The organism is Paenibacillus sp. 79R4 (assembly GCF_013393165.1).
Lineage (GTDB): Bacteria > Bacillota > Bacilli > Paenibacillales > Paenibacillaceae > Fontibacillus.
Map to the genome: position 1 here is coordinate 115,343 of NZ_QJOT01000007.1, position 57,671 is coordinate 173,013.

Annotated in this window: 52 protein-coding genes, 2 tRNA genes, 1 pseudogene, 1 riboswitch and 1 other annotated feature (2 of these 57 running past the window's edge); of the genes and pseudogenes, 32 read left to right on the plus strand and 23 right to left on the minus strand. The window is 47.7% G+C overall.

Annotation, left to right across the window (positions count from 1 at the left end):
• The 3 genes from DMN77_RS11670 to mscL form a co-directional block, all read right to left on the minus strand.
• On the minus strand, window positions 1–1,822 hold the 5' portion of the coding sequence (locus DMN77_RS11670) for a glycoside hydrolase family 9 protein (protein ID WP_179015089.1). The gene continues 908 nt to the left of window position 1, outside the view; 1,822 of the gene's 2,730 nt are visible here — the first part of the coding sequence; the start codon lies at window positions 1,820–1,822; its stop codon lies beyond the left edge, outside the window.
• Between the two features lie 346 nt (window positions 1,823–2,168).
• Window positions 2,169–3,917: a globin-coupled sensor protein gene (locus tag DMN77_RS11675; protein WP_179015091.1), complete on the minus strand. Its 1,749-nt coding sequence runs from the start codon at window positions 3,915–3,917 to the stop codon at window positions 2,169–2,171.
• Between the two features lie 137 nt (window positions 3,918–4,054).
• A complete protein-coding gene (gene mscL, locus DMN77_RS11680; protein WP_218652943.1) occupies window positions 4,055–4,459 on the minus strand; it encodes a large conductance mechanosensitive channel protein MscL in 405 nt (134 codons plus the stop codon).
• Window positions 4,460–4,634: 175 nt separating this feature from the next.
• Between mscL and DMN77_RS11685 the strand changes: the two genes are divergently transcribed.
• Window positions 4,635–5,408 (plus strand): GNAT family N-acetyltransferase, encoded by a 774-nt coding sequence (locus DMN77_RS11685; protein WP_179015092.1) that lies wholly within the window; start codon window positions 4,635–4,637, stop codon window positions 5,406–5,408.
• Here DMN77_RS11685 and DMN77_RS11690 read toward each other — a convergent pair.
• On the minus strand, window positions 5,393–5,683 hold the full coding sequence (locus DMN77_RS11690) for a hypothetical protein (protein ID WP_179015094.1): 291 nt from the start codon (window positions 5,681–5,683) through the stop codon (window positions 5,393–5,395). The two genes, DMN77_RS11685 and DMN77_RS11690, sit on opposite strands and share 16 nt — an antisense overlap.
• A 189-nt stretch (window positions 5,684–5,872) precedes the next feature.
• Window positions 5,873–6,457 carry a 50S ribosomal protein L25 gene (locus DMN77_RS11695; protein WP_068780103.1) on the minus strand — a complete coding sequence of 195 codons (585 nt, stop codon included), beginning with the start codon at window positions 6,455–6,457 and terminating at the stop codon, window positions 5,873–5,875.
• Window positions 6,458–6,762: 305 nt separating this feature from the next.
• Window positions 6,763–6,850, plus strand: a riboswitch (ZMP/ZTP riboswitch).
• Between the two features lie 108 nt (window positions 6,851–6,958).
• Between DMN77_RS11695 and DMN77_RS11700 the strand changes: the two genes are divergently transcribed.
• Both DMN77_RS11700 and DMN77_RS11705 read left to right on the plus strand, forming a co-directional pair.
• Window positions 6,959–7,822, plus strand: coding sequence for a bifunctional 5,10-methylenetetrahydrofolate dehydrogenase/5,10-methenyltetrahydrofolate cyclohydrolase (locus DMN77_RS11700; RefSeq protein ID WP_179015095.1), 864 nt, complete (start codon window positions 6,959–6,961; stop codon window positions 7,820–7,822).
• Window positions 7,815–8,450: a cyclodeaminase/cyclohydrolase family protein gene (locus DMN77_RS11705; RefSeq protein WP_179015096.1), complete on the plus strand. Its 636-nt coding sequence runs from the start codon at window positions 7,815–7,817 to the stop codon at window positions 8,448–8,450. The genes DMN77_RS11700 and DMN77_RS11705 overlap by 8 nt, the downstream gene beginning before the upstream one ends.
• Window positions 8,451–8,987: 537 nt before the next feature.
• Here DMN77_RS11705 and DMN77_RS11710 read toward each other — a convergent pair.
• The 3 genes from DMN77_RS11710 to DMN77_RS11720 form a co-directional block, all read right to left on the minus strand.
• Window positions 8,988–9,902, minus strand: a complete 915-nt coding sequence (locus DMN77_RS11710; protein ID WP_179015098.1) for an AraC family transcriptional regulator — start codon at window positions 9,900–9,902, stop codon at window positions 8,988–8,990.
• Window positions 9,903–10,133: 231 nt separating this feature from the next.
• Window positions 10,134–10,940, minus strand: a complete 807-nt coding sequence (locus DMN77_RS11715) for a pentapeptide repeat-containing protein (RefSeq protein ID WP_179015100.1) — start codon at window positions 10,938–10,940, stop codon at window positions 10,134–10,136.
• A 195-nt stretch (window positions 10,941–11,135) separates the two neighbouring features.
• Complete coding sequence (locus tag DMN77_RS11720) at window positions 11,136–12,014, minus strand: ABC transporter permease family protein (protein ID WP_179015101.1); 879 nt, start codon at window positions 12,012–12,014, stop codon at window positions 11,136–11,138.
• 477 nt (window positions 12,015–12,491) lie between these two features.
• On the opposite strand from DMN77_RS11720, the gene DMN77_RS11725 reads away from it, so the two are divergent.
• Complete coding sequence (locus DMN77_RS11725; RefSeq protein ID WP_068780107.1) at window positions 12,492–13,568, plus strand: ankyrin repeat domain-containing protein; 1,077 nt, start codon at window positions 12,492–12,494, stop codon at window positions 13,566–13,568.
• Between the two features lie 153 nt (window positions 13,569–13,721).
• Here the strand turns inward: DMN77_RS11725 and DMN77_RS11730 are convergent, their stop codons facing one another.
• Together DMN77_RS11730 and DMN77_RS11735 are read right to left on the minus strand one after the other, a co-directional pair.
• Window positions 13,722–14,438, minus strand: a complete 717-nt coding sequence (locus DMN77_RS11730) for an MBL fold metallo-hydrolase (RefSeq protein WP_068780108.1) — start codon at window positions 14,436–14,438, stop codon at window positions 13,722–13,724.
• Between the two features lie 27 nt (window positions 14,439–14,465).
• Window positions 14,466–15,032 carry a DUF4256 domain-containing protein gene (locus DMN77_RS11735; RefSeq protein ID WP_068780109.1) on the minus strand — a complete coding sequence of 189 codons (567 nt, stop codon included), beginning with the start codon at window positions 15,030–15,032 and terminating at the stop codon, window positions 14,466–14,468.
• A 207-nt stretch (window positions 15,033–15,239) separates the two neighbouring features.
• On the opposite strand from DMN77_RS11735, the gene DMN77_RS11740 reads away from it, so the two are divergent.
• The gene (locus tag DMN77_RS11740; RefSeq protein ID WP_068780110.1) at window positions 15,240–16,154 is read left to right on the plus strand and encodes a poly(ethylene terephthalate) hydrolase family protein; all 915 of its coding nucleotides are present in this window, start codon (window positions 15,240–15,242) and stop codon (window positions 16,152–16,154) included.
• A gap of 71 nt (window positions 16,155–16,225) precedes the next feature.
• Here DMN77_RS11740 and DMN77_RS11745 read toward each other — a convergent pair.
• Window positions 16,226–16,476: pseudogene (locus DMN77_RS11745) on the minus strand (CatA-like O-acetyltransferase); the annotation flags it as partial.
• Window positions 16,477–16,562: 86 nt separating this feature from the next.
• Entirely contained in the window at window positions 16,563–18,035 is a 1,473-nt protein-coding gene (rlmD, locus tag DMN77_RS11750; protein WP_179015103.1) for a 23S rRNA (uracil(1939)-C(5))-methyltransferase RlmD, read from the minus strand.
• A gap of 209 nt (window positions 18,036–18,244) precedes the next feature.
• Here rlmD and recQ point away from each other — a divergent pair, with 209 nt between their 5' ends.
• The 6 genes from recQ (at window position 18,245) to DMN77_RS11780 (ending at window position 25,490) form a co-directional block, all read left to right on the plus strand.
• Window positions 18,245–20,089, plus strand: coding sequence for a DNA helicase RecQ (gene recQ, locus DMN77_RS11755; protein ID WP_068780112.1), 1,845 nt, complete (start codon window positions 18,245–18,247; stop codon window positions 20,087–20,089).
• 15 nt (window positions 20,090–20,104) lie between these two features.
• Complete coding sequence (locus DMN77_RS11760) at window positions 20,105–21,886, plus strand: B12-binding domain-containing radical SAM protein (protein WP_179015104.1); 1,782 nt, start codon at window positions 20,105–20,107, stop codon at window positions 21,884–21,886.
• 111 nt (window positions 21,887–21,997) lie between these two features.
• Entirely contained in the window at window positions 21,998–22,390 is a 393-nt protein-coding gene (locus DMN77_RS11765; protein WP_179015106.1) for a VOC family protein, read from the plus strand.
• 60 nt (window positions 22,391–22,450) lie between these two features.
• Window positions 22,451–22,687, plus strand: a complete 237-nt coding sequence (locus DMN77_RS11770) for a hypothetical protein (protein WP_068780115.1) — start codon at window positions 22,451–22,453, stop codon at window positions 22,685–22,687.
• Window positions 22,688–23,162: 475 nt separating this feature from the next.
• Window positions 23,163–24,284: a nitric oxide synthase oxygenase gene (locus DMN77_RS11775; protein ID WP_218652944.1), complete on the plus strand. Its 1,122-nt coding sequence runs from the start codon at window positions 23,163–23,165 to the stop codon at window positions 24,282–24,284.
• 18 nt (window positions 24,285–24,302) lie between these two features.
• A complete protein-coding gene (locus DMN77_RS11780; RefSeq protein ID WP_179015107.1) occupies window positions 24,303–25,490 on the plus strand; it encodes a glucosaminidase domain-containing protein in 1,188 nt (395 codons plus the stop codon).
• A gap of 239 nt (window positions 25,491–25,729) precedes the next feature.
• On the opposite strand, the gene DMN77_RS11785 is transcribed toward DMN77_RS11780, so the two are convergent.
• The 3 genes from DMN77_RS11785 to mnmL are packed head-to-tail and all read right to left on the minus strand — an operon-like array spanning window position 25,730 to window position 28,247.
• A complete protein-coding gene (locus DMN77_RS11785) occupies window positions 25,730–26,659 on the minus strand; it encodes an alpha/beta hydrolase (RefSeq protein ID WP_068780117.1) in 930 nt (309 codons plus the stop codon).
• A gap of 54 nt (window positions 26,660–26,713) precedes the next feature.
• A complete protein-coding gene (mnmM, locus tag DMN77_RS11790; protein ID WP_179015109.1) occupies window positions 26,714–27,295 on the minus strand; it encodes a tRNA 5-(aminomethyl)-2-thiouridylate-methyltransferase MnmM in 582 nt (193 codons plus the stop codon).
• A gap of 1 nt (window position 27,296) precedes the next feature.
• Window positions 27,297–28,247, minus strand: a complete 951-nt coding sequence (gene mnmL, locus DMN77_RS11795) for a tRNA modification radical SAM protein MnmL/YtqA (RefSeq protein WP_068780119.1) — start codon at window positions 28,245–28,247, stop codon at window positions 27,297–27,299.
• A 452-nt stretch (window positions 28,248–28,699) separates the two neighbouring features.
• On the opposite strand from mnmL, the gene trmB reads away from it, so the two are divergent.
• Window positions 28,700–29,458, plus strand: a complete 759-nt coding sequence (gene trmB / locus DMN77_RS11800) for a tRNA (guanosine(46)-N7)-methyltransferase TrmB (RefSeq protein ID WP_179015110.1) — start codon at window positions 28,700–28,702, stop codon at window positions 29,456–29,458.
• 153 nt (window positions 29,459–29,611) lie between these two features.
• Here trmB and DMN77_RS11805 read toward each other — a convergent pair whose 3' ends face one another.
• Window positions 29,612–30,766 carry an MGDG synthase family glycosyltransferase gene (locus tag DMN77_RS11805; protein WP_068780121.1) on the minus strand — a complete coding sequence of 385 codons (1,155 nt, stop codon included), beginning with the start codon at window positions 30,764–30,766 and terminating at the stop codon, window positions 29,612–29,614.
• Between the two features lie 50 nt (window positions 30,767–30,816).
• Window positions 30,817–31,344, minus strand: a complete 528-nt coding sequence (locus tag DMN77_RS11810; protein ID WP_068780122.1) for a phosphatase PAP2 family protein — start codon at window positions 31,342–31,344, stop codon at window positions 30,817–30,819.
• A gap of 577 nt (window positions 31,345–31,921) precedes the next feature.
• On the opposite strand from DMN77_RS11810, the gene DMN77_RS11815 reads away from it, so the two are divergent.
• From DMN77_RS11815 to DMN77_RS11835, 5 genes are all read left to right on the plus strand, one after another.
• The gene (locus DMN77_RS11815) at window positions 31,922–33,160 is read left to right on the plus strand and encodes a glycosyltransferase family 2 protein (RefSeq protein WP_068780123.1); all 1,239 of its coding nucleotides are present in this window, start codon (window positions 31,922–31,924) and stop codon (window positions 33,158–33,160) included.
• A 268-nt stretch (window positions 33,161–33,428) separates the two neighbouring features.
• Entirely contained in the window at window positions 33,429–33,926 is a 498-nt protein-coding gene (gene infC / locus DMN77_RS11820) for a translation initiation factor IF-3 (RefSeq protein ID WP_179015112.1), read from the plus strand.
• Window positions 33,927–34,006: 80 nt separating this feature from the next.
• On the plus strand, window positions 34,007–34,207 hold the full coding sequence (gene rpmI / locus DMN77_RS11825) for a 50S ribosomal protein L35 (protein WP_068780125.1): 201 nt from the start codon (window positions 34,007–34,009) through the stop codon (window positions 34,205–34,207).
• A 32-nt stretch (window positions 34,208–34,239) separates the two neighbouring features.
• Window positions 34,240–34,599: a 50S ribosomal protein L20 gene (gene rplT / locus DMN77_RS11830; protein ID WP_068780126.1), complete on the plus strand. Its 360-nt coding sequence runs from the start codon at window positions 34,240–34,242 to the stop codon at window positions 34,597–34,599.
• Window positions 34,600–34,781: 182 nt separating this feature from the next.
• On the plus strand, window positions 34,782–35,108 hold the full coding sequence (locus DMN77_RS11835) for a hypothetical protein (RefSeq protein WP_068780199.1): 327 nt from the start codon (window positions 34,782–34,784) through the stop codon (window positions 35,106–35,108).
• Window positions 35,109–35,117: 9 nt separating this feature from the next.
• Here the strand turns inward: DMN77_RS11835 and DMN77_RS11840 are convergent, their stop codons facing one another.
• Window positions 35,118–35,573 (minus strand): GNAT family N-acetyltransferase, encoded by a 456-nt coding sequence (locus tag DMN77_RS11840; RefSeq protein WP_068780127.1) that lies wholly within the window; start codon window positions 35,571–35,573, stop codon window positions 35,118–35,120.
• A 624-nt stretch (window positions 35,574–36,197) separates the two neighbouring features.
• Here DMN77_RS11840 and ilvB point away from each other — a divergent pair.
• The 12 genes from ilvB (at window position 36,198) to DMN77_RS11900 (ending at window position 50,104) form a co-directional block, all read left to right on the plus strand.
• Complete coding sequence (gene ilvB / locus DMN77_RS11845; RefSeq protein ID WP_068780128.1) at window positions 36,198–37,943, plus strand: biosynthetic-type acetolactate synthase large subunit; 1,746 nt, start codon at window positions 36,198–36,200, stop codon at window positions 37,941–37,943.
• Window positions 37,943–38,422, plus strand: coding sequence for an acetolactate synthase small subunit (ilvN, locus tag DMN77_RS11850; protein ID WP_068780129.1), 480 nt, complete (start codon window positions 37,943–37,945; stop codon window positions 38,420–38,422). Before ilvB ends, ilvN begins: the two co-directional genes overlap by 1 nt.
• 184 nt (window positions 38,423–38,606) lie before the next feature.
• Window positions 38,607–39,599: a ketol-acid reductoisomerase gene (gene ilvC / locus DMN77_RS11855; protein ID WP_068780130.1), complete on the plus strand. Its 993-nt coding sequence runs from the start codon at window positions 38,607–38,609 to the stop codon at window positions 39,597–39,599.
• A gap of 206 nt (window positions 39,600–39,805) precedes the next feature.
• Window positions 39,806–41,329 carry a 2-isopropylmalate synthase gene (locus tag DMN77_RS11860; protein ID WP_068780131.1) on the plus strand — a complete coding sequence of 508 codons (1,524 nt, stop codon included), beginning with the start codon at window positions 39,806–39,808 and terminating at the stop codon, window positions 41,327–41,329.
• Window positions 41,330–41,469: 140 nt separating this feature from the next.
• Window positions 41,470–42,579 (plus strand): glycerol dehydrogenase, encoded by a 1,110-nt coding sequence (locus tag DMN77_RS11865; RefSeq protein ID WP_179015113.1) that lies wholly within the window; start codon window positions 41,470–41,472, stop codon window positions 42,577–42,579.
• Between the two features lie 165 nt (window positions 42,580–42,744).
• Window positions 42,745–43,347, plus strand: a complete 603-nt coding sequence (locus DMN77_RS11870; protein ID WP_068780133.1) for a class I SAM-dependent methyltransferase — start codon at window positions 42,745–42,747, stop codon at window positions 43,345–43,347.
• A gap of 143 nt (window positions 43,348–43,490) precedes the next feature.
• A complete protein-coding gene (gene leuB, locus DMN77_RS11875; RefSeq protein WP_179015115.1) occupies window positions 43,491–44,567 on the plus strand; it encodes a 3-isopropylmalate dehydrogenase in 1,077 nt (358 codons plus the stop codon).
• A 92-nt stretch (window positions 44,568–44,659) separates the two neighbouring features.
• Window positions 44,660–45,208, plus strand: a complete 549-nt coding sequence (locus tag DMN77_RS11880; RefSeq protein ID WP_068780135.1) for a peroxiredoxin — start codon at window positions 44,660–44,662, stop codon at window positions 45,206–45,208.
• A gap of 200 nt (window positions 45,209–45,408) precedes the next feature.
• Entirely contained in the window at window positions 45,409–45,813 is a 405-nt protein-coding gene (locus tag DMN77_RS11885) for a hypothetical protein (protein ID WP_068780136.1), read from the plus strand.
• A 284-nt stretch (window positions 45,814–46,097) separates the two neighbouring features.
• Window positions 46,098–47,366 (plus strand): cytosine permease, encoded by a 1,269-nt coding sequence (gene codB, locus DMN77_RS11890; protein ID WP_179015116.1) that lies wholly within the window; start codon window positions 46,098–46,100, stop codon window positions 47,364–47,366.
• Window positions 47,363–48,637, plus strand: coding sequence for a cytosine deaminase (locus DMN77_RS11895; protein WP_179015118.1), 1,275 nt, complete (start codon window positions 47,363–47,365; stop codon window positions 48,635–48,637). The genes codB and DMN77_RS11895 overlap by 4 nt, the downstream gene beginning before the upstream one ends.
• A gap of 360 nt (window positions 48,638–48,997) precedes the next feature.
• Window positions 48,998–50,104, plus strand: coding sequence for an ATP-binding protein (locus tag DMN77_RS11900; RefSeq protein WP_068780139.1), 1,107 nt, complete (start codon window positions 48,998–49,000; stop codon window positions 50,102–50,104).
• A gap of 77 nt (window positions 50,105–50,181) precedes the next feature.
• On the opposite strand, the gene DMN77_RS11905 is transcribed toward DMN77_RS11900, so the two are convergent.
• The 3 genes from DMN77_RS11905 to DMN77_RS11915 are packed head-to-tail and all read right to left on the minus strand — an operon-like array spanning window position 50,182 to window position 52,652.
• Window positions 50,182–50,358: a FeoB-associated Cys-rich membrane protein gene (locus DMN77_RS11905; RefSeq protein ID WP_082790043.1), complete on the minus strand. Its 177-nt coding sequence runs from the start codon at window positions 50,356–50,358 to the stop codon at window positions 50,182–50,184.
• A 36-nt stretch (window positions 50,359–50,394) separates the two neighbouring features.
• On the minus strand, window positions 50,395–52,413 hold the full coding sequence (gene feoB / locus DMN77_RS11910) for a ferrous iron transport protein B (protein WP_179015119.1): 2,019 nt from the start codon (window positions 52,411–52,413) through the stop codon (window positions 50,395–50,397).
• Window positions 52,410–52,652: a FeoA family protein gene (locus DMN77_RS11915; RefSeq protein WP_068780143.1), complete on the minus strand. Its 243-nt coding sequence runs from the start codon at window positions 52,650–52,652 to the stop codon at window positions 52,410–52,412. The genes feoB and DMN77_RS11915 overlap by 4 nt, the downstream gene beginning before the upstream one ends.
• Window positions 52,653–52,952: 300 nt before the next feature.
• Here DMN77_RS11915 and DMN77_RS11920 point away from each other — a divergent pair, with 300 nt between their 5' ends.
• Entirely contained in the window at window positions 52,953–53,912 is a 960-nt protein-coding gene (locus tag DMN77_RS11920) for an aldolase catalytic domain-containing protein (RefSeq protein WP_068780144.1), read from the plus strand.
• 173 nt (window positions 53,913–54,085) lie between these two features.
• Window positions 54,086–56,194 carry a putative bifunctional diguanylate cyclase/phosphodiesterase gene (locus DMN77_RS11925; RefSeq protein ID WP_179015121.1) on the plus strand — a complete coding sequence of 703 codons (2,109 nt, stop codon included), beginning with the start codon at window positions 54,086–54,088 and terminating at the stop codon, window positions 56,192–56,194.
• A gap of 122 nt (window positions 56,195–56,316) precedes the next feature.
• Here the strand turns inward: DMN77_RS11925 and DMN77_RS11930 are convergent.
• Together DMN77_RS11930 and DMN77_RS11935 are read right to left on the minus strand one after the other, a co-directional pair.
• Window positions 56,317–56,387: transfer RNA gene (locus tag DMN77_RS11930), tRNA-Gly, on the minus strand.
• A 14-nt stretch (window positions 56,388–56,401) separates the two neighbouring features.
• Window positions 56,402–56,478, minus strand: a tRNA-Pro gene (locus DMN77_RS11935).
• Between the two features lie 236 nt (window positions 56,479–56,714).
• Window positions 56,715–56,998, plus strand: a binding site (T-box leader).
• Between the two features lie 63 nt (window positions 56,999–57,061).
• Here DMN77_RS11935 and pheS point away from each other — a divergent pair.
• Window positions 57,062–57,671 carry the 5' portion of a phenylalanine--tRNA ligase subunit alpha gene (pheS, locus tag DMN77_RS11940; protein WP_179015123.1) on the plus strand. 425 nt of this gene lie beyond the right edge of the window, so 610 of the gene's 1,035 nt are visible here — the first part of the coding sequence; its start codon is at window positions 57,062–57,064; the stop codon falls past the right edge of the window.

The following is a 57,671-nucleotide window of genomic DNA, read 5'->3' on the forward strand; positions in this document are numbered from 1 at the left end:
CGGCGATTCGGAATTGAACCTCCTTCTTGTATGCGGATTGCCCTCCAGGATAGATGGGGGTCCCTGAGAAATCTATCTTTGTATAGTAAATATGGTTGTCCGCATCATAGGGAAGCAGCGGGGAGACTGTGGCTCCCTGATTGTAGCCTCCAGCGGATACGGTAATGTCCTCCGGACCATAACCGGCTTCAACGGCTTCGCTAATGTCGATGTAATAATGGAATGACATCGCTTCGCTGGCGCGGGCCGGCCAGCCGGCACGGCTATTAAGCAGCGCGCGAATCTCTACGAAATTGCTGCCGCTGACATTCACGGAAGCTTCCACGAACATCTCGTCATCGCGGGGCTCGGGAGCCGGGAAGTTAGCAAGCGGCTGCTGTCCGTCGCCATGCAGAAGCATCATCTTCGCCAGCGCTCCGGTGAATCCGGCGTTGTAGTCGGTGGCCACTTCATTCGAGACATAATCGCTGATCGAGTCTGTATAAGCATCGTTGCTTCCAGGGCCGCCGACCAGAGCTCCATACAGGATATGGCGATGATTGGCCGGCAGGTTCTGACTATCTGCCCAGGAACCGTGAGAGGTTCGATGGTGCGGGTGCTGTGGAGCGTTGTTGCCATATCCAATCACATAACTGCTGTTGCGCGGATTATCTCCGAGCATGTAGAGAATTTGCCTTTCCGCAAATGAACGCGCGTTTATTCGCTTCGCAGAATCAGACACCCAATCGGAATACACAAATGAGATAAAAGCCTGGTTAGCTGCATAGCGCAGCGCCCCCCATTGGTCCAAATGGGCCAGTCCGCCAGGGGTATAGGTGACTCGTTCTCCGTTAATGCCGGTCGTCCAGAACTGAATGTTGCGTTCCACCGATGCTGTGAATTTCGGATCGCCGGTAATCCGGGCAAGCAGCAACTGGGCGCCATAGTGCTTGTCGTCCCAGGCATGTGTCCATTTGTAATCCCAGAGACCTTGCTGATTGGTTCCCCATGTATCGCTAGCCGTAATCGCTTTGTCCAAATAAGTCTGCTCACCCGTGGCAAGATACAGCCAGACAGCCCCCCAGCTCAACTCATCCTCATATCCGCTCCAGGAATTGTAGAACTGCTTGGCGTCGGTGATGCTGTCGGAATATTTACCGCGGTATTGATCGGCGAAATTGTACAATTGCCGGGCATGCTGCAGCAGCTTGTCCGAATATGCCGGGTCGCTATTCTTGAAGATGATGGAAGCAGAGGCCAGCGCAGCGGCTGTTTCACCAGCCAAATCGGAGCCAGGATGCGTTGCATCGATCTTATAGGATGGACGCTGCATTTGCATAACCTCGGCAGGACCCCACCAATTATGATCTGCCGTTCCGTTGCCGACCTGTCCGTAAAATTCATTGGGTGCAGTATGAGCCTTGATAAAATAGTCTGTTGCCCAGCGAATATTGTCTAATATCTCATCCAGTTGTCCAGCCTTCTCATACCCTTCGCGATATTCATATACCGACCAGGCCAGCATTGTAGCGGTTGCCGCCATAGGGAGGCCGAATTTGACATGGTCTCCGGCATCATACCAGCCACCGGTCAGGTCATGTCCAACATCCGCTCCGTCTTGCAGTCCGGAATCCCCGCGCCATTCAACGCGATTATCGGCTGGCAGCTTCCCGGACCTTTGCGCCTCATAGAAATAGATCGATTTCTGCAGGGCTTCAGCGTAATTGTAGTCGGCAGAGGAAGCGCTGGCGACAGGGGAAGATGGGGAGAAGCCCGAATATGCTGTAAGCGCTAACAAAAAACTGAATGATAGCAAGCAGCTTTTCTTGATCCATGTTCTCATATTGTCTTGTCCCTCCTTCATTGTAATTAACTAATTATGTGCGGGATGCTTGTTCCAGGCTGCGGGTTGCAGGTTCCAAGTAAGAGATTATGAGATAAGTTCATCTTGTGGCTTGGCAGAGGAGTAACTTAATTTATGACAATACAAAAAAGCCCGTTCACCTCACTTTCCGTAAAAGTAGGGGACGCGCTGTCTTAAAATATCGACATTTTTCTCTGGTCCTATCCAGAATATACCATATAGACATATATATTACTATATTTTACAGTAAAAAAATTCTATTATTTCCGAAAAACAGCCAGGATCCTGTTTTAATAGGATCGCTGGCTGCTCGAAAAAAAGCAAATTATGCTTGTTTGCTGCGCGCTTGCTGAATGATCTCCTGCTGAAGCTGGTCGAGCGTCTCAATCATAGTTTGTGAAGCGAGCTCCAATTCCATGATCCGCTTGTCAGCCTGCACATGCTGGTTGGATTGTATATAATCCATAGCTTCATTTGCTAGATGATGAACACTTTCGTGCCGTTCCCCTAAAGAGCGGAAGGCGGACAGGGAGGCCAGCCTAGGGTTGTCCTTGTTCTCCTTATGCCATTGAGTCAAGCGGCAAGGCTCTTGAATCTGGTTTCCTTGGTGATCGGCATGATTAAAGCCAAGTGCAGCATTGTATACCCACCAACGCAATAATAGATGATCTGTTTTCACGGTACGCAGTATTTGCGAATGGCTGAGCTGAGCGTTTATTTTAAGCGTTTTCAATCGTAAGGAGTCAACTTTGCGGCTTACCTCGTAAATATCCTTCCCCGTCGCGCTGGCGAATTGCTGAATTTCCTCCTGGTGACGCAGCAAAATGGAGGTGCGTTCCGTAATATCGCTGGTTGCTGCGGCTTGTTGTTCAACAATGGAGGCCACGTTGGCCGTGTAATCACGGAAGCCCTCAATGCGTTCCATAATCTGATCAAGACTGCCAAGCGCTTCGCTTGTTGTCTCTACGCGCTCAGCGATATGAGAACCCATCGACTTGGTCTCTTCTCCAATTTGTTTGGCCGTATCCGTGAATGCTGTGATCACCCCGGTAATTTGTCCAACAGCCTCCTTAGTCTGTTCTGACAGCTTGCGTACCTCGCTCGCTACGACAGCGAAGCCAAGACCCTGCTCTCCGGCTCTGGCGGCTTCAATGGATGCATTCAAGGCCAGCAGATTGGTCTGATTGGCGACATTATTGATTACGTCGATAATATCCGTAATATGATGAATCGATTGCAGAAATTGCTCGAAGTGCTGGCTGGAACGGGAGACATCCTGGGCCGTATCGGAGAAGTCCTGAAGCGCCTCTCGAACGGAATGCTCCACTTGCTTGGCCTGTCTCATCATGTCCTCGGATTGATCGCTTAGCTGAACGGAATGATCCGCTACCTCTTGGATCGAAGCAGTCAGTTCCTGAGCCGCTGAGCTGATATTTGTCGTCTCCTGCAAGGATAGGTTCACGGAATCAATCAACGGTTTTACTTTATCCATTTGAATCAATTCTTCGATGATCTGGCTGTTGGTCTCTATGTACTGGAAGTCGTGGGCTTCATTGTAGGCTTCAAGCACAAGCTGAGAATCCAGCATCAGTACGCGCTGCAAGGAGATGATAATCTCGGCGACTTCGCTGGCCCTTGAGAACTTGCGGACGATAGCCGGAATGAGAATCTCGTAAATTCTTGTATAAGCCCCGATAAACCATTCAGGCGACAGCTTGATTCGGTTATGGACAAAGCCGATTTTTTTACGGGAAATGACATATTCTTCGTTAAACTCTACTCTCGGGATTGATTTCAGATATTCAACAAATGTCTTTGACAGGCGTTCTCTTGTGCTGTGATCTTTAATGATTTGCAGCATTTCGGGGATTTGGAACAGTATATCGTAATTGCTATCGGTAATGGGCTTGGCCAGATTATCAATTAATTCGGTAAGCTTGCGCAGATTGTTCAGATCTGACTGACTGATTTGCAGGAAGTATAACTTCTGTTGAAGCGCTTGCACAGAGGTGAGTTCGGATTCGGAAAGAGCCACTGGCGCCCCGGAATCTGTTTTATGGTGCATACGGAACATGGTAATAACCTCTTTTCATATGTATTTTAGTAGGATTCCTGTTTTTTCTTCTGCTGGGATAAATTTCTGGATATCGCATAGAAAAGAAGATACTCACCTCATTATGGCAAGCATCCTCTCTTAGCAATCGTTGATTGTTATTCGGCCGCTTTGTTATTTTGCTGTCTAAGCAAATCGCGTATTTCTGTGAGCAAGACTTCTTCATTCGAGGGTTTAGGAGCTTCCTCCGCAGCGGGTTTGGCCTCTTCTTTGCGTTTGAATTTATTAATAGCCTTGATGAAGAGGAAGATAGCTGCTGAGATAATCAGAAAATCAATGACTGTCTGTAGGAATACGCCATAAGCCAGTTCTGCATCCCCAACCGTAAGCACCAATCTGGATAAGTTGACGCCTCCAAGAAGCATACCCACCAGCGGCATAATAACATCACTGACGAGAGAAGCGACAATTTTGCCAAAAGCGCCACCGATGACAACCCCGACAGCCAAATCAAGTACATTGCCTTTAAGCGCAAATTCTTTAAATTCTTTGAGTATACTCATTTATTCACCTGCTTGTGTAAAAATAATGATTCCTTTTTAAGAATCCATCTTTGGTAATATATCAATAAATGTTGGATTATGCAAGAATACTGGAATAGTAGGAGATTAATAATATTGAATATTTATTCATATAATAGTATTATAATTCAAAAATATAAAAGGGAGTGAAATCAAAATGGATAGCAGATCGATTGAGGAATTATCCTTGAATCATTGGCCGTCGTTATCGACGTTAGTGTATGATGGCTGGTTGCTGCGGTTCGCGAATGGTTATACGAAGCGGGCTAATTCGATAAGCCCGATCTATGGTTCAACCTATGATCTTCAGCGGAAAATGGATGATTGCGAGAAAATGTATAGGGATCAACGGCTTCCTGTAATTTATAAAATAACTCCATTTGTGCATCCGGTGAATTTGGACGAAGTGCTAGGGGAGCGGGGATATTCGCAGCTGGATATAACCAGTGTTCAGGTGCTCGATCTGGAGCATGTCAGGCAGCCGCAACTGCAAGGGGTGAAGGTAAGCGAAGAGGCTGACCCGGCGTGGATTCATGCTTTTTGTGCGATAAATCGGGTTAAGGAAGAACACAAAGCGACGATGGTCACCATGCTGGGCAATATCAAGGCTCGTAAGGCCTTGATCAGCTTATATGCTGATGGCAGAGCCATAGCTTGCGGCTGCGGAGTGCTCGAGCGGGGATATATGGGCTTGTTCGATATTGTTACGGACCCCGATTACCGCAATCAGGGTTATGCGGAACAGATGATTCTTCATTTATTGCAATGGGGCAAGCAGCATGGAGCCAGACACAGCTATTTAGCGGTGGTCGCAAATAATGCGCCTGCCCGGCGGCTTTATGAGAAGCTCGGGTACACGGAGATTTATCGGTATTGGTATAGGGTGAAGGGGATGGGAGAACGGGCAACTCATCGTTATATCCAAAAATAAAAACCTTTTATAGCATTGTCAATTGAGGCTTGGGAGTTTGTTGCAAGTAGTATCCCACTTACGGCTTCTTCCAAAGTATTGCAGGTTTCCCGTTGATGCTCCGGAGCGCATGTTCCTTTGAATGTTTTATATTGATAGCCTTCTAATTCTATTTTGTTTTCTTCAATGAAGTATGTATTTAACCATGCGTTTTTTTTAAGATCGGGAAAAGTTTGCGTCACAATATATTCGACATCCGTGCTTTCTTCCAAAAAGGCTGCTTCAAGCTCTTTCATTTTTTGCTTATTGATGATCTCAATTTCATCTGCAGCAATGATTAAATCTGCGTAGATCTTCCCATGCTCTTATATTTGTATATATTTCAACTGAGTCTTTCATTCATTCCCATCCGATGTATCCTCCTATTAATCAGGCCCTCCGGAAATCCGAAGGGCCTAAGAGATGAATCAAATTCCTAATATATATTAAGCTTCGACGGTCGCCTCGATATCCTCTGCTTGAACCTTCGGGGTTACTACCGAGACAAGCAGCTCATTTGTGGCCGAGATCAGGACGAGCCCATCCGGAAGCTCAATGTCGCCAACGTGAATGGAATCCCCAATTTCAAGATGGCTGATATCTACGATAATCGAACCCGGAATCTTGTCCGGGAAGGATTCGATTTCAATAAAGGTACTTTGGGTTTGGACGATTCCGCCCAGCTTTGTACCTCTCGGAGTACCAGCGAACTCGATGTTGACCTTGGTCCGTACGAGTTCATCCTTCTTGACACGCAGGAAATCCACATGAATATATTCCTGTGTTACCGGATCGCGCTGAATCGCCTCCAGAAGAACAGGAATCGAGTCATGATTTTCAAGATTCAGTTCAATAATACCGCCACTGCCTCGTCTTATCCATTTTCCGAATTCCTTCGTGGACAAATGGATGTTCTGATTTTCTGTGCCAGATCCGAATACAACAGCAGGAAGCCGCCCTGAATTCCTCAGTCGCTTCAATCCCGTTCGATTCATTGGTATACGTTCTTCAACTTGAAAACATGTTCTCATTATACTACACTCCTCTGAAATAGTTGGTATTCAATGCCCTCAAAATCTATCGTCTATATGACTACGGATTTCGCCCCCCGTAGCTGGGGAAGCATGAGCACCATCACATCACCCTCCTTAATACATTTAATGTAAAAAGTCGTATAAATACGCGCTAAGGCACTTCGTTCTCAGCGGAACGAAATGCCTTATTAATAGGTACGATAACATAGAAAAATGGTTCTGTCGACCACATACTGGTTTAATATGGAATTTTTCGGCTGCCGGTTTTCATTCGTTCAAATTTTTGCTAATATGAAAGCATTAGTGCTGTATGTGACTGGCGAAGCAAGTGGAATTAACCACGAGGGAGCATGCGGCTGATAAACGATTCCGTTCGCCTGGGGAAAAGTATCTTCGATTGTCTCGTCCATTTGACGGGACGCTCGTGGATGCTTTTTTTGCTTTTTTGTCAGTAAGTAGATGGATTTGTCCAATAAAATGATGGAGAGGATGTTTGGAATGACATTGCTTATGAAAGCAAAAGTGGCGGCGGATCAAGTACATGAGACGATTCGGGCCAAGGTGGAGGAACTGAAAACCAAGGGGATTCAGCCACGTATGGCAACGATTTTGGTTGAAGGAGACCCGGCCTCTGCCTATTATGCCAAAGTCAAGCAGAAGATCGCCGAGAAACTGGGCGTTCAGTTTACACTTTATAATTTGCATGCCGAGGTCACGGAAGCAGAGGTGCTGCAGCTGGTTGCGGAGTTGAATCAGGATACGAAGGTACATGGGATTATGTTGGAGCTTCCTTTGCCCAAGCCAATTTCTGCCGCAAAAATCGAGCAGGCGATTTCACCACAAAAGGACGTGGACGGCGTGACACCGGCGAATAAATGGGCCGCGATGACTGGTGAAGCCGGACTTTATCCTGCTACACCCCAGGCTTGCATCAAGCTGCTTAAGCATTATGGGTATAGCCTGGCAGGCAAGAACGTTACTCTGGTTGGCCGGGGGCAAACGGTTGGAATGCCGCTATTTCATTTATTGCAGCGGGAGAATGCCACTGTGACCGTATGTCATTCGCGTACCCCGCACATCGCCTCGCATTTAAGTCATGCCGAGATTGCTTTTGTGGCCGTTGGACGGCCTGAAGTAGTGAACCAGCAAATGGTGCATGCAGACCTGGTTGTTATTGATGCAGGGATTAACGAAGCGGAGGATGGAAAAATGGTCGGGGATGTCGCGGCTGATGTAGCTGACCACGTTCAAGCGATATCGCCTGTACCGGGCGGTGTAGGTACATTAACGACCGCTATTTTGTATGAGAATCTGCTGAAGGCGATAGAGATTCAACGGGAGGAGGCTGGCAAGCATGAGTGAAATTACATGGCAGGATTCCATTGAGAGCTTCGTAAGCAAAGCCAGCAGTTCCAGCCCCACCCCGGGTGGGGGCAGCGTAGCAGCGCTGGTCGCAGTACTTGGCACCGCAATGACCTCGATGGTGGGCAATTTGTCGCAAGGGGAGAAGTTCGCCGTTATCGAACCGCAAATTTCCGCCGTGATGTATACGATGAATCGCTTAAATGAGGAGTGCAGGGAGTTATTTGATGGCGATATCGCATCTTTTAACAACTATATGTCCGCTTTGAAGCTGCCGAAGGAGACGGAGGCCGAGAAGCTGGCCCGTAAGCAAGCGATCTATGAAGCTGCGATCAACGCGATCGAAGTTCCGGTTCAGCTTATGGAAGTGTGCAGGACCGGTATAGAATGTGCTTATAGCATCGCAGAGAGCTCGAACAAAAATGTCATCTCCGATCTCGGCATCAGCGCCATTTTGTTCGAAGCAGCCGCTCAATCGGCTTTACTGACCGTTGAGATCAATTTAGCCTCGCTGAAGGATCTGGAATTGAAGCAGCAGTATGCCGATAAGGTGTCCACATTAATGCAGCAAATCAGCGATTTGAAGAATAAAGCGTCGCGAATTATTCAGGATCGAATCGAGGGTTGACCCTTTAGAGCGGCCCAGTCAGGCTCGCGAATTTGCGGCTGCCTTCCCCTGGCGTGGCGTAAGGGGAGCAGTCCTTTTTAGTCTTTTTTTGGGGTTGCCTTTTTGGTTGCTTTTAGGTTGCCTTTAGGTTGTCTTTTGGGCTGCCTGGGTGGGGCGCCCAGTCTGGGTTCCCTGCCTTCAGTACACTAACGGAAGCCACAGCCCTTATTTCGAAGATTTCAGCCATTATACAGATTTAACGGAAATCTGTGCCGCTATTACCTGCCGATTAGCTACAATTCACAATAAATCCCCTTAATAAGGTCGCTCATTTCCGTTAGATTTTCCAAAGCTGCTTTTTCGACCCAATAGCGTCCCTCATTTCCGTTAGAACTTAAACCAACTAGAGCCACTCATCAGCTGCAACATTTTGGCGTCTGTATATCGATAGTAGCAAGCATGTGATCCTAAGGTGAATGTCCCATACCATATTCTGTGTGTCGTAATCAGAAAAATGCTTTGTGTACCTTGATGAAATCATAAAAAAGAGGGCGAATCTTAATCCGCTCTCTTTTTAATCGGTACATACAAATCCACCTTGCATTTACCTTCAGGATCGGTGGCCGGGTCGTTCATGCAGAACTCCAGACACGGCCTCTCATCAGGCTCGTATTCGCTGTTCGGAAGCCATTGCGCAAATATACTCTGGTAGGTGATTCCGAGCTTATCAGGTGTATCATAGAACTGGAACAAAGCGTTCAGTCCGCCAGGCAGCTGCTTGAAGCTAATGCCAACCCGCTCTTGCTTCTTGAAATGAGCGGGCAAGGTGACGCAAGCATCATAACGGCAAGCGAATTCGTCTACGGTACCCGGATCATCCAGAGAAATTCCGATAAAATATTGATCGGCAGGAGAGAGGCTATGTTCACTTGCCCAGCTCCCAATTTGAGCCCATGCATAATGGGTGTCCAGATAGCTGCCGACATGTCTTGCATAAGCTACCTCATACTCGGGTAATTCTTTGACAGATATATTCATATTCCAGATCCTCCTTAAAAAGCTGCTTTCGTTACTTCTATAGTAACTAAGAGGAGCTGTGATCTCTGCCGGAATATTGCTGGAATCTTGCGAGAAATTGCGATGTTTATAGTCGGCTCTTATCTCGCTAGGGGTCTTGTTATAGTATCTCTTAAAGGCCGAATTAAAGGTAGTAATCGAGTCGAATCCGCAAAGCTGGGCGATATCCGTAACGCTTGTAGTAGTGCTAGTCAAGTACTGGATCGCTTTAAGCAGACGTATCTCGTTGACATAGGCAATAGGCGTCTTGCCCACCATCGAAGTGAAAATTCTGCTGAAATGATACTTCGAGAAGTTGGCGTATTCCGCGAGTTCATCCAGCGTCAGCTTGCGATCGCTATGATCCTTAATGTATTGAACAACCTGGTTCATTCTTTCTAAATAATCATGATTCATCGTCGTTATTCCTTTAGATATAATTGCAGGGCAGGGCAAACTTATAAATCAGTTTCATAAAATAGATTCGCGCTGATTTTCAGCTCTTTACTAAAAATGATGTAAATAAGGAGCTGCCTGGCCCGGCGGGCGTAGCGCCAGCATTATTCCCTATGCAGAATGTACCGTCCTTGTGAAATTCAAGAACAGCCAGAATCAACTCAGATGACATTTTCATCAAGATGGACTGCGTCAACTCAACCAATGATCAGGAACCCTTAAGCCATGAGGTAATCGGGTGTCTTGATTGCCTTTTGCGGAATTCACCTGAGCTTGACTCAGGAAAATACATCCGATCAGATTAGCCCCCGATAAATCAGCATCTCGCAAGTCGGCGCCGATGAAATCTGCTTTTCTTAGGTCAGCATTGTTCAGATTAGCCGCTATCAATAATGCGCCCCTCAAATTCATACCTTGCAGATTAGCCCCCTTCAGATTAGCCCCAATAAGATCGCGGTGTGACATGTTGTCCTGGCTGCGCTGAACATGTTCTGTGCGAACAAGTTCACTGGTATGTATGAGCAGAGGATTCACCATTGCGCGATGGCTGGATATATCGAGGTTCAGAATCTCCGCCGGGCTAAGTCTGGTTAAAGATAAAGTCAGCTCATAGATATTCAACAGCTCGTTCTTAATGGTGCGTGTTTCCGCCAAGTCCAAGGCTTGATTTAAATAGTAGAGCATCTCGTGCAATTGTTGAACAATGGGGAATACCGCATACATTTCTGTGGATAGCACCGTGCTATCTCTCCAGTCCCTGCCTTTGTAGATCTCCTGCGAGACATGCTGTCCTGCACCAAAGCATTCATAGGCAACACATCCGCGAAATCCTTTGTCTCGCAAATGCTCGTGAATGCCGCAGCGATGATCAGCCCCCAGGTTGCGGCAAGGAACCCCATCTGCTTTGCTATATGCAAAATCCGCAGATTTTGCGTACGGTAAGGCCACACAACATAATCCAAAGCATTGTTCACAATTAGAATATAGATTGCGGTTCATGAAGAACACTTCCTAGTTAAAATTTACACTACTATTGTAATGGAATATTTTATTCCCACCAATGCTTTTTCTCGATATTCCTGCATCCTACAATTTGGCGTTTCCAGGGACGGTGATTTTAATATCATTAATCGAACCTATAAACCAATGATTCCTACCAACACAGGATAGCCCATGTAATGAAGCAGAATGTTTCTATATTTTAACGCTCAGCGCCTTCCCAATCCCCACTTGATTTCTTTGCGAATCTATCATCCTCGACATCATCAGGAATAGGATTAATGCTTCAATGATAAACAGGACGAAGGGAATCACTCTACTCATCAACTTATTGTTATGTATAGCGTGAGTTATTTGCGCATCGTTGAAAGTTCGCTCTTTGCTTACTTGATCCCAATAGGGATGAAGCTTGGACTGAGCCTTAAAAACCTCGGCTATTTGTTCATTATCGTAGTCTTTCTCAGCCTCTATCATGAAAAAGCTGTCTATGATTCCAGGAATCGCCTCCTGGGTTATGTAAGCTACTCCATAGCTTTTATAATCCTGGATTCCGTTCTCTTTGGTGTATTCAACATTCTTAATTAAGCCGCTAATGATAAATTCCAAGTTCTTTTCATTCGTGTTAATGGTGATTTTATCACCCACTTGAATATGATGTTCCTTGGCATAATGGGAATCCAATAAGAGGTCATCTTTTTTTGACGGCATATTGCCCTTAAAGATTGCAGGTGTATTGATTTCATTGGTGGCGGGAAGCGAATAAATTTTTAGTGTGGCCTTGTCATTCTTGAAGACCTGCGTGGCATCCAAGGTGTAATGTCCCTCCATTTTATGAATACCTTTAATTTTGTTCAAATCAGCTATACCATCCTTGGATATACGGGTGTAATGGACATTCAAGTCGCTTAGATGGTGTTCAGCAAAGTAATCCTCTGTGCAGCCGCCAAGATTGCCGCTCAAAGTGATTAGTCCGGTACAAAAAAATGCTCCTACTGTGATAACCAGGACAAAGGCTGTAAGCTGCCCGACAGAATGATTGATATCTCTCAATAATTTGATGAATAATCTTATCATTACCACTCAATCCCTTCGACACTTTGTTTCCCCTTATTCGCCGTAATGCTCTCTATCCGTCCGCTCCCCTTGAATATGGAGAAATTCATTCCATTCAGAGCTTTCATAGATATTTCTCCCACTTTGTATTCTTTTGTTGCATCCTTTAATTTGACGAATGGATTCACTCGCTACGGCTCCTCGTCGGGTATTTATTCTAGTATTCATAATATACCGATCGGAAAATGCTGCATCATGCAGCCGATGTATCTTGCTCTCCGTCTCGGGAAGGAGATTAAAAGGCTGCTGCTCTTGCAAAAGGAAAAGAAAACCGGCTCCAAATAGGAACCGGCTTCTGTGTAAATTTACTTCTTGCACGTATTAATCTTCAGGAAACAATCGTATATCATGGGACTAAATACTCATAAATGCACTACCGATAAATCCCTGGCTATAGTAATATACTATTAAGACTAGCCAGATTTGGAGTGAACATGGTTGAAGAAGTTCTTTTATTTTTTAGGTTATTGTATATTATTGTTTGTTCTCGTCGCGAGAGGACTGCATTATACGGGGAAAATCATTTCGCACAATAAACTGAAACCGATTACGAATCAAATTGTAGCCGACCTTAGTTATTTGGCTGAAAATGATAGTTTTAATCCTACAAAAGAATGGATAAATCAATACATAGATCAGTTATATAATTCAAATATCATTAACAATAGGGAAGACATTGAAATCAGAATTTCAGAAATCGAAGACATGTATTTCATTGATGCTTACTACAGGAAATATACAGACCTATTAACTTTGCATGCACATAGCAGTAACAAGGGTTTTTTGGCCAGCCCTGTATCTGGAAATATAACTGTATCCAATGAGAAAGAAGAAACGTTCTATGAAGATGATTCTGAGCAAATCGTAAATGCACCGCTCGAACCTATAGAAAACCATGGGGATATTCCCGTAGATCATCAGATTTCATTAGATGCCTCAGCGTCCAATGCTGCTGATGATGAAGATGAACCGGGATCGGATTATTTTACGCTGCGAGACAGCTTGCCATTGCTTGAGGCAGTTTATAATAGCGATACAGAGCAAGTACTGACACTGCTCAAAAAAACAAATATAAACCTACAAGATGAAAGAGGATTTACTCCTCTAATGATCGCTGTCCGAGTTTGGGATACCGAGATGGTAAAGCTGCTGCTAAACAAAGGGGCGGACCCTGATTTAAAGGATGAAGAGGGATGGACGGCTCTTATGCTTGCCGCAGGAGAAAATAATAGTTCTTCGGTAGATGGTCCTGTTGATGGAGATAGTGATCTGTATGAGATGATGGAATACCTCTTAGATAGCGGCGCAGACCCCAATGTTACTAATCTTGATGGGTACACCGCATTAATGTGGGCAGCCCAAAGTAATGATGTCCGCATTGTTAAATTATTGTTGGATCATTCTGCTATTCCGGGTATAGTTGCATATGACGGGAACACGGCGATGAAGAATGCACAGATGGTGGAAAACAGGTCTATTCAGTCACTACTCATTCAAGCTGAAATAAATGAATGATTATGGTAAGCCATTTGGCGGAATTCGTGCTGAAAGTTCCAGTGGTATGATCCCCTTCCAAGTAGACACTCGGATGAACTTCCCTGTTAATGGAGTTTGAAGTGCCCCTGGAAGGGGATTTTTTTATGGGGATAAAAAAAGGACGTTGTTCTCTTAACGTTCCATCAGAGAGTTCATGATACTAACAATGCTTTGTTTACTTATGGGCTCAGCATGCCCTACAACACAAATATCAAAATCAAATCCTTCTATCGCAGCCATTAAAGAACGCAATTTCTCTTTATTCAAGTAGCAATCATTATAATAATCCACGCCAACCGCATCGCCTATAAATAACACTCTTTCTTGGGGGATCAAGATGCAGACGGAATCCTCGCTATGCGGTGAGGGAAGATGATGCAATTCTGCAGTAATGCCGCCCAGATCGATTTCCAAATATCCGTTGAAGGAGATATCGGAGGTTACCACTCGTATTTCCGATAATGCAGGGTATTCATTCCGGATACAGGTATCGGCAAATTCAATCTCTTCGCCTGCTTCCAATCTCATTTTCATTGCAGAATCTGTCCATTCCCATTTCGCGATCTCCGCTAATTTATCATTCGTTTTTTGATGGGCAAGGGTAGTCCCCTTCACGGCATGCATTCCAAATGTGTGATCCCAGTGCCAATGCGTAATGGCAATGATCTCCGGGTTTCTTAAACCTTCATTGCTCACGGCTTCATTAAATTCTTCCACATGATTTTTGGAATTGCCTGAGTCTACCATTAAGGAACGTTTTTGCCCATTGATATAACCAAGAACCGGCCTGTCCGATTCTTTGCTGAACATCGTATAGAATACATGATCCGTTATGCGTCTTAGTTCCATAAAACAGTTCCTCCAATATCGTATAAATTACACCCTTAGCGAGCCGCGGAATCCTCTGCTGGCATAGTAAGAATCCGCACCGTTATGATACACAAAGACCTTTCCGTAACGGAAATCGCCAAAAATGGCGCCGCCATGTGATCTGATGTCCGCAGGGGTCTTTAGCCAGCTTGATGTTTTTGTATCAAAATTTCCAAGTTTCTGCAGTTCCCTGTATTGCTCCTCCGTTAAAAGCTCTATGCCCATGGAAGCCGCCATATCCATCACGCTGTTTTCCGGCTTATGCTGTTTTCGAGACTCCAACGCTTCACGGTCATAACAAATACTTCTGCGGCCTTTTGGACTTTCCGCTGCGCAATCATAAAAGATGAACTCATTCGTCTCCGCATCGTAGCCAACAACATCGGGTTCTCCTCCGGTGAGCTCCATTTCATGAAGTGACCACAACTTCTCCGCGTTAGCTTCCAGCTTGGTTTGTACTCCAATCCATTCAAGATCTATATGACGGTCCATGCTGCTCTGAAAACGGACCTTTAATGCCTGAAGCAGTTCTTCACGCTGCTCCGGGGATAATTGCCTTTTCATCTTTTCCATAATAAAAACCTCCTCAAATGAGATGTTACGAGTATTAACGGGCCGGCCGAACTGAATACATTATAACAATAAGTCATTGCCAAGGGGAGAATTCACACTTGTTTTAATGAAACATAACTGCCTTCTTTCACGTATATCCCTTTAGTTTCATAATTTTAACCAAGAAAACGATAGAGAAACCTATAGACTATCGTAGAGGATATGTGAATGCCGAATATGAAAAAGCGAAGGTGGATTTTATGGCTGTCAGCTTTGGGGCTTATCGCGGCCATTTCAATGACAATTTTCTTGCAAATCATTATTCATTCTAATGTGCCGGAACTTGCAGAAGGCAGCATTGAGCAGCGGTACGCACAGCAAGGAAGCTACCATGTAAAGGTAAAAGAGGTTAAGAGTACGAGCGGAGAGGCTTTATATAGAATATACTACCCGGCATTTCAAGCGGACGAATCCTATCCTATTATTTCCTGGGGGAATGGAACAGGCGCCACGCCGGATCGCTATGATGGGCTCTTGACACATCTGGCAAGCTGGGGATTTATTGTAATAGATTCCTATAGCCAAACAACGGGAACAGGACGTGAAATTGTCGAGGCTATTGATTATTTGAGGAAGGAAAACGGACTAACAAACAGCTTGTTTTATCAAAAAATACAAATGGAGCAAATTGGCGTAGCTGGACATTCTCAAGGGTCTACCGGGGTTATTAATGCTCATACCAACTACAAAAGCGGATCGTTGATTAAAACGGTTGTATCCATTGCTCTCCCGGATTTGAAGCACTGTGATCCAGAAGATGTGTACGATACTTCGCGTATTACCGTTCCTTTTCTCGTTATGGGCGGTACACGGGATTTTATAATCTCACCGCTATCAACCAATCAATCAGCCTTGCATACCGCTAACGCAAGCACGCCTGTGATGATGGGGATGGCCAAAGGTGCCGCTCATACAGCGATTGAAGGGGAGGGAGGCAATCATAGGGGATATTTGACGGCCTGGATGAGATTTCGGCTGTATGATGATCAGGAAGCTAGGAAGGCATTTTATGGTGCTTCGTCCGAGATGATGCATAATACAAATTGGGTGGACGTTATGCAAGCAAATATGGACGATCAATAATTTGAGCAGCAACAAAAAAACGGCGTATTTGCCGTTTTTTTGTTAGCATTATTATGGGACGTGGTGGCTACTTAATGAATTAGCAACCATTCCCTACAGGCATCTGCACGTAGTTGCAGTTCATTAAACAGCACGCCAGCATGGTAGCCGTCGCAAACGGCATGGTGGAATTGCCCTGACAAGGGCAGCTTTATTTTTCCATCGTGCTGAAAATATTTCCCCATTGTAAAGATAGGGAGCAAATACGTTCCTTCGTTATATATACATTCAGGTTAAAGCCCGTGAAACTGACCCACGGAATGATAGAAATGGAGAAGAGGTTTATCATACCCTTATCACATTCCTTCTAGAAGTGATCTACCGCTTCTATTTATCTGCACGTTATTTCAGTAGGCTGATATCTCTCATCTATTCTTTTCGAACCAACAGGGTTACGGCTTCCACATGACTCGTCTGCGGAAACATATCCACTGGCTGCACCCATTCCAGGGAGTAGCCACCGTCCAGCAGGTCCTTGCAATCTTTGGCTAAGGTAGACGGATTGCAGGAGACGTAGACGAAGCGCTTCGGCTTCGTGCGCAGCACCGCTTCGATGAAGCGGGAATCCAGACCGGTGCGCGGCGGGTCGGCGATGATCACGTCAGGGGAGAAGCCGTTCTTCACCCAGCGCGGCAGCAGTTCCTCGGCGTAGCCTTCGTAGAAGGCGGTGTTGGAACGCCCATTACGAAGCGCATTAGCCTTGGCATCTTCGACCGCTTCCGGGATCGATTCAATTCCGCGCACCTCGCGCGCATAGGGAGCGAGCCACAATCCGATCGTACCCGTGCCGCAATAGGCATCGACGACCGTCTCCTTGCCGGTTAATCCGGCGGCAGCTCTTACCATCTCGTAGAGCTTCACGGTCTGCAGCGGGTTTAGCTGGAAGAAGGCGCGCGGAGACAAAGTGAATTCCAGATCGCCCAGCGATTCCTGAATGCTATCCTCGCCCCACAGGCTTACCGTCCGATTACCGAAAACCAGCGAAGTGTTCTTCGGATTAATATTCATAGCGATACTCGTCAGTCCGGGAATCGCGAGCCGTAATTCCTTGATTAATTGTTCTTGCTTCGGAAGCTTATCGCTGCTCGTCACAAATGTGATTTGCAGCTCTTCAGACTGAAAGCCGAAGCGAACCACAATAGTACGAACCAGCCCCTGATTGCTTTTCTCCTTATAGACAGGAATTTGCAGCCGCTGCAGCACCTTGCGTGCCTGGTCTACAGCTTCATTCACCTTCGGATGCTGAATCGGGCAACCGGTAATATCGACCAATTGATGGGAGTCAGCCGCATACAGGCCGGCGATTATGCCATCCGGACCCATTCCCAGCTGCAATTGCGCCTTGTTCCGGTATCCCCAGGGATGATCCATGCCAAGCATCGGCTTCATCCGGACATTTTCAAGACCGGCATAACGCGAGAAGGCCTCGCGTACGATGTCTTCCTTCGCAGCCATTTGCCCTTCATAGGATAAATGCTGGATCTGACAGCCGCCGCAGATGCTAAATACCGGACATGGGGCGTCAACCCGATAAGCCGAACGCTTTTCAATGTGCTTGATCTCGGCTCCAATGTATCTCGGTTCTACTTTGGTGACCTCCGCCTTGATGACCTCTCCCGGCAAGGCCCCGTTAATGAATACGGCTTTTCGCCGGTAATATCCGACCCCTTCGCCATTAATACCCAGCCGTTTGATCGTTACGACGATGCGGTCTCCCGCACGCAGCTCCTCCGCCGAATCGCGGCTGGCAACTCGGTCCGGGGCAGGGCGCTTTGGCTTCGGGTTATTTTTAGAATTCGGTTTTGAGCTAGGGTTTGCTTTATGATAGGTTTTGCCTTTCATCTTAAATCTCCATCCTGGATCAGTTTGTTTAATGCAAATGATACAGTGTAGCGTGTCCAGGGTCAATGAAACCTCTATTTAATGCAGTAAGAGGCCTCATTGCGGATTGAATCGGTTGCCCAATTGGACAAAGCCCAGTAAACTTAATGAATAGAAACTGGGCTCCGCGATTCAGCGTGAGCAGGAACGGTGCAATAAGGAGATATGTTATGAAAACAGAGTTGCAAAGTATGGAAGAGGCCAAGCAATTGCTGCAAAAGTATTACGGGTATCCCGATTTTCGCGAGGGCCAGCGCAAGATCGTAGCGAGCGTGCTGTCCGGGGCGGATACGCTTGGCATTATGCCAACCGGAGGCGGAAAATCGATCTGTTATCAGATCCCGGCGCTAATGCTGCCAGGGCTTACGCTCGTTGTCTCGCCGCTGATCTCATTAATGAAGGATCAGGTAGATGCATTGCTGGCGGCAGGGGTATCCGCCGCTTATATTAACAGTACCTTGTCCGGTAAAGAGGTCAATGAACGGATCCGCGCTGCCAAACGCGGTGAGCTCAAGCTGCTCTATGTCGCGCCCGAGCGGCTGGAGCTCGACTGGTTCCGCGAGGAAATGAAGGAACTGACCATCTCGATGCTGGCTGTCGATGAGGCGCACTGTGTATCGCAGTGGGGGCATGATTTCCGTACAAGTTATCTGGCGGTTACGCCTTTTGTCGCTGAGCTTCCACGCCGTCCAATTGTTGCAGCCTTCACGGCGACGGCTACCCCGGAGGTCATGGACGATATGATCGGATTATTGAAGCTTCATGATCCGTCTGTGTTCGTAACCGGTCTGGGCCGAGACAATCTGGCCATGTCTGTGCTGCGCGGGGAGAACAAGCGGGAATTTGTACTGCACTACGCCAATACTCACGGTAGCCAGCCGGGCATCGTATATGCCGCGACGCGTAAAGACGTGGACGATCTGTATGAGCGCCTACGGGCAGCGGGGATCCCGACGGGGCGTTATCATGCGGGCTTGCCCGATCAAGAGCGGGAGGAGAACCAGGAGGCTTTTCTCTATGATGATATTCGCGTGATGGTCGCGACGAATGCTTTTGGCATGGGAATTGATAAATCCAATGTCCGTTATGTCATTCATTATAATATGCCCAAGAACATGGAAGCCTACGTCCAGGAAGCGGGTCGAGCCGGGCGGGACGGAGAGCCAAGCGAATGCATTCTGCTGTTCAGCGCCCAGGATATTATGACCCAGAAGTTTCTGATCGAGCAAAATCCTCAGGATGAGACGCGCAAGCACAATGAGTACCGCAAGCTGCAGCAAATGATAGAATATTGCTATTCTGCCAAATGCCTGCGCTGGGGAATGCTTGACTACTTCGGCGAGGAGCATGATCATTCCCCGTGCGGCATTTGCAGCAACTGCCGGGATGAGCGCGAGCTCGTAGATGCTACTACGGATGCGCAGATTATCTTCTCCTGCATCCATCGGATGAGAGAGAGATTCGGCGTCGCCCTTGTATCTTCTGTCTTAAAGGGATCTCAGAACAAGAAGGTGCTTCAATACCGCTTCGACCAGCTATCTACCTACGGTATGATGCGGCGGCGGACAGAGAAGGAGATCTCCGAGCTGATTAACGTATTGATCGCCGAGGGATATTTATCGCTGTCTGAGGGCCAATACCCGGTCGTGAAGCTTGCGCCGCTAGCCATTGATGTACTAAAGGGCAAGCAGCAAGTGATGCTGCGCGCGCCGGAAGCCCCTCAGACAGCGGCTGCGGGAGCGAGCGGTGGTACAAGGCGCCGAGGCCGTAATTACGACGATGGGCCATCGGCGGTGAATGAGACGGTGTTCGAGCAATTGCGTCTGATTCGTCGTGATCTGGCTGAGAAGGAACGGGTTCCGTCCTACATTATTTTCAATGATGCGACCCTGCGGGAAATGAGCGTAGTCTGTCCGACATCCGAGACGGATATGCTAAGAATAAAGGGCGTCGGCGAAGTGAAGTTCCGCAAGTATGGCGCGCCTTTTCTGGAGTTTTTTCAAAATATGGAATAGGGTTGTGAACCAAGCATGAAAGTCATCTTAACGACACTAAACGCAAAATATATCCATACCTCTTTGGCGATCCGCTTGCTCAAGGCTTACAGTGGCCATGAATTCGATATCGATCTGGTAGAGTACACAATTAAAGATCCGGTGATGAATATCGTGTCTGATCTATATCAGCGAAATCCGGATGTGATCGGGTTCTCCTGTTATATCTGGAATATGGAAGAGACGCTCAAGCTTGTTGATTTATTAAAAAAAGTGCTGCCCGACACGTTCATCGTGCTTGGCGGTCCCGAGGTGTCGTACGATACGGAATACTGGATGAAGCGTTGTCCGAATATCGACGCGATCGTAATGGGGGACGGGGAAGAGACGTTTCACCACTTATTGCAGGAACTGTCGGGTGAACGCAAGCTGCATTTTGTATTTGGAGCGGCGTATCGTAAAGGGGATGAGGTCATCGTTAATCCGGGACGACCGAAGTCGGACCTCAACACGCTGCCTTCACCACATCGCTTTCCCGAGGATCTTCCGAACCTCAGCAAACGGATCATTTATTTCGAGACGAGCCGGGGGTGTCCGTTCAGCTGCCAATTTTGCTTGTCCAGTATCGAGGTTGGGGTACGATATTACGATATCGAGCGTGTGAAGTCGGATATTATGTATCTGATTGATCATGGGGCAAAGGTGATCAAGTTCCTCGACCGGACGTTTAACATTAACCGCAGTTACGCGATGGAGATGTTCCAGTTCCTGATTGATAATCATCGCGGCTGCGTGTTCCAATTCGAGATCACCGCCGATATTATGAGGCCGGAAGTGCTTGATTTTCTGGCCGAGAATGCCCCGCCGGGGATTTTCCGCTTTGAGATCGGTGTGCAGTCGACGAATGATCCGACGAACCTGCTGGTGAAGCGTCGCCAGAACTTCACCAAGCTGACGCGTACCGTGACCAAGATTAAGGAGAGCGGCAAAATCGATCAGCATCTTGACTTGATCGCAGGTCTCCCGGAGGAGGATTATGCGACCTTCCGCAAGACATTCAACGATGTGTTCAAGATGCGTCCCGAGGAACTGCAGCTCGGTTTCTTGAAGATGCTGCGCGGTACCGGGCTGCGTATGGATGCTGACAAATATGGATATACATTCATGGACCATGCACCCTATGAAATATTGAGCAATGATGTGCTTCCTTTCCGCGATGTAATCAGGCTAAAGCGGCTGGAGGATGTGCTGGAAAAGTATTGGAACGATCACCGCATGGATCATACGATCGAATATCTGATCACACAGGAATACGCGTCACCGTTTGATTTCTTCCAGGAGTTCGGCGACTATTGGGAAGAACGAGGCTGGCAAAGAATCGGCCATCAGCTGGAGGATTTGTTCTCACGGCTGTATGAATTTCTGAATCAGCGCGGGCTTAAAGAGCCTGAGATCGTGCTTGGCTTGATGAAGCTCGATTACTATTTGGGACATAAGTATAAGCCGCGCAAAATATGGTGGGAGGACCGCATGCGCAAGCATGAACGGAACAGCTACTTCAAGGCTCTGGCTTCCAGAGGGCTGGAACTGCCCGAGCAGCTGGCTGCCCGAAATATGGACGAGCGTGAGCTTATGAAATATGCGGTCGTTGAGGAGCTGCCATTCTCGCTTACCGAGGTGCTGGCAGGCAGCACGCCGGACGCCGCTGCGGAAGCCAAGCAAGGAAACGGAACACTGCTTATTGTTCTGTATCAGCAGGAAGCGGATGAGCGCCCGGTCTACTACTCGCTTCCATTAGCGGGGGCCACCGTTCGCTAAGTCTTATTTTGTAATCAACAATCGTGTATAATCGCCTACTTCCCTGTGGACATAGAGGCTATCGTGTTTAAGCTTTGGACAAGTCAAGTCGCTTGAAAAGGAGAATCGTGTATGAAAAAGATTATGCCGTTTCTAATGTTCCAAGGCAATGCTGAGGAAGCGATGAATTATTATACCTCGCTAATCGATGATTCAGAGATAACTCATATCGTGCGTTATGGCCCTGGTGAATCCGGGGACGAAGGAAGTGTTATGCAGGCTGTATTTGCGCTGAAGGGACAGGAGTTTATGTGCATCGACAGCAATATCAAACATGAATTCACGTTTACGCCTTCTTTTTCGATCTATGTGACTTGCGATACGGAGGAAGAATTGAGCTGTCTCTATGATCAGCTATCTTCCGGCGGCAGCGTACTCATGCCCCTTGGGGACTACGGCTTCAGCAAGCAGTTCGGTTGGGTCGCGGACAAGTTCGGAGTGTCCTGGCAGTTGAATCTGGCTTAACCCCTGACATGCTAGGCAAGATCCTGATTAGTATTGATTGCAATCATTAAAGGAGACTTCATGGGAAACTATCAAATTTGTGATTTCTGCGGTAATTTATCGGAGAGAAGAAGCCGGAAAATGTGTCCGAGCTGTGAGGATGCCTACCTCAAAATTCGCAGCATCGCCGAGGTTAAGCCCGATACGATGGTGATCGATATATCCCGGCAGACAGGAATCAGCGTCAGCAAGATTATTGCCTTCGCTCAAAAAGGCTTCTTCATTTTGAAAGAGGGAACTATCGAAGGACTTGACTAACTAACAGTGAAGCTCAAACCGGTTTATGTTCATAGAAATACCTGCGGGTTCTTAGGCTGTTGAAAAAACACTAATAGTCTCACGGATTTCTAACGAAACTCCATATCGCTATTTTTAGAAAAATGATAGGAATGAAAATCTAACGAAACTCCATATCTTTATTTGAACGAAATTCGGGGTTTTAGGTAGAAATTTGTCTGAATAGCGATACCCAGTTTCGTTAAAATTCTTATTCGTCTTTTTTGCAGAAAATAACGATAGCCAGTTTCGTTAGCATTTGGGGCCGCGTTAGGGCAGCATGGTCGCGCTTTGCGATTCGCGTTATACAAAGTCCTATTTTCTCAATAACCTGCAGATTAGCAAGAATTCTATTAATCATTCGGAAATGAGCGGAAGAACAACATTTTTGCTCATTGTTGCAGGCTTTGCAGCTCGTACATTTCGGGAGCTTAGAGTTTAAGTGGAGGTGTCATCATTGAGCATCACGGGCATACAGACCAAGAAGCGGGATAAAGAGAGTGATCGTTCCCTCTATGTCAAAGCTGAGGAGTTCATCCGTCAATGTTATGGCGAGTTGAATAAATCCGAGGAAGAGGTCAGTCGTCGATTGGCTGGGATTGAAGCGGAGATAGAACGCCTGGGAACTTATGAATTAACCTATGAAGAACTGGAGCATGGGGCAAAAATGGCTTGGAGAAACAGCAATCGCTGTATAGGGCGGTTGTTCTGGGAATCTCTGAACGTCATCGATGCACGGCGCTTGTCCAAAGAGGAAGAGATCGCGGCGGCTTTACTGCAGCATATTGATTACGCGACAAACGGCGGGAAGATCCGCCCGGGCATCACGATATTCCATCCACGTACGACCGATCTTCATATTCGCATCTGGAATCATCAGTTGATCCGGTATGCAGGTTATGCTGAGGAGCAGGGAGTGATCGGCGACCCCGTCTCTGTGGCTTTTACCAATCAATGCAAGCAATTAGGCTGGACGGGACAAGGAACCCCATTCGATCTGTTGCCTATTGTTGTGCAGGTGAATGAGCAGCAGCCGCACGTGTTTGCCCTGCCAGACGGGGCGGTTCTGGAGGTTCCAATCAGGCACCCTGAATATGTTCGCTTCAATGAAATGAATATCAAGTGGTACGGCGTGCCGATCATCTCGGATATGGGACTTGAGATCGGAGGTTTGCATTTCACGGCTGCGCCTTTTAATGGCTGGTATATGGGAACCGAGATCGGGGCTCGCAATCTTGCCGATGAGGGCAGGTACAATTTGCTGCCGGCGATGGCTGAGGCAATGGGATTAGATGTGACATCCAACCGCTCCTTATGGAAGGATAAAGCATTGGTCGAATTAAATGCCGCCGTGCTGCATTCCTACCGTGAAGCCGGTGTGAGCATTGTTGATCATCATACCGCGGCAGAGCAGTTCGCGCTGTTCGAGCAAAGAGAGGCGAGGCAGGGACGCGCCGTCACTGGGAATTGGACCTGGCTGATTCCGCCGATGTCGCCGGCAACTACGCATATATGGCATAAGCAGTACGATCACTCGTACATTACTCCCAATTTCTATATGCAGGATAAATGCTATTAGTAGGGATGGGATACATAGATGCAACCATTTATTTTATCGGATGGAGAAGCGGCTCGGCTAAAGAAGTACATCGAGAAAAAGTATGTCGATCTTGACACAGAGCAGAGACGGGCCATTTGGTCGGATGCCGCTCATCGGGTCATTGACAGCCGTCTGCCCTCTTTTCCGGATGAAGTGAAAGAGAAGGTGCGATTTGAGCTGCTGGACAAGCAGAGGGATACGCTGATCATCCATCAGGATGATGCATTGCGTGAGTGCCTGACTCTGGATTTGAATCAGAGTGAATTGTTGGGTGCACTGGCAGTCTGGGTAGGCAGCAGAGCCGCCATGCCTTTGGAAGGAGAGAGCCTTAGGGACACCCTATTGCAATGGTCCCGGCGCTCACCCGACCAAATCTCCTTGAAGGCGTTGGTAGAAGCAGGCTCCCAAGCTTCAGCTGCCCTTCAACAAATGAATGAGCCGGGCTGTGCTTCGGAGGAGATTGCGGCAGCTGTTGAGACGGCCAGCGCAGGGAATCTAGTGAATACGGCAGAAGTAGATACTTCAACAGTCCATCGGAATTGGAGGGTCCGCCGACCCTGGGCCATTATGGCGGTTATGTCAAGCTGTATGGCTGCTGCGATCTTTCTTGTGTTTACAATGAACAGCTTCAGGAACGAGCAGCCCGCATCCGGAATACAGACATATCCTAGCGTGATGGAGATGATGCTGCGCGATATTCGCGAGCGGGAGAGCTTGCGGAGAGCTGGTGGTATACCTGCTGAACTTCGCTATGTGGACGTGGATAAGAAGCGTTTATCCCGATTTTTACAGGATCGAAACTCTTTACTGGCTGAAGAACCTTATTTGTCAGCGATCCTTGCATCAGCGAAGCGATATGATGTTCACCCGTTGCTGCTGTTTGCGATTACGGGGCAGGAGCAGGGTTTTGTGCCAAAGGATCAAAAGCAAGCGAAGCAAATAGCGAATAATCCGTTTAATGTTTTTGGCAGCTGGGAGAGCTATAACACGACTATCGAGGTGTCGGCTGATATTGCTGCCAAGACGGTTAAAAATATTAGCCGTCGTCGTCCGGGAGATGATCATCCGATTCAATGGTTGAATCAGACCTATGCGGAGGACCCGGAATGGTGGACGGGCGTAACCTGGTTATTGAATACGATGCGGCAACAAATCGAGGGGAAATCCTTTGAGTGGGCGAAATAGCAGCCGACTCATAAAGAATTTCCCCTCGTCTAAATATCTAACGAAACTCCAGAATGTTATTTTGGCTCAAGGACGAGCTTAAACCCGCAAAACCACCTTAATAACGATACCTTGATTCGTTACCATTCTCAGCAGCCTTTTTTCGCCCTCATAGCGATACTACGTTTCATCGATCAAAGGGCGGCCAACTTCTTCGGTGATTTATCTTATTCTTTTTCCCATCATCGCGCCCTTGAACACTAAGATATATGGCGCTCCAGCCAATGAATCACATTGCGAGTAACTTCATCGCGGTTGATCTCATTTAGCATTTCGTGTCTTCCGCCAGGATACAGCTTCAGTTCCAGGTCCTTTATGCCCAATTGTTCATACAATTGCACCAGTCGTTTGACACCTACACCCCTTAAGCCGACCGGGTCTTGATCACCGCAAAATATGTAGATCGGCTTATCCTTCGGAATCCGGCTTACATAGTCCGGACGATGAATATCCCTTAAAATCCCGAACAAGCCTTGGAAGAATTCCGCGCTGCACAGGAAGCCGCAATAAGGATCGGCAATAAATTTGTCAACCTCTGCCTCGTCACGGGACAGCCAATCAAAGGCTGTGCGTACAGGACGAAATTGACGGTTGAAGCTGCCGAAGGAGATGGCATTCATAAGTACACTCGGATGACTTGGTCCCCGCAGATTCATCTGCAGCTTGGCAAGCCCTTCACCGAAGCCGAGGAAAGCCCTCGGTCCGTTGGTCCCGGACAGAATAAAGCCGGTGTAGTGCTCGGGTGCAGCGTACATCACCTTTTGCGTCAGGAAGGACCCCATACTGTGGCCCAGCAAAAAAAGAGGCAAATTCGGGTGCTTGTCGTGGATAATATCTCTTAACTTCGTCATGTCCCGGACCATGCCGTTCAAACCGTCCTTGCCGGGCCAACCCAGCTCGGATTGATTCGCTGCCGTCAAGCCGTGACCGCGGTGATCGCCTGCGTACACAAGAAATCCGGAGGCGGTGAGCGCCTCTGCGAACCGGGCATAACGCTTGGCGGTCTCCGCCATACCATGGGCAATCTGTACAACGCCGCGCAACGGCAGCATCATATCGTCCGGATACCAATGATAGACGAACACGGGCTGACCGGTGTCATTTTCGAAAGTAAAGGTGTTCTCTTGCATTTATAAGGACACTTCCTCTCCCAATTAGCCTTTGAGTCTAATTCCAGTTTACAGTTATTTCTTCTCGATCGCTATGAGATAAGGTGCATGAGGGCGTTGAATTTGTCGATACAGAATCGTCTGGCCGATCGATGAAGGCAGGTCCGCGGCCCAGGCCTGCACGGCCTCGGCTTCCTGGTCCCCGCCAGGATGACCCGGATAGAGCATGATCGTTGCGATCCCGCGCGGGCGCAGAAGCGAAACCGCTGTCTCCAGCGCGGCGATTGTACTCTCGGGTAGGGTGATCAGCGTTTGATCAGCCGCTTCGACGGGCAGGTAACCCAGGTTGAACATCACGGCCCCAATCCGGCCGTGGGTTGAGCCAGGAAGCTGTTCCCTCATCTCGGCATGGCTTTGCTGCAGCAAGCTGACCTGGGCCAGGGCATCGTCGTACTCGCGATCCAATCTCTCCCGGGTTAGACGGAGCGCTTCAGCCTGAATATCGAAAGCCCATATGCGGCCTCTTCGTCCGCAGGCTTTAGCCAGGAACAAGGTATCGGCTCCGGTGCCTGCGGTAGCATCGATAGCCAGGTCTCCAGGCTGGAGTCTGTCAGCGACCAGCTTATGAGCATAGCTTAGTACAGATAGAAAGCCCATCTTATCCCCTCCAATACTTGCCCTGCCAGGAGTCTCTGTTCTTCAGTTCGGCGTCGATCGCGTTCAGTACTTCCCATTTCTTCAGGCTCCATGTTGGCCCGATCAGTAGATCGCGCGGCGCATCTCCGGTTAGACGATGAACAATCATTTCGGGGGGCAGGAACTCCAAGGTGTCCACAATCAGCTTCACATATTCATCCCTCTCCAGGAAACGGAGCAGTCCTGCTTCATATTGCTTGACCATCGGTGTCTTGCGCATCAGATGAAGCAGATGAATCTTGATGCCCTGAACATCCAGCGCGGCAACTGCGCGGCCGGTATCCAGCATCATCTCATGTGATTCCTGAGGCAAGCCGTAGATGATATGTGTGCATACGCGGATGTTCCTCTTGCGCAGCTTCTCAACAGCGTCCACATAACATTGCGTATCATGGGCCCGGTTAATGAGTTCGGAGGTCGTATCATGGATCGTTTGCAGTCCCATTTCTACCCATAGATAGGTCCGTTCATGGAGTTCGGCCAGGTAATCCACGACATCATCAGGCAGGCAGTCCGGGCGTGTAGCAATAGACAGGCCAACGACTCCGGGTTGTTCAAGAATCGCTTCGAAATATTCACGAAGTACCTCGACCGGTGCGTAAGTATTCGTATAAGCCTGAAAATAACCGATATATTTGGCATGCGGCCATTTCAGATGCTGTTTGTCGCGAATTTTGTTGAATTGCGTCACCAGATCATCTCGCCTGCTGCCGGCGAAATCGCCGGACCCTCTTGAGCTGCAGAAGGTGCAGCCGCCCTTGGCAATGGAGCCGTCCCGATTCGGGCAGGTAAATCCGGCATCCAACATTACTTTGAACACTTTATCACCAAATTCATGCCGCATCTCGTAGTTCCATGTATGGAATCTTTTGTCAGACCAAAGCAGTGGAGAAGCAGATAATGAGGTATTCATTGAAAAACTCCTTTATTTGTCACAGAAATATGCGAATTGGTATCATGACCTGCCAAGTCAGCCATCTGACAGGCTCTTACGAGTTATTGTACCAAAGTTCAATTAAAAAAGGGAATGAAGGCCTACGTACTTTTCTTGCGATGGTTAACCGATTATGTTATTTTGGTTGTAATAACATTCGTTGGACCCCAATTCCAAAATATATGAAAAAGGAATCTTTCCCACTGTCTCCCCGGCGGTGTGGAGGGTTCCTTTTTCTCTGTAACTCTTTACTTTTCCGACGAACTTCGGCACAATATTTCAGTAATCGTTTTATTTTGCAAAAAGCTTGAATTCAAAAGTGATCTATAGAGGAACATCTTTTGAATGATCGCTGTAATAGTGCGTGTTCAAAAAGACGGACTTTTTGAACAACCTCTTAGTAGTATAATCACAGAAAGTGGAGGAATATCATGCGTTTACGCGGTAGAAAAGGTATTAGGGAAAATCTGGAGCAGCAGCCGGAATTGGTTGTGCTTGATCCCAAGCAATATAAGGGGCGTTGGTCCGGGCTGTTTGGCAATGATCGTCCGATCCATGTGGAGCTGGGCATGGGCAAAGGCCAGTTCATCAGCGGGATGAGTGTCAAATATCCGGATGTGAATTTCATCGGGATGGACATGTACGATGAACTTGTCCGTCGCGGCAGTGAGAAAGTACGCGCGATTCATGGCCAGGCCGATCAAGAGGAGGCTGATGCGCCGGACGAGGCCATTGAGGCCCCTTCAGCTGGCGAAGGGAGTTCATTTAATGTTCGGCTTGCGCTTGGCAATGTGGAACAGATCGAGGAGATCTTCGCACCGGGCGAGATTGAGCGAATCTACTTGAACTTCAGCGATCCGTGGCCAAAGAAGAAGCATGGCAGAAGACGCCTTACGCATCCGCGTTTTTTAAATAAATACCGGTCTATTCTGAACGAGAATGGAGAGATCCATTTTAAGACGGATTCACGTTCTTTGTTCCAATTTTCGCTGAATTCCTTTGCGGCAACTGGCTTGCAGATGAACGATATATCGCTTAGCCTGCATGAGGACGGCATTAATGAGAAGCATGTGATGACCGAGTACGAGAGCAAATTTGTCGGTAAAGGAATGCCGATTCACCGCTGCGAAGTCATTATTGGGGAAGCGGCCTTAAAACGTTATCATGAACATAAAATGGATGAATTTTAATGATTAAATCTACCTCTAGCAAATGCTGCTCTATTGTGGTTGCGACCGCGATGGGGCAGCATTTGTTTTATTACGCCAAAACGCCCTCAGCATGATTAGTGCCGAGGGCGATTATTGTCGTATGTTGCCGAAAACGTTTAAGTAAACCGGCAACTATTTAATTTCATGATTGTCCACTTTCCATTTGTGGCTATCTGCCAGCAGATCGAGGATCGCCTGGGCACTCTGCATGGGGTGATAGCTGGCGATATGTTCCAGAACTTCTTCACGGGTGCGGAGCACTTCAGCATAATTGTATAGCAGGCGATGGATCCAACCTTCGATATCGCCTAAGGAGTGGATCTCGGTTCCCCAACCCTGCGATGCGAAATATTGCGAATTTTCTTCTTCCTGGCCAGGAAGCGGCTTATGGAACAGCATGGGAATTCCCTTCGCCAGGCCCTCGGTACAAGTCATGCCGCCGGGCTTCGTAATTAACAGATCAGAAACTTCCATCAGCTTATCAACCTCTTTAGTGAAGCCGAGCAGATGGATGTTAGGGTGGATATACCGCGGGTCCTTTTTCATTTTCTCAAGCTGTTTCGTGTTATTGCCGAAGCAAAAAATAATTTGAATCTCATTGTGATAGGAGGCTAGCAAGGAATTGACGGCTTCATCCTTCATAAACCCCCAACCGCCGCCCATCACGAGCACTGTAGGCAGATTGTTGAGAACGAACTGTGACCGGATATCATCCTTTTGATGCCTCTCCCAGAAGTTGGGATGTACGGGAATGCCGGTAATTTGAATTTTGGATGCACCAACACCGCGCTCAAGAAGCTTTTCCTTCACTTGCTCGGTCGATACAAGATAGCGATTCACCTCCCGGCTCACCCATGCCCCGTGCACGTCATAGTCAGTGATAACGGTGCACAACGGTACATCAAAGCCAAGCCGCTTGATCCGGGAAATCACGACGCTTGGGATCGGGTGGGTACAGACGATGACATCAGGACGCAGCTGACGGATGATCTGTAAAGTTCGCGTATAAAATATCCGATGAAGCGCCAGCGTCGTCAATCGGTTTAAAGATTTATTATAATTGCTGCGATACATCATGCGAACGAGCCGAGGCTGGGAGGAGACCGTCTTCTTATAGGCAGTAATAATGACCGGCGCTACTCTAGGGTTGAGAAAACTACCCAATTCCAGCACTCTCGTCTGAACATGCGGAGCAATTTTGCGTAAACTGCTGGAAAGTGCATATGCCGCTTGCGTATGACCTGCTCCAAACCCCTCAGATAAAAGCAATACTCTTTGTTTTTGCACTTTGGTTTCACCTTTTCCTGCAAGGTTTTCTACCAACTACAATATCCCGTTTACGCCCATAATGCAACAGTTCCGAACGCCACAGAGGAACCGATTACGGCCCCTGCAAGCACGTCGGACGGGTAATGAAGCCCCAGATAAATTCTGGATATTCCTACGAGCAGAGCAAGCGGACCAAGGACGATAATGAGCGATGGCATAACGACCATAAACGGCATCGTAACTGAGAAAATCGCCGTTGTATGCCCTGAAGGAAAAGAATGGTCCGTCAACGGATTGGGAAAAGTATTCGTGCCAGGAAGTGCCAGATACGGGCGAATGCGCGGATATATTTTCTTGGCTATAGCTACAGGAATATGGCTTAAGGCCAAGGCAACCAGAGCTTGAATACCTAGACGACTCCAAGGATTTACACTGAAATACCAGATCAATGCAGTGGCGATGATGGTAAACCAGGCTCCGCCTAAATGAGTGATATAATAAAATCCGATACTTAAGGATTTACGATGTAAACGTCCGTTAATTCCTTTAAATATTTTCTGATCAAGAGATGTAAGCTTTTGAAGCAAGGAATTCATTAGGATACCTCCGATTTGTAGGGCTCTGTACGGGCCGAGCAAAATTCATGAGCGGTTCATTTGATGATCGATGCTTCATCAGTTTGTAGCATGGCATTTCCGAGTTAGACTTATCATATTTTTATTTTGCGGCCTTTTCAAGGGTAGGACGCTATTTTTTGATTTCTGGTTCAAAGGGCATTACAATGTTTTAATGATAACAGACTTCTGTAAACAATATTGGAGAATTAAGTAACTTTTTTGTGTTGTTTTCGTTATTAAGAATGAGGTAGAAAAGCAAAAAAATTAACACTACGTTAAAAAAAGGAGGGCTGAAGAAATAAAAACCGTCAAAAGTGCTGAAAATAAGACCATACTGCAATGAAACAGAGTTGCAGTGGATCATGCATCAATAAAAGGCTGACTTCAGCCGATATTTCCGCGAGGGAGGCATTACATCGTTTTTGACAAATATGCCGAAGTCGTGGAAAATCGTAATGCAATGTAAGAAAATGTTTTTCAGAAATAATGAAGAAGAAGGGTCAAAAAAAACTCCGAAAAAAATAAAAAATGGAGTTTAAGGGGGTACAAAAACAACATGTTTCAGGCTATTTTGATTGTACTGCAGGTTGTGCTCGCTGTTGTAGGGATCTATCAGTTCGGCTTGTCGTTGTTCGGCTTGTACAAGAAAAAGAGCAAAGTACATTACGAACCGCAAAAGTCATTTGCCGTACTGGTAGCAGCGCATAACGAAGAGAAAGTAGTAGGGGCCTTGATGGAGAACCTCAAGCACCTGAACTACCCAAAAGAGTTGTATGATGTGTTTGTAATTTGCGATAACTGTACGGACCGTACGGCTGAGATTGTTCGCCGCCACGGTATGAACGCCTGCGTTCGCAGCAACCCGAATTTGCGGGGCAAAGGCTACGCGATCGAATGGATGCTGAAGGAATTATGGAAAATGCCCCGTCAATATGACGCGATAGTCATGTTCGACGCGGATAATCTGGCTCATCCGGATTTCCTGAGCGAGATGAACAATGATCTCTGCAGTGGCGCACGAGTCATTCAAGGCTACATCGATACAAAGAATCCGGAAGACTCCTGGATTACCGCTGCGTATGGGATCTCTTACTGGTACTGCAATCGCTTGTGGCAGTTGTCTCGTCACAATCTGAGCATGGCGAATTTCCTTGGCGGTACAGGCATGTGCTTTGAGACTAACCTGCTCAAGGAAATGGGCTGGGGCGCGACCAGTCTTGTAGAGGACCTTGAGTTCACGATGCGTTGTGTTGACCGCGGTGTATATCCGGTGTTCAACTACGATGCCAAGCTGTTCGATGAGAAGCCGCTCACGTTCAAGGCTTCTGCACGCCAGCGTTTGCGCTGGATGCAAGGGCACTTTACGGTTGCCCGCCGCTACTTCTTCCCGCTGTTGTGGAAGAGCATCAAGGAGCGCAATCTGGTCAAGCTGGACATGGCGCTTTATGGTGTGAACGTATATATCGTTCTGCTTACGTTTTTGCTGACTGCGGTTATTTGGGTCGACCAGTCGCTGCTTAGCGGGCCGCATTTTGATACCTTGTATGGGTACATGCCGCTGTGGATTTCGTTCCTGGCAATCGCCGCCAACGTATTTATCTTCCTGGCAGCGATGATATTGGAGAAGGTTAAATCCAAGAAGGTCTATGCTTATTTGATCTTGTTCCCGATTTATCTAATCTCCTGGTGGCCGATTACGTTCTATGCATTCTTCACACAGAACAACAAACAATGGAGCCATACACAGCACACCCGCGTGGTGCGCCTGGAAGAGGTTCAGAGCAAGCAAGGCTAATATTTCAGATTCAACTCTTGACATAGGATATAAGAGTGTGATACATTAATTCGTGGTTAATATTTAGGATTGCAAGCAGAGGCCGTGGCTTCTCACCTGTCCGACGTATTGTTGGCTGGTATTGATCCGTTAATTGATGAATGTACATTCATGACGAATTGACGATCAAGTGGGATGCGGGCGTTGACCTGCATCCCTTTTCTTTTGAAGATATCGGTCATAAGACCAGAATATTTTTCGGAGGTGGAGAACTATTAGTAAGGAACATATGATCAATGATGAGATTCGTGCGAAAGAGGTTCGCTTGGTAGGTGCTGCAGGTGAGCAAATCGGCATTAAGCCGCTTCGTGAAGCACTGCAGATGGCCGTGGACTTGAATCTTGATCTCGTTAACGTAGCCCCTACAGCTAAGCCGCCGGTATGCCGGATTATGGACTATGGCAAGTTCCGCTATGAACAGCAGAAGAAAGAGAAAGAGGCTCGTAAAAATCAGAAGGTTGTTGATGTTAAGGAAGTTTGGTTCCGTGCCAACATTGAGGAACATGATTTCCAAACCAAGCTTCGCAATGTCATCAAATTCTTGAAGGATGGCGACAAGGTAAAATGCTCGGTGCGCTTCCGCGGCCGGGAAATTACCCATGCTGACATCGGGAAGAAGATCCTTGACCGAGTTAAGGAAGAGGTTGCAGAAATCTCTACAGTTGAACGCATTCCAAAATTGGAAGGCCGCAGCATGATTATGATTTTAGCACCTAAAAGCAATTAATCGAGCGCAGCATCAGGGGAATTGCTCAGAGTAATTTCTGCTGATGCGCGTCGAATCACACAATTTGAGGGGGATATACCATGCCTAAAATGAAAACCCACAGCAGTCTGAAAGGACGCTTTAAAATTACTGGAACTGGTAAAGTAAGACGCTACAAAGCGAACCGCAACCACTTGCTGTCTCACAAATCCAAACGCGGCAAACGCGTATTGGCTAACAGCCCAGTAGCTTACTCGGGTGACGTTAGCCGCATGAAGCAGCAGCTTGCAAATTTGAAATAATCTAACACAACTTTTCTGGGAGGTTTATTAATATGGCAAGAGTAAAAGGCGGATTCGTGGTTCGTCGTCGTCATAAAAAAGTATTGAAATTAGCTAGAGGTTATTTTGGTTCGAAACACCGCATCTACAAAACAGCTAACGAACAAGTTATGAAATCCATGCAATATGCATACCGTGATCGTCGCACGAAAAAACGCGATTTCCGCAAATTGTGGATCGTGCGTATTAACGCGGCTGCGCGCATAAATGGCTTGACTTACAGCAAATTGATGCACGGCCTGAAACTGGCTGAAGTTAACATCAACCGTAAAATGCTTGCGGATCTTGCTGTGAATGATCTTGAAGCGTTTAACTCTTTGGCTAACGTAGCTAAACAAAAAATCAACGCTTAATTTTATAAATAAAGCAGGACAGGCATCCTTTTTGGGATGCCTGTTTTTTGTTATCAAGGCGATGGCATATGCGGAAGGAATCGCTGTTGAATAAGCTGATGGAAGATAGGGCGCGCTCCAGAACAAGAGGCTGGGTGCTTTGTCAGGGGATTCACGGACGACTCTGGAAGGAGGTTATTGTGATGGGTAGAACGGTGACCAAGAAAGAAGCAGAGAAGTGGATTGGCAAATCTATTGTCGCTTACAAGAAGGATGGCGGCTTTGTAACGGGCAGACTCGTAAAAATTAGCGGAAACCGCTTGGTACTGAAGCAGGACTCGGGCAAAAAGGCGAAAACGAAGGCGTTGATTCCGCTCGTATTATTTGATTTGCTCGCGATCGGCACAGCGCCTTATGGGTATGGTTACCCTGGCGGCGGATATGGTCCGTACGGCCCTTATGGCGGATATGGCGGACCTGGGTATGGCGGTGTTGGTCCGTACGGGAACGGCTATGGGCCTTTCTTCTAAGCCCTTCGCTTATACCCGGACGGGAAGCAGCTTCTCAAGTTCATAACATTCCGATTGATCGATATAACGAATGGTCTTGTACCCGAGCTTGCGATAAAAGGAGTGGGCTCGGGAATTTCCCTGATCGACCATCACTTTGGCCCGTTTGCATCCGCGTGAACCGGCATACTGCTCGGCATGGGACATCAGCGTTTTTCCCAGTCGTTGCCGGCGATTCGCGGGTGAGACTGCCATCATGTCAATATATAACAATTCCCCATGGATCATAAAGTGAATAAAGGCAACCGAATCGGCTTCATAATATGGCGAAGCCACTAGTGTAATTCCACGTGCTAATCGCTTGGGGAGGTCTTTGAAAATCGCAGCTATTTCCTCAGGCGGAAGATGGGAATAGGGGACAAGCTCCTTTTCAATCAAATCAATAATGACAGGATCATCCTGCCTGGGTCTTCGATAGCGGATCATTCAGTCAACCTCCTTTTTGGGTTAGGTGAAGATCATCATGGCCTGGTTTTCAGCGGAAATAGGCAAGAATTTAGGCGTTATTTTTTATCATATGACGCTAGGGGTGAGAAGGGTTCCTGCCGGGCTAAAGACCCTATGCCTTGATTTTGGTTAGAAAAAAAGGGTATTGACTCTGGATGTAAAGTGATCATATAATGTTTCTAAACATTTTCATGACAAAATATTGAATCGGCGATGAAGAGGACGAAGGTTTAGGGGCTCTTTGCTCAGAGAGTGGATGGATTTGCTGAGACCACCACCAATATCCCTTAAATGCGAGCTCACCTCGGAGCTGTTTTCCTGAAAGGCTAGCGGACTTATCCTAGGTAAAGTCCAGTCGAAACTTATTAGGGAAAATCGTCAGGTCTGCGTTAGAGACCACAGGTAAGCGCGAGAAGCAAAAGATCGCGAATACTTGTCAAGGCTTGATACTGTGAAGTGTCAGGTAAAAATGGGTGGTACCACGGAAGCGATAACCTTTCGTCCCTCGGAATAGGAGACTATTCCGGCGGATGGAAGGTTTTTTTGTTGTATATCAAACTGAATAATCAAGAGATGATTTAAATCTTGGAAGGAGGATGACTGATGAGCGCGCAAATTCCAGCAGTGCGGTCTACAGAACAATTACGTGAGAAATGGATGAAACCGGAAGTTATTTCAGGTTCGGAAATTTTGCTTCGCAGTTTGCTTTTGGAAGGTGTCGAATGTGTCTTTGGTTATCCGGGGGGCGCGGTCCTGTACATTTATGACGCGATGTACGGATTTGATGATTTCCACCACCTGTTAACCAGACATGAACAAGGAGCGATTCATGCGGCAGATGGTTACGCACGCGCCAGCGGTAAAGTAGGAGTTTGCATCGCGACCTCCGGACCAGGAGCAACCAATACAGTAACAGGAATCGCCACGGCCTATATGGATTCAGTTCCACTGGTGGTGATTACCGGCAACGTGGCAACGAGCCTGATTGGCACCGATGCTTTCCAGGAAGCGGATATTACGGGCATCACGATGCCGATTACGAAGCACAGTTACTTGGTTAGAGATGCAGAGGATTTACCACGGGTTATCCACGAAGCATTTCACATCGCTAACACCGGGCGGAAAGGCCCTGTACTGATCGATATTCCGAAGGATGTCTCAGCGCAGAAAGTAAGATTTGAGCCCGAACAATCGGTTGACCTGCGCGGCTACCATCCGACGGTTGTGCCGAATCGCCTGCAGCTTGATAAGCTGGTGGCAGCGATCTCCGAAGCGGAGCGGCCGGTGATTCTGGCTGGCGGAGGTGTCATCTATTCCGGAGGTCATGAAGGATTGCTCGAATTCGCCAACCGTTCAGGCATTCCGATCACGACGACATTGCTCGGACTAGGCGCTTTCCCAAGCGGACATGATCTGTGGATGGGAATGCCGGGAATGCATGGTACTTATACCGCAAATCAGGCGATCCAGCAATCGGACTTGCTGATCAGCATCGGAGCAAGATTCGATGACCGTGTCACGGGGCGTCTCAACGGGTTCGCACCGCATGCCAAGATCGTTCACATCGATATTGATCCGGCGGAGATCGGCAAGAACGTCAAGACGGATATCCCGATTGTCGGTGATGTGAAGACCGTGCTTGAAATGCTGAATCCGATGGTAGGATACAGCAGCAAGGCTGATGCCTGGAGAGCACAGATTAGCAGATGGAAGCAAGAGAAGCCGTTCAAGTATAAAGATTCCGAAGAGATGCTGAAGCCGCAATGGGTAATTGAATTGTTGAATGATACGACCCATGGCGAAGCGATTGTTACGACGGATGTAGGTCAGCATCAAATGTGGACCGCTCAGTATTATAAATTCAACCAGCCTCGCTCATTCATCACTTCTGGCGGACTTGGCACGATGGGCTTCGGCTTCCCGGCAGCGATTGGCGCGCAGATGGCTCATCCCGATCGACTGGTTATCTCCATCAACGGCGATGGCGGAATGCAGATGTGTGCGCAGGAGCTAGCGATCTGTGCCATCAACAAAATTCCAGTGAAGATTGTAGTCATTAACAACCAGGTTCTCGGAATGGTAAGGCAGTGGCAGGAATTGATCTACGAAAACCGCTACAGCCATATCGATCTCGCCGGCAGTCCGGATTTTGTGAAGCTGGCAGAAGCTTATGGAGTTAAGGGGCTTAGAGCTACCGGCAAGGAAGAAGCGGAGCGTGCTTGGCAAGAAGCGCTTGATACCGATGGACCGGTGCTGGTGGAATTCGTGGTTCATAAGGGAGAGAACGTATATCCGATGGTTCCTCAAGGTTCCACCATTGATCAAATGCTGATGGGGGACTGTGAGTGATGATGAAGAACCATGTTATTGCCGTATTAGTGAATGACCAGCCAGGTGTTCTGCAGCGTGTGTCCGGCTTGTTCGGACGCCGCGGCTACAACATCGAGAGTATTACGGTGGGTCAGTCGGAGGAGCCGGGATTGTCCCGGATGGTCATTGTTACTGAAGGGGATGACACGACGCTGGAGCAGATTGAGAAGCAGCTCTACAAGCTCATCGATGTCATCAAGGTCGTTAATTTGAGTGCCAACCCGATGGTATCCAGAGAATTGGCGCTGATTAAAGTGAAGGCAGAGCCGGCGGAACGCCCGGAAATCATGGGCGTCGTGGAGACATTCCGCGCCGCAGTTGTAGATATCGGTGCCGGAAGCATGATGGTTCAGGTCATTGGCGATACCGAGAAGATCGACGCGATGATCGAGCTGCTCCATCCTTACGGGATCCGCGAGTTGTCGCGAACCGGCGTAACCGCAATGACGCGCGGTTAATCATTTAGATTCATAGCACGCAATACCTTCCGTTCCTGTAAGCGGGGGTTTGAGAGGGGCCGTTCCACCATCGTCTGCACTTCGTTAACGCGACGGCCCTCTGAAGCACCCGCTTAACAGGCGGAGGATCAAATTTATGGGACATGCTGCAAGCAGTCCGACATTATCTAGGAGGGTTATTATCATGGCAGTTACTTTGTATTATGAACAGGACGCAGAACTTAGTGTTTTGAAGGGAAAAACAATCGCAATTATCGGTTATGGCAGCCAAGGCCATGCTCATGCACAGAACTTGCGTGAAAGCGGCTTGAACGTAATCATCGGCCTTCGTGAAGGCAAATCATTCAACAAGGCCCAAGAGGATGGATTCGAAGTGCTGTCTGTAGCTGAAGCTACCAAGCGCGCTGATGTAGTACAAATCCTGATGCCGGACGAGACTCAAGCTTCCGTGTACAACAGCGAAATTGCTCCGAACCTGAAGAAAGGGGCAGCGCTGCTGTTCGCTCACGGCTTCAACGTTCACTTCGGTCAAATCGTTCCTTCCCAAGACAATGACGTATTGCTCGTAGCTCCTAAATCTCCGGGTCATATGGTTCGTCGTACTTACGTAGAAGGCTTCGGGGTTCCGGGCTTGATCGCTGTTCATCAAGATGCTACAGGCAAAGCGAAGGAAATTGGTCTTGCTTATGCCAAAGGAATTGGCTGTACTCGCGCCGGGGTTATCGAGACTTCCTTCCGCGAAGAAACAGAGACGGATCTGTTCGGTGAACAAGCGGTATTGTGCGGTGGCGTAACAGCCCTGATCAAAGCCGGCTTTGAAACATTGGTTGAAGCAGGTTATGCACCAGAAATGGCATATTTTGAATGCTTGCACGAAATGAAGCTGATCGTTGACCTGATCTATGAAGGCGGAATGGCTACTATGCGCGATTCGATCTCCAACACAGCTGAATATGGCGACTATGTAACAGGACCTCGCATCGTGACTGATGAGACGAAGAAGGCGATGAAGGAAGTATTGGCAGATATCCAACAAGGTAAATTTGCTCGCGACTTCATCCTTGAGAACCAATCGAACCGTGCTTTCTTGACGGCAACTCGCCGCAACGAGGCCAATCATCCGATCGAAGTAGTAGGTAACGAGCTTCGCGGACTTATGCATTGGATCAAAAAATAATATCTTTCCCGTTATACATTTCATCGAGCGTCATATGTATGTAGCGTAATGACGTTGTCTTTCAAATGTGAATTCAAAGGGTCCGAAATGGACCTGTTGAATCACTTCTCTTCGGAGCTAAAGTATCCATCCCCCCAATGCGGCCGTGCCCTTCGCGTGTGCCGCATTGGGTTTTATTAGGTAGTTTGTACAGGAGGTGTGCATAAGTGCGCAAAATTTATATGTTTGATACAACACTGCGGGATGGAGAACAATCCCCGGGCGTGAATCTGAATACCCGTGAGAAGTTAGAAATCGCCTATCAGTTGGAGAAGCTGGGCATTGATCGGATCGAGGCGGGCTTTCCGGCCGCTTCGCCGGGAGACTTGGCAGCGGTAAATGCGGTCGCCAGAGCTATCAAGAACTCAACGATTATCGGTTTGTCCCGCTCGCGGACCCAGGACATCGATGCGGTAAGAGAAGCGCTGCAGGGGGCGGAAGATCCTTGCATTCATATTTTCCTGGCTACTAGTCCGATCCATCGTAAATACAAGCTGAAGATGGAGAAGGAGCAGGTGTTGGAGACGGCTCAGGCTGCGCTCAGATATGCGCGTCAGTATTTCTCCAAGATCGAGTTCTCTTGCGAGGATGCCGGTCGTACGGAGATTGACTTCCTGTGCGAAATGACGGCGATGGCAATCCGCGAAGGAGCATCGGTTGTAAATATCCCGGATACGGTGGGATATCTATATCCCTATGAATACGGAAATATCTTCAAAACCCTGAAAGAGAGAGTTCCCGGCATCGAGAAGATCCAATTGAGCGCGCATTGCCATGACGATCTGGGAATGGCAACTGCGAATTCGTTGGCCGCAATTCTCGGCGGGGCCGATCAGATCGAGGGAACGATCAACGGGATTGGCGAACGAGCAGGCAATACCGCACTGGAAGAAGTAGCGATGGCACTGGAGACGCGCAGTGAGTTCTTCGGAGCCAAGACATCGCTTGAACTGTCGGAGATTGCTCGCACGAGCAGTCTGATTAGCCGGTTGACAGGCATGGTTGTGCCGGGGAACAAAGCGATTGTTGGCGCAAACGCTTTTGCACATGAGTCGGGGATTCATCAGGATGGCATGCTGAAGGAGAAGACGACCTATGAGATCATGTCTCCGGAGACAATCGGCCTGAAGGAGAGCAAGCTGGTGCTTGGCAAGCATTCCGGACGCCATGCTTTCCGCGAAAGATTGATCGAGCTTGGCTACAAACTGAATGATGAGAGATTGAACGAAGCCTTTGCTAAATTCAAGGTGTTGGCTGATAAGAAGAAGGATGTTACCGATCAGGACTTGCATGCTCTGCTGCAAGAGAAGCTGGTGGACACACCGGAAGCTTATCAATTGCAAGCGATCTATGTGTCCTATGGCAATGAGTCAACCCCATCCGCCAAGGTCCGCATTCTGACAGCCGATGGCAACACGCTGGAATGGGAAGCGGAAGGCAACGGCTCGGTAGACGCTATCTATAATGCGATCGATCAGGCTACCGGAGAGACGGTGACGTTGTCCGATTACACGATCAAATCGATCAGCTATGGCAAGGATGCTCAAGGGGAGGTTCACGTCGTAATGACGCAAGACGAACTCACTGTACAGGGCCGGGGCGTAAGCACGGATATCCTGGAAGCAAGTGCCCGGGCTTATGTTGATGCATTGAATCGACTGATCGAGAAGAAGACGATACAGAAGTTATAGCAGGCTCAGGTGAAGAGTCCCAACGAAGAGTTGGGGCTCTTTTGTTTGCGTACATACCGGGAAATGATAATGTTTGGCGCATCTGTGCATTCTAAGAATGCCTAAAAGCGGCGAAAACGAGCGATAAAAGGAGATAAGAAATGACCAGTGCCAAATATGTGAAGTCGGTGACCTCGCCCAAAAAATTTATTATCGGAGAGGGCTTGCTTGCCTCAATAAACGACTACATGAAAACTTTTGGTGATTCAGCTTATGTGATCTGCGATGAATTTATCCTGGAACGGGCGCAGGAGGAAGCGGGCAAATCGATCCGTAACGGGGACAATAAAGCCGTATTTGAGAAGTTCAACTATCAGATCACGAAGCAGGAAATAGAACGGCACCGCGATCTGTCCCGCAAGGCAGGGGCCAATATCATTGTCGGCATCGGCGGAGGCAAGACACTGGATACGGCCAAGGCTGCGGCTTACTATGAGAAGCTGCCGGTCGTGATCTTCCCGACGATCGCATCTACTGATGCGCCATGTACAGCCCTGGCTGTAATCTACAAAGAAGATGGCTCCTTCGACGAATACTTATTCCTGCCAAGCAATCCGGATGTTGTCCTGGCCGATACGGGGATGCTGGCTGCGGCGCCTTCCCGCTTTTTTGCCGCCGGGATCGGTGATGCGCTGGCCACCTATTTCGAAGCGAGAGCCTGCTATCGCTCATTTGGCGACAATCTGGTGCTTATGAAGCCTTCCGCCACCGGGCTTGGAATTGCACGGCTTTGCTATGAATCATTATTAAAAAATGCGGTCGAAGCCAAAATCGCTGTGGATAATCATGTGGTGACGCGTGCTGTTGAGGAGACGATCGAAGCTACGATTTACTTGAGCGGCGTAGGCGCGGAATCCGGGGGATTGGCCGCTGCGCATGCGATTCACAACGGGATGACTGCCGTAGAATCATTGCACAAAGCGCAGCATGGGGAGAAAGTGACCTTTGGTCTGCTGACCCAGTTAGTACTGGAGAATGCGCCCCGCGAAGAATTGGAAACCGTAATTCATCTCATCAAGGCGGTTAACCTGCCGCTGACATTGAAGGACCTCGGCGTGGATAAGTTCGAGGAGAAGGAATGGCGCCAGGTGGCGATCGATGCTTGTGCAGAGGGCGATACTATGGGAAATATGCCGTTTCCGGTCAGCCCGGATGATGTATACCAAGCGATCGTGACGGCGAACGCCATTGCTGAAGCCTATCATGATTAAGGGACATAGCTGACAATAGCAAGGCAGGGGCTCTCGGAAATTTGAGGGAGAGATCCTCTGCCTTTTTTGATATCAATGCTCAGGATATGATACTGTAGCTATTACAGGTTAGTCATTGAGATGCACTGGAACAGTTTTTTGAAAAAAATGGACTGGGGGACGGACATGGGAAATACCGATATTTTTGATGCGATGGCCAGTGGATACGATACGCCCGAAAGAATCAGAATCGCCAAAATCATATCCAATGCGGTTCGGGAATACATCGTGGACGGTAAAAATAAAAATGCGATCGATTTCGGATGTGGGACCGGACTTGTTGGAATGGATCTGCTGAATGAATTTCGTTCCGTGACCTTTTTGGATACCTCGCAAAATATGCTTAGACAGATCGAGCAAAAAATGGCTGAGGCCCAGATCCGTAATGCGGCTACGTTATGCTTTGATTTTGAAGCGGCATTTCGCTCGGATATCCGGGCTGATTACGTTATTATGGCACAGGTTTTGCTTCATATCAGCGATGTTGAGCCCGTGTTATCCAAGTTGTATGAGGTTCTTAATCCAGAAGGCCATTTGCTGATTATTGATTTTGATAAAAATGAGGAGATTGCCTCGGACTTGGTTCATAACGGATTCGACCAAGAGCAGCTTATCCGTCAAATGCATCAAATAGGCTTCAAGGAGGTTGCAGCTAAAACCTTTTATACAGGGAGCCAAATATTTATGAATCAGGATGCGTCCTTGTTTATACTGAATGCCAAGAAATAATATCACCTGGTTAAGCCTTTAAACAGCTTATAGTTAAAACCTATTAGTCTAATAGAATCTATATCTTGGTCTAGCCTCTCCGATTATGTTACAACAGAGTAAGGATGTTATTCGTGAAATGCTTGAGGAGAGGAAGATGGACCATGGCTAACGTAAAAAAAATAGCCGTTATTGCCGGCGACGGAATCGGACCCGAAGTGGTTGCTGAAACAGAAAAAGTAATGAAACGTGCGGAGGAACTGTTTGGCTACCGCTTTGAAACCGAGCATGCCTTGTTCGGCGGGATTGCAATCGATGAGAAGGGGACACCGCTGCCGCAGGAGACGCTCGATATTTGCCGCAGTGCGGATGCGGTCTTGCTTGGAGCAGTTGGCGGACCGAAGTGGGATAACAATCCGAAGGAGCTTCGTCCAGAGACTGGGCTGCTCGGCATTCGTAAAGCGCTTGGTTTATTCTCCAATCTACGTCCGGCTGTGGTCTTCGACTGTCTGAAGGACGCTTCCACTTTGAAGCCGGAAGTATTGGAAGGTACGGATCTGATCGTGGTACGTGAATTAACAGGCGGTATTTATTTCGGTGAGAAGTTCCGCCGTGATACGGAGCAAGGACAGGAAGCGGTTGATACTTGCGCTTACAATGTGAGCGAAGTGGAGCGGATTGTGCGTCAGGCGTTCGAGATCGCCCAGAAGCGCCGCAAGAAGCTTGCTTCCGTGGATAAGGCGAACGTGCTTGAGACTTCCCGTCTATGGCGAGAAGTAGTGATTCGGATCGCTCCGGAATATCCGGATGTTGAGCTGGAGCATGTATTGGTAGACAACTGTGCCATGCAGCTGCTGCGCCGCCCGTCCAGCTTCGACGTTATTGTAACCGAGAATATGTTCGGGGATATTCTTAGTGATGAAGCGGCGATGTTGACCGGATCCATCGGCATGTTGTCCTCCGCATCGCTGGGTGAAGGCAGCTTTGGTCTGTACGAGCCTGTCCATGGCTCCGCTCCGGATATTGCTGGCCAGAATCTGGCGAATCCGATCGCAACGATCCTGTCGCTGGCTCTGATGTTCAGAATGACATTTGGTTATGCGGATGCTGCAGATTCGATCGAAAAGGCAGTATCTGATGTGCTTAATGCAGGACATCGTACCGGTGATATCGCTGTTGACAAGAGCAAGGCGATCGGCACGAAGGAGATGGGCGATCTTATCGTCGCAGCGATGAAATAATATAATTTTGTATGCATAGCATGAAAATAAGTAGTCCAACCTAAATAGAAGCGCCTTTGTTTCTAACCATTTGTTGAGGAGGAAATTTTCAGATGGCAGAACGTTTGGTAGGCAGACCAGCTCCTGAATTCGATCTTGCGATTGTAAACGGAGACGGCCAGGAATTTGGACGCAAGAAGCTGTCCGATTATCGTGGCGAATGGCTGGTGTTCTTCTTCTATCCGTTGGACTTCACAGAGGTATGCCCGACTGAGATCATGGCGCTGAGTGAGGCTTACCCGCGGTTCAAGAAGCTCGATGCTGAAGTTCTTGGCTGTAGCGTAGACTCTGAGCATAGCCACAAAGCATGGATTAATACGCCGAAGGCCAGCAATGGTTTGGGACAGTTGAACTTCCCGCTTGCATCCGATATGACGAAGAGTGCAGCCCGTGATTACGGCGTACTCATCGAGGAAGAGGGCGTCGCTCTTCGCGGCCTGTTCATCATAGACCCGGAGGGCGAAGTGAGATACCAGGTCGTTAACCATAACCATGTCGGACGTAGTGTTGATGAGACCTTCCGCGTTCTTCAGGCTCTTCAATCCGGCGGTCTTTGCCCCGCAGATTGGAAACCTGGAGACAGGAATCTTCAGTCGAAGTGATATTTGCAAGCCCTCTGCATGGTGTTCCATGCAGGGGGCTTTTTGCCCACGGTACGTCATTCGTTATAGATATTTGGTAATAATTTCGTGTGCTACAGAGGAATTACTCGCACCGTTCTCGAATAAATTATTTGAAATCACATCTTGAAGGTGGATATAATACTTGAGTGTGAACAAGGATCTGGAAAGGGTGACAGGGGATGAGTTTTTGCTGCGGTGCTAGTATGCTTGGAACTAAGGGGACTTTGAAGCATTATCGTACCCAGGTCCATAATGTTCCCTTGCTGTTCTGCCCGGTATGCCATCGGGTGGAAGTCCATTACAAAGTGGAGAATGAATATGAGATATTGGCGGAGTACGCACATGGGGATGGTGTCTCAGAAATTGATTTTCAGGATTTCGTCATGGAGGATGAAGAATCGATCTTCTGCAATTGTGTGAACTGTGAGGAAGAGGACCCGCTTGATATCGTTCAGAGCCAAATTGATATGGCGCTTGATCTTTTGGCATTCTCGAAGCATATCGGCGATGACAAGTGGGAAAGAGAGCTTAAGAAGCGGTTAGCAGTCATGAGTCGACGCAGAACCAAATTGCTGCAGAAATAGATTTCCATGTATTGTCAGTGACAAAGTGTATTTTTTCTGTGATAATGTTTACAACTTTATATTGATACCTTTAAATCAGTCCCGTGAGACTGGCAAGGACAGCGGACCTTATGATCCAACAAGGCATTATTATGTCTATTTGGTTTGATCATAAGTAGAAGAGGCGTATTGTCAGAAACGGCAATGCGTCTTTTTTATTGCAAACATTTTTTGCACGGTTCGATGCTCTCCAAGCATGTACAAGCATCATGCGGTATCAATCATCATGTTATTTGGAGGCGGCTATGGAAAAAGTAGATTTGGAATTCTCATTGGAACCTGTGCCCCAGGCACATCGCAACGGATTTTGGAAAATTCTCGCCGTTATGCTGGGCTTCACCTTCTTCTCTGCCAGCATGTGGGCAGGCGGAACCCTTGGCAACGGTCTTAGGTTTTCTCAATTCATTTGGATCGTGCTGGCCGGAAATTTGATTCTTGGTGTTTATACCGGGGCACTGGCTTATATCGCTGCAAGAACAGGGCTGTCCACACATTTGCTGACCAGATATGCATTTGGGGAAAAAGGATCGTATCTGTCCTCATTGCTGCTCGGCTTAACGCAGGTAGGCTGGTTTGGCGTAGGTGTGGCGATGTTCGCTGTTCCAGTGCAGAAAATGACCGGTATGAACGTATATGTGCTGATCCTTATCTTCGGAGTGCTGATGACGGTCACTGCGATTTACGGGATTAAAGCACTGGCGATTATCGGCATTGTCTCCGTGCCATCGATTGCCATCTTGGGGAGTTACTCGGTGCTCGAGGCGACCAACACGGCAGGGGGACTTCAGGGCTTGCTATCCTATGAACCGGCCCAAGCGATCGGGATTGCTACGGCCCTCTCGGTTTGCATCGGTTCCTTTATTAGCGGCGGAACGCTGACGCCCGATTTTGCAAGATTTGCAAAAACGGCTCGTTCCGCAGTAGTGTCCACGGTAGTGGCGTTCTTCCTTGGCAATTCACTAATGTTCTTATTTGGCGCCGTCGGGGCGATTGTATATGGAAAGTCAGATATCTCTGACGTGATGTATCTGCAAGGCTTAATCATTCCAGCGATCATCGTACTTGGTCTGAATATCTGGACCACCAACGAAAATGCCTTGTACGCTTCAAGCTTAGGATTCTCCAACATTACGAAGATATCGCGTAATAAATTTGTAATTGGAAATGGGCTTCTAGGTACGGTTGCTGCGATGTGGCTCTATAACAATTTCGTTGGATTCCTTACGATATTGGGTTCTGTTCTGCCTTCGATCGGAGCGATTCTATTAACCGATTTCTTCTTGCTCAAACGTGGCAAGTATCAGAAGTTTGAGGATATGAAATTCAGGCAAGTGAACTGGAACGCTCTAATCGCATGGGGAGGGGGCGTACTTATCGCCAAGTTTGTACCGGGGATTCCACCGGTCAACGGGATTCTGGGCACAGCAGTGATATATGTAATCGCCATGAAATGCTTCCCACTGCGTGAGGAGCAAGCGGCAACAAAGATAATTCATGAGGGGGTTCATCAATGATTATTCAAAATGCAAAATTAAGAGCTCAAGAGGGGCTATGGAATATCGTTGTACAGGATGGGAAATTTGTGAGCATTACAGAGTCTCCGGTGAATACAGAGGGACATGAAGTAATTGATGTCGCCGGTTCGCTCGTGCTTCCACCGTTTATTGAACCGCATATCCACCTGGATACGACGCTCACGGCCGGTGAGCCGGAATGGAATCAAAGCGGCACGTTATTCGAAGGAATTCAACGTTGGTCACAGCGTAAGGAGACGTTGAGCCATGATGATGTAGTGCTTCGCTCCAAGACGGCGCTTAAATGGCAGATTGCCCAAGGCATTCAACATGTGCGGACTCATGTTGATGTGACGGACCCTGATCTGACCGCTCTGAAGGCGCTGCTTGAGGTCAAGGCAGAGATGGCTCCATATGTAGACATCCAGCTTGTCGCCTTTCCGCAAGAGGGCATTCTATCGTTCCCGAACGGTGCAGAACTGCTGGAGGAAGCGATGAAGTTAGGAGCGGATGTGGTTGGCGGGATTCCGCATTTCGAATTTACACGTGAATACGGCGTCGATTCCATGAAGATCGTGTTTGACCTGGCTGAAAAATACGATCGTCTGGTGGATATTCATTGTGATGAGATCGATGATGAACAATCCCGGTTCGTCGAGGTTGTGGCCAAAGAAGCCTTTGAGCGCGGCCTCGGGGCACGTACGACAGCAAGCCATACCACAGCAATGGGCTCTTATAATGACGCTTATGCGTACAAACTGTTCCGTCTGCTGAAAATGTCAGGCCTTCATTTTGTATCTAACCCGCTCGTCAATATTCACCTTCAGGGCCGATTCGATACGTATCCGAAGCGCAGAGGTCTCACCCGTGTAAAAGAACTGCTGGAAGCAGGGCTTAACGTATGCTTTGGGCATGATGATATCTTCGATCCATGGTATCCGCTGGGCACAGGGAAGATGCTTCAAGTCCTTCATATGGGAATTCATACCGCTCAGCTCATGGGGTACAAGCAGATTGTTAATTCCATTGATATGATAACGACAAACAGCGCCAAGACGCTGCAAATTGAGGAGAAGTATGGGATTGAGCCAGGCAAGCCCGCCAATTTCATCGTCCTGTCCGCAGAGAATGAATATGAAGCGATTCGGAAACAAGCGACCGTTTGCTATTCCTTCCGTAACGGTAAGCTTATTTCCGAGACGAAGCCTAGCGAGACTACAATTAACTTGTTGAACGGAACGGAAAAAGTTGATTTTAATAGAGAAAATTAAACTTTTAGACACAAATCAATAAATAAAATAACAAGAGCACTTCCAATGGGGGTGCTTTTTAACTTTTTTGGATATTTTTTTGGAGAAAATGGGTAAATTTAAGCGATACCTCTTTTTTCGACAGTATCTCTGATTGACGTTTTCTGGAAAAGTTTACTATGATTTAATTAGGGCTATTGTACAAGCGTATAAGGAGTTGGTTATAATCTGTGTTGAGGGGTTTCCTTAAGAATTTAATAGCAAGAACCTTTGAGTAAAGATCAATGCCGTAAGAACGTGGAATGGGACTATTGCAAAATGACCGTAGACCGTAGGTTGACGTATATAGGCAGGTAGATCATTTGAAAAAGGGGGATCAACTTGTTGAGTGAATTCCAGGATACATTACTTGAGTCCGTCAAAGCATTTCAATCAACCCAGCTTGTAATGAACAAGTATGAAAATGTGCTCCAGCATATGGATAGCGGAATTATGCTGTTCGATAGTGAGGGAGTGCTGACTTTTATTAATGTGCAGATGGCTAAGCTCCTTGAAACCCCGCGTCATGCATTGATCGGATGTAATTTGTTGCAAATATTGCTTCACCCGCATCTGAACCGATTTAAGAAGAGGAAGATTTTGCGTATTTATCGCGAGACTATTTTTTATCGCAAAAGGAATCATGAGGTCATTGATGAATATGGCCGTCACTGGTTGATCACGGTAAAGTATGGGGACCAGATGGATGGAGATTTCCTGCTCAGTGTAAAGGATGTTTCTGAATTCAGGCAGATTGAGCAAACGGCATATCAAAATGATAAGCTGGCCATGCTTGGGAAAATATCAGCCGCCATTGCTCACGAGATTCGCAATCCGCTGACGACGATCCGCGGCTTCATTCAGTTGCTGCGCCCTCACCTGGTCCAATTGGGCAAGGATGAATATGCAAGGATTATTCTGGCCGAAATTGATCGCGCCAATGATATTATTTTTGAATTTCTCAACTCTTCCAAGCCCACCGCTCCGCAAATGGTTGTGGTTAGCGTCTATTCCTTGTTGAAGGAAGTTGTGCTCCTGACGGAAAGCGAGGGGCATATGAAAGGCTGCGAAATCAACCTGCTCCTGTCCGAGGAGGCAAACCTGAATGTGTCCATTGACGTGAAGCAGATTAAGCAGGTTCTATTAAATATTATTAAGAATGCGCTGGATGCGATTGAAGAAGTCAAATGCGATCACTCCGGAGTTATTAATATCACAGCAAAACCCGAAGGGAAATATGTGAATATATCTATTCAGGATAACGGGAATGGCATCGATAAGACGCTGTTAGCCCACCTCTTTGATCCTTTTTTCACGACGAAGGAGAAGGGGACTGGACTTGGCTTATCGGTTAGCTACCGGATCGTAAGAAATCACAAGGGAACGATTTCCGTCGATAGTATCAAAGGAGCGGGGACGATCTTTGAGATCTGGCTCCCCATAGTATAGATTTTGCATAAAGAGAAAAAAGGCAGTTCATCATTACAACGGTGAGCTGCCTTTTTTACATTTCAAGCTATGACTCATTAAGATTGGGATTCACAACGGGAAGAAGATGATGTCTGATTGGCATCCCCACAGGCCGCGCAGGAATTACGCTGTGAGCAGCCGGCGCATTCGCCTTGTTTGCTCTTTTTGAAGCCGCGATACAGAGCAAACAGAGCAAATCCGAAAACCACACCAATGATCAGGATATCCGCCATCACTATCACTTACCTTTCCTTGAACTTATATAGTTCTTATACATACCCTAGCAATCTTCCGCCCTGATAAATGATAAACGACATGATATAGGCAAGCGTTAAAGAATAGAAAACAGCGAACGCTGTCCATCTCCAGGAGGCTGTCTCCTTGCGAAGAACGCCTACCGTAGCGAGACAAGGTGTATATAATAGTATAAATACCATGAAGCTGATAGCTTGCAGCGGTGTGAAGGCCAGCGCAATTTGCCCTTGCAGTCCGGCCATGTCCGGCACATGATAGATAATATTCATCGTTGATACGACGACCTCTTTGGCCATGAAGCCTGTAATAAGGGCTGCTCCGGATTGCCAGGTGCCAAAGCCAAGCGGATGAAGAAGGCTGGCGAACAGCCCGCCGATATGAGCGAGGAAGCTGTCATCCATCGTATCGGCTACTCCTCCTGGTCCCACATAGGATAGCAGCCAGATCAATACAGACCCGCCAAGAATGAACGTCCCCGCTTTGCGTAAGAAGCCTTTGCCCTTCTCCCAAGTGCTGCGGAACAGGGTGGTGGATTGCGGCATACGGTATGGCGGCAATTCAACCATGAAGAAGGACTTCGAATCTTTGAACATGAACAGCGAGAACAGCTTGGCTAATACTAACGCCAGTACGATCCCCAGCAGATATAAAGAGAAGACAACAAGCGCCTGGGCCCGTGCAAAAAATATACCTGCGAACAAGGCGTAGACGGGCAGACGGGCTGAGCAGGACATCAGCGGAACGAGCAGCATGGTCAGCATCCGTTCCTTCGGTTGTTCAATACTGCGCGAGGCCATAATGCCTGGAACATTGCAGCCAAAGCCGATGATGAATGGGATCAGTGCCTTGCCATTAAGCCCTGCAAGCTCCATGATTTTGTCCATCATGACGGTAATCCGTGCCATATAGCCTGAATCCTCAATGAAGGAAATAATCAGGAACATAATGAAAATCTGCGGAATAAATACAAGCACACCACCTACACCGCCGATAATCCCGTCGATTAAGAGCGCACGCGTAAATTCTGAAGCTCCCACCGCTACAAGTCCGTTCTGGATCCATGTGCTGAGCGGACCAGAGAAGAAGGACTCCAATAGATCGGACAACGGATTACCAAGCCAGTCAAAGGTCAGCTTAAAGGTAAACATCATGAAGACGAGAAATATAGGTATTCCCCAAAAGGGATGAGTCACGACGGCATCGATTTTCTCCGTGAATGTGTCAGGCTTGCGATGACTCGTGTCGACAGTTTTTGCACAGATTTCTTGAATATGCTTCGTTCTTACTGAGCGGATATACTCCTGTAAAGTGGATGGGGTTCCTGCGGTGTGCAGCCGCTGTTCAGCCAAATCGCAAATGGATTGCACCTTGGTCTTTTGCTCATCACTAAGCTTCAGTGAACGAATAACAGCTTCATTGCGCTCCAACAGCTGAAGAGCGATGAAGCGATCGGACGGGATATGATCAGGGATAACAGAATTTAATTCCCGGGAAATGTTACTGATGGCCGCTTCGACAACATTTCCGTAATCGATGCGAAAATTCGGTGCTTTCACTGAAGAGCTGCTGAGTAGGCCAAGCAGTTCTTCAGTGCCTTTTCCCGTACGGGCCACAAGGGGCATGACAGGAACGCCGATTCGAGCTGCCAAGGCTTCCAGATTAATGCGGATACCGTTCGATTTAGCAACATCGATCATATTGAGTCCAATTATGATCGGCTTCCCGTATTCTAAAAGCTGAAAGGTTAAATAAAGATTTCGCTCAAGTTGAGATGCATCAACGATATTAACTAAAAGACTGGGGGAATCCGACACCAAATATTCAGCGGCGACCCCTTCATCCCTTGATAAGGGGTGCAAGGTATAAATGCCGGGGAGGTCGGTTAATTCTCCACTTTTATTCTTAAGATGTCCAACCTTCTTCTCAACAGTTACTCCCGACCAGTTGCCTACATATTCATATGAGCTGGTGAGCGTATTAAATAGCGAGGTTTTACCTGTATTCGGATTACCGATAAGAGCCGCATTGTTCATGAGACCGCCACCTTGATTTCCGCCGCTTCTTTCTGGCGGATTCCAAATAGCTGACCGCTGCATTCCAGCATTAATGGTCCTCCGCATGGGCAATATCGCTTGATCGTAATATTGGAGCCAACGGAGATGCCAAGATCAGCAAGACGACGCTTCAGTGCAGGATCGATGGATCCAAAGTGACGTATTTCCGCGGAGATTCCCGGTCTCAGACCGAGTAGACAGTTATGGCAGTCAGACATGGTAGATCGCCCCTTATTATAATGAAAGAATTAGAAGTGGGTCATTGATTTGCTTCCATAATAAAGCATTCATCATAAGCTTCTCTATGAAATTACAATAATAATTAATATTAAATGGTAGTATTTCTTAGCTGATAATCTGATATTGATAATCACTCTCAGTAGTCCCCAATAAATATAGCAAAGCGAAAAATAAACAACTGTGATGTGAATCACAGCGTTTTGTATCTTTCCCTTTACATTTTCAATTACCTTCAAGTAAGATGGATAATAAAATAGATGAGTGAAAGGGATAGGAAGATGAAAGCGAACCAATGCAAGATTGTCGATTGTACTATCCGGGATGGCGGGTTAGTCAATAACTGGGATTTTAGTGTGGATTTTGTGCAAAAATTGTATGCCGGTCTGAATGAAGCAGGCGTGGATTATATGGAAATTGGATATAAAAACTCTCCGAAGCTGCTTAAGGGAGCAGATGAGGCAGGGCCTTGGCGCTTCCTGGACGACGATTTCCTGCGCAAAGTGATTCCGCAGAAAGGAACCACCAAACTTTCCGCCCTGGTGGATATCGGTCGGGTAGATGAGAATGATGTCTTGCCTCGCAGCGAGAGTATGCTTGATCTGATTCGAGTAGCCTGCTACATCAAGGATGTGGATAAAGCTCTGGAGCTTGTTCAATTGTTCCATGACCGCGGTTATGAGACGACGCTGAATATTATGGCTTTGTCGAATGTGATGGAGAATGAACTGCTTGAAGCATTCGAGATGATCAAGGAGAGCGTAGTGGACGTTGTATATGTCGTCGATTCTTATGGTAGTCTGGATTATAAAGATATGGAGTACCTGGTAGACAAGTTCAAGACCCATTTGCCTAATAAACGCTTGGGCGTTCATACCCATAACAATATGCAGTTGGCATTCTCGAATACGTTAGTTGCAGCGGACAATGGGGTGGAATTTCTTGACGCTTCTGTGTACGGGATGGGGCGCGCTGCAGGCAACTGTCCTACAGAACTGCTCGTCACACATTTGAAAAACACGAAATATAATCTTCGTCCCCTGCTTGTTGTGCTTGAGGAGCTGATGGTGCCGCTTCGCGAGAAGGAGGAATGGGGTTATCTGATCCCCTACATGATCACCGGAACATTGGACGAGCATCCACGTTCAGCTATGGCGCTTCGTGTATCGGATGATAAAGATAAAGTTGTTGATTTCTATGATAAGCTCACGACGCCTGAAGTGAATTTCAAGAAGAAGTAAGATAGACTATGGGAAGCCCGGTTATTTTCGATAGCCGGGCTTTTTTTAATGTTCAGAAAGAAACGCGGTTTTTAGCGATTTTTGTCCTTGGGTCAGGGGAAAGGCAGGAAAATAGCGGATGATGTTGAATTGTACAACTAAAGAATATACCTCCGGGGGTTGAGAGCGCAAAGATGGGCACAAGGACAGAGAGAAGAACAGCTTTAATCCAGGGAGGAATCGGGCTGGCAGGTATGCTGGCTTTCATAATAGCATCCGCTAGGCTGGACAGCTTGGGTATTTCTGCGGATAGCATGCGAGCGTTATTGATTCTTGCCGGATTGGTGATTGGAACAGTATCATTTGCGATTTTTGCTCAAGGTTGGATTTTGTTTGCGGACAAATTGTCAAGACAGCGTTTGTATACGGCGGTCCTCTTTTTCATAATCGGTTTATTGGATGTATTACATATATCGGCATATAGCGGGCTTAAGCTGTTTGGAGTAGAGACCGGGCTTCATTTATCGGATACGCTGCTTGCGATTTCGCATATGCTTGGGGCTTTGGGAATTTTGTTTATTTTCAGTAAGGAAGATAGGCAGTTGTCGGGCAAACATAAATTTACGGCCTTTATCGGTGGAGCATTGGTCAGTGCCATCGGGATTGGACTGCTATATACATATCAATGGAAGCACCCTGAATGGCTGGAGTACGACGGACGCAGCCTCGGCAATTCAGTCATTTGGATAGCGACGCTGCCGATAATCTTATTGGCGATGGTATCGATGGTTCGCCGATCGTGCAAGGCGAGTTCCTCTGCGGCGATCACGATGGTTCGGGCGTTGATGTTTATGCTGCTGGGGCATATTTTGCTTATGTTGGTAGACATGCAGGCTAGCTTGCTTCATGCTGTCGGTGAATGGTATATGGTACTCTCTTATTATTTTGTAATGAAGGGAGTATACCGCCTTACGATTGAAGAGCCGTTCCGCAGCCAACAGGCCATTGAAGCTATGATGAAGCATATGGTCGATCATGATGAATTGACCGGATTGCCTAATTTGCGGCGGATGAAGGAGGAGCTTGGACAAGCGGTGCGTTCCGGCGCTTCGTGTATCGGCATAGCGGTGATTAATATCGATCGCTTCAAGGCGATTAATGATTCTCTCGGCTATGGCGCTGGCGACAAAGTGCTGACGGAGGTAGGCGAACGACTGACAGAGGTGTGTCGGGACGCCGAGAAGGTCTACCGGATGGGTGAAGATGAATTTGCTCTTGTTTTCGGCGAGGTGAGCGATGCGGAGGCGGCTGAACGTCGTGCAGTGTGCTTGCTTCATACAGTCAATCCATCGGTCATCCTCGATGAGACAGAATACCACATCTCCCTTTCAATGGGGTTAGCCGTCTATCCTGTAGATGCAGCATCCGTTGAGCAGGTCATCCAATACGCTGATATGGCTGTTCATCATGCCAAGGATCAAGGGCAGGAGTTCTCGCGTTACGTCGATAAGTTAAGGCTGGTAACCCAGGCCCGAATCGAATTGGAAAATGATATGCGCAAGGCGCTGGATCAGGAGCAATTCTTCCTGGAGTTTCAGCCGCAATTCAGTCTGCAGACAAATCAGATGGTAGGCATGGAAGCGCTAGTGCGGTGGAGGCATCCGAAGCGAGGGATCATTCCCCCAGGGGAATTCATTCCGATCGCTGAGGATAGCGGATTGATCGTTCAGCTAGGTGAGTGGGTATTAAGAACGGCCTGTCAGTACAATAAAAAGTGGCAATTAGCAGGTTATCCGCCGCTATGTATGTCTGTTAATCTCTCGATGCGCCAATTCCGTCAGTATAACCTGGCTGAAAGAATCGGAGCGATCCTGACGGAGGTAGGCATGGAGGCGAAGTATCTGGAGCTTGAGGTCACGGAGAGTATGACTTATGATATCGAGACGGCGCTAAGCCAGCTACACAGCTTGAAGCAGCTTGGCATCCAAATTAGCATTGATGATTTTGGAACAGGCTATAGTTCGCTCTATTATTTGAAAAGCCTGCCGATTGACCGTTTGAAGATCGACCGGGCTTTTGTGCAGGAGCTAATGCTGGATGGAAATGATGCCGCTATCGTATCTACAATCACGGCGATGGCGCACCACCTGCAGCTCAAAGTGACGGCCGAAGGGGTAGAGAGCGAGGAGCAGCTTGAGTTTCTGAAGCAGCAGAACTGTCATGAGGGGCAGGGCTTTCTATTCAGTAAGCCGGTTGCTGCAGGCATATTAGAGAATGAGTTCCTTAGTCGGCTTGCCGGCTAGGGAACTTTTTATATGAGGTGAGGCACCTATGCGGTATAAAGCGGAGTGCTATTTTACAGGAGCATATAAAATTGTGAGACAACAACAGAAAATCCCTTGCATCGCAAGGGATTTACATGAGAAGCGGGTGATGGGAATCGAACCCACGCTACCAGCTTGGAAGGCTGGAGTTCTACCATTGAACTACACCCGCAAATGACGAAAATATGGTCGGGATGACACGATTCGAACATGCGACCCCCTGGTCCCAAACCAGGTGCTCTACCAAGCTGAGCTACATCCCGTTGTCGTAATCAAAGGAACTGACTCCTTTTGAAGACAAGAAATAATATATCATTTTTAGAGCTGGAAGGCAAGACCTTTTTTAAATAAAAATCTGTCCCCCTTGATCAATTTAGGTCACTCGTATCCGGACTATGATTAGTTGATAGCTAAGGCAGTCATTCAGGTCCGGGAAGCTTGCCATTTGGGGGGAGTTTGCATATAATATTGGATAAGTGTAATCAGTTAAGCCAAACATATAAATGTAATGATGGAGAAGAGTAAGCAGAAGCCTTCTTACAGGGAGGGGACGCCGCAGATTGAGAGCGTCTCTACGAAACTCAGACTGCTGAAGTTCACTCCGGAGCAGTTCCTTGAACCGCCTGTTTCACCAGAACGGGAATTAGGCAGTAGGGGATACCGGTTACGAGCCGTTATTCGTTAAAGTGAGAGCATTATTGCTGTAACAGTGATACGCCTGGAGCGTGTGCTGCACGCTGTAGGCTCTAACAAGGGTGGTACCACGGTCTTTTCGTCCCTTTTCGGGAGAAGAGGCTTTTTTTGTTTGCACCAACATGATTTTTAATGTTTAGGGAGGATAAGTTCATGAAAGAACGTTTGGAAGCACTCAAGCAGGATGCATTGGAACAGCTTCACAAGGTTGCAGATGGAAATCATCTGAATGAGCTGCGTGTTAAATATTTGGGCAAGAAGGGTGCGCTTACGGAAATTTTGCGCGGTATGGGAGCTTTAAGCGCCGAGGAACGTCCGGTTATCGGTCAAGTGGCCAACGAAGTTCGCGGGGCTATTGAAGCGCTTGTGGAGGAGAAGAGCGACCTCTTTCAACGTCAAGCAACTGAGCAGCGTCTGGCAGCCGAGCAGGTAGATGTGACCTTGCCTGGCCGTCCGATGAAGCAAGGCGCGGTTCATCCGCTGAATCAGGTGATTCAGGACATTGAAGATATCTTCATCGGAATGGGCTATCGGATTGCTGAAGGTCCTGAGGTGGAGACCGATTATTATAACTTCGAAGCGTTGAATTTGCCGAAGGATCATCCGGCTCGCGATATGCAGGATTCTTTCTATTTAACGGAAGAGCTGCTGATGCGTACGCAGACTTCTCCGGTCCAGGTGCACACGATGGAGCAGATGAAGGGCGAGGTGCCAATCAAGGTCATTTGCCCGGGAAGAGTATATCGCCGCGATGATGACGATG

Coding starts and splice junctions, on each gene's coding strand:
- DMN77_RS11810 (WP_068780122.1), bottom strand. CDS start 31,344: ATGAATTCCTTGCTTCAAAAGCTTACATCTCTTGATCAGAAAATATTT.
- mnmM (WP_179015109.1), bottom strand. CDS start 27,295: ATGGGCTTTCTATCTGTACTAAGCTATGCTCATAAGCTGGTCGCTGAC.
- DMN77_RS11715 (WP_179015100.1), bottom strand. CDS start 10,940: ATGAACCGCAATCTATATTCTAATTGTGAACAATGCTTTGGATTATGT.
- leuB (WP_179015115.1), top strand. CDS start 43,491: ATGGCTAACGTAAAAAAAATAGCCGTTATTGCCGGCGACGGAATCGGA.
- DMN77_RS11690 (WP_179015094.1), bottom strand. CDS start 5,683: ATGAAAGAGCTTGAAGCAGCCTTTTTGGAAGAAAGCACGGATGTCGAA.
- DMN77_RS11785 (WP_068780117.1), bottom strand. CDS start 26,659: ATGCAAGAGAACACCTTTACTTTCGAAAATGACACCGGTCAGCCCGTG.
- DMN77_RS11705 (WP_179015096.1), top strand. CDS start 7,815: ATGAGTGAAATTACATGGCAGGATTCCATTGAGAGCTTCGTAAGCAAA.
- DMN77_RS11865 (WP_179015113.1), top strand. CDS start 41,470: ATGACCAGTGCCAAATATGTGAAGTCGGTGACCTCGCCCAAAAAATTT.
- DMN77_RS11840 (WP_068780127.1), bottom strand. CDS start 35,573: ATGATCCGCTATCGAAGACCCAGGCAGGATGATCCTGTCATTATTGAT.
- ilvB (WP_068780128.1), top strand. CDS start 36,198: ATGAGCGCGCAAATTCCAGCAGTGCGGTCTACAGAACAATTACGTGAG.
- DMN77_RS11695 (WP_068780103.1), bottom strand. CDS start 6,457: ATGAGAACATGTTTTCAAGTTGAAGAACGTATACCAATGAATCGAACG.
- trmB (WP_179015110.1), top strand. CDS start 28,700: ATGCGTTTACGCGGTAGAAAAGGTATTAGGGAAAATCTGGAGCAGCAG.
- rplT (WP_068780126.1), top strand. CDS start 34,240: ATGGCAAGAGTAAAAGGCGGATTCGTGGTTCGTCGTCGTCATAAAAAA.
- mnmL (WP_068780119.1), bottom strand. CDS start 28,247: ATGAATACCTCATTATCTGCTTCTCCACTGCTTTGGTCTGACAAAAGA.
- DMN77_RS11905 (WP_082790043.1), bottom strand. CDS start 50,358: ATGGCGGATATCCTGATCATTGGTGTGGTTTTCGGATTTGCTCTGTTT.
- DMN77_RS11880 (WP_068780135.1), top strand. CDS start 44,660: ATGGCAGAACGTTTGGTAGGCAGACCAGCTCCTGAATTCGATCTTGCG.
- DMN77_RS11740 (WP_068780110.1), top strand. CDS start 15,240: ATGCCGAATATGAAAAAGCGAAGGTGGATTTTATGGCTGTCAGCTTTG.
- feoB (WP_179015119.1), bottom strand. CDS start 52,413: ATGAACAATGCGGCTCTTATCGGTAATCCGAATACAGGTAAAACCTCG.
- ilvN (WP_068780129.1), top strand. CDS start 37,943: ATGATGAAGAACCATGTTATTGCCGTATTAGTGAATGACCAGCCAGGT.
- infC (WP_179015112.1), top strand. CDS start 33,429: ATGATCAATGATGAGATTCGTGCGAAAGAGGTTCGCTTGGTAGGTGCT.
- DMN77_RS11720 (WP_179015101.1), bottom strand. CDS start 12,014: ATGATAAGATTATTCATCAAATTATTGAGAGATATCAATCATTCTGTC.
- DMN77_RS11780 (WP_179015107.1), top strand. CDS start 24,303: ATGCAACCATTTATTTTATCGGATGGAGAAGCGGCTCGGCTAAAGAAG.
- DMN77_RS11735 (WP_068780109.1), bottom strand. CDS start 15,032: ATGGAAAAGATGAAAAGGCAATTATCCCCGGAGCAGCGTGAAGAACTG.
- DMN77_RS11765 (WP_179015106.1), top strand. CDS start 21,998: ATGAAAAAGATTATGCCGTTTCTAATGTTCCAAGGCAATGCTGAGGAA.
- recQ (WP_068780112.1), top strand. CDS start 18,245: ATGAAAACAGAGTTGCAAAGTATGGAAGAGGCCAAGCAATTGCTGCAA.
- DMN77_RS11675 (WP_179015091.1), bottom strand. CDS start 3,917: ATGTTCCGTATGCACCATAAAACAGATTCCGGGGCGCCAGTGGCTCTT.
- ilvC (WP_068780130.1), top strand. CDS start 38,607: ATGGCAGTTACTTTGTATTATGAACAGGACGCAGAACTTAGTGTTTTG.
- rpmI (WP_068780125.1), top strand. CDS start 34,007: ATGCCTAAAATGAAAACCCACAGCAGTCTGAAAGGACGCTTTAAAATT.
- rlmD (WP_179015103.1), bottom strand. CDS start 18,035: ATGAAAGGCAAAACCTATCATAAAGCAAACCCTAGCTCAAAACCGAAT.
- DMN77_RS11770 (WP_068780115.1), top strand. CDS start 22,451: ATGGGAAACTATCAAATTTGTGATTTCTGCGGTAATTTATCGGAGAGA.
- DMN77_RS11885 (WP_068780136.1), top strand. CDS start 45,409: ATGAGTTTTTGCTGCGGTGCTAGTATGCTTGGAACTAAGGGGACTTTG.
- mscL (WP_218652943.1), bottom strand. CDS start 4,459: ATGAGTATACTCAAAGAATTTAAAGAATTTGCGCTTAAAGGCAATGTA.
- DMN77_RS11700 (WP_179015095.1), top strand. CDS start 6,959: ATGACATTGCTTATGAAAGCAAAAGTGGCGGCGGATCAAGTACATGAG.
- DMN77_RS11895 (WP_179015118.1), top strand. CDS start 47,363: ATGATTATTCAAAATGCAAAATTAAGAGCTCAAGAGGGGCTATGGAAT.
- DMN77_RS11815 (WP_068780123.1), top strand. CDS start 31,922: ATGTTTCAGGCTATTTTGATTGTACTGCAGGTTGTGCTCGCTGTTGTA.
- DMN77_RS11710 (WP_179015098.1), bottom strand. CDS start 9,902: ATGAATCATGATTATTTAGAAAGAATGAACCAGGTTGTTCAATACATT.
- DMN77_RS11925 (WP_179015121.1), top strand. CDS start 54,086: ATGGGCACAAGGACAGAGAGAAGAACAGCTTTAATCCAGGGAGGAATC.
- DMN77_RS11685 (WP_179015092.1), top strand. CDS start 4,635: ATGGATAGCAGATCGATTGAGGAATTATCCTTGAATCATTGGCCGTCG.
- DMN77_RS11760 (WP_179015104.1), top strand. CDS start 20,105: ATGAAAGTCATCTTAACGACACTAAACGCAAAATATATCCATACCTCT.
- DMN77_RS11915 (WP_068780143.1), bottom strand. CDS start 52,652: ATGTCTGACTGCCATAACTGTCTACTCGGTCTGAGACCGGGAATCTCC.
- DMN77_RS11835 (WP_068780199.1), top strand. CDS start 34,782: ATGGGTAGAACGGTGACCAAGAAAGAAGCAGAGAAGTGGATTGGCAAA.
- DMN77_RS11730 (WP_068780108.1), bottom strand. CDS start 14,438: ATGGAACTAAGACGCATAACGGATCATGTATTCTATACGATGTTCAGC.
- DMN77_RS11870 (WP_068780133.1), top strand. CDS start 42,745: ATGGGAAATACCGATATTTTTGATGCGATGGCCAGTGGATACGATACG.
- DMN77_RS11920 (WP_068780144.1), top strand. CDS start 52,953: ATGAAAGCGAACCAATGCAAGATTGTCGATTGTACTATCCGGGATGGC.
- codB (WP_179015116.1), top strand. CDS start 46,098: ATGGAAAAAGTAGATTTGGAATTCTCATTGGAACCTGTGCCCCAGGCA.